Source organism: Streptomyces sp. XY431, assembly GCF_001279805.1.
In the GTDB taxonomy this organism is placed as follows: Bacteria; Actinomycetota; Actinomycetes; order Streptomycetales; family Streptomycetaceae; genus Kitasatospora; species Kitasatospora purpeofusca.
The window spans coordinates 1-51,556 of the sequence record NZ_LGDO01000413.1 but is presented as its reverse complement, the minus strand read 5'-3'; the positions used below and the strand labels follow the sequence as shown (position 1 = coordinate 51,556).

45 protein-coding genes are annotated in these 51,556 nt (G+C 74.9%); 21 read left to right on the top strand and 24 right to left on the bottom strand.

The genetic code is table 11. The features are described 5' to 3' along the window. The coding region (locus ADK60_RS27710; RefSeq protein ID WP_053649600.1) for a glycosyltransferase at positions 1 to 984 on the bottom strand (984 nt) is incomplete at its 3' end. 18 nt (positions 985 to 1,002) lie between these two features. On the opposite strand from ADK60_RS27710, the gene ADK60_RS27705 reads away from it, so the two are divergent. Beyond that, entirely contained in the window at positions 1,003 to 1,788 is a 786-nt protein-coding gene (locus tag ADK60_RS27705; RefSeq protein WP_053649585.1) for a glutamate racemase, read from the top strand. Positions 1,789 to 1,977: 189 nt separating this feature from the next. Here the strand turns inward: ADK60_RS27705 and ADK60_RS47845 are convergent, their stop codons facing one another. Continuing rightward, positions 1,978 to 3,276 (bottom strand): polysaccharide deacetylase family protein, encoded by a 1,299-nt coding sequence (locus ADK60_RS47845; protein ID WP_286185310.1) that lies wholly within the window; start codon positions 3,274 to 3,276, stop codon positions 1,978 to 1,980. 467 nt (positions 3,277 to 3,743) lie between these two features. Here ADK60_RS47845 and ADK60_RS27695 point away from each other — a divergent pair, with 467 nt between their 5' ends. The 6 genes from ADK60_RS27695 (at position 3,744) to ADK60_RS27670 (ending at position 8,411) form a co-directional block, all read left to right on the top strand. Beyond that, positions 3,744 to 4,016, top strand: coding sequence for a hypothetical protein (locus ADK60_RS27695; RefSeq protein WP_159394384.1), 273 nt, complete (start codon positions 3,744 to 3,746; stop codon positions 4,014 to 4,016). Between the two features lie 300 nt (positions 4,017 to 4,316). Continuing rightward, a complete protein-coding gene (locus tag ADK60_RS27690; protein ID WP_045942751.1) occupies positions 4,317 to 5,159 on the top strand; it encodes a polysaccharide deacetylase family protein in 843 nt (280 codons plus the stop codon). Then, a complete protein-coding gene (locus ADK60_RS27685; RefSeq protein WP_053649583.1) occupies positions 5,152 to 6,336 on the top strand; it encodes a glycosyltransferase in 1,185 nt (394 codons plus the stop codon). The genes ADK60_RS27690 and ADK60_RS27685 overlap by 8 nt, the downstream gene beginning before the upstream one ends. A 43-nt stretch (positions 6,337 to 6,379) precedes the next feature. Continuing rightward, on the top strand, positions 6,380 to 7,147 hold the full coding sequence (locus ADK60_RS27680; RefSeq protein WP_079008726.1) for a sugar transferase: 768 nt from the start codon (positions 6,380 to 6,382) through the stop codon (positions 7,145 to 7,147). Positions 7,148 to 7,173: 26 nt separating this feature from the next. After that, positions 7,174 to 7,800 (top strand): NeuD/PglB/VioB family sugar acetyltransferase, encoded by a 627-nt coding sequence (locus ADK60_RS27675; protein ID WP_107094734.1) that lies wholly within the window; start codon positions 7,174 to 7,176, stop codon positions 7,798 to 7,800. Positions 7,801 to 7,922: 122 nt separating this feature from the next. Next, positions 7,923 to 8,411: an NUDIX hydrolase gene (locus ADK60_RS27670; RefSeq protein WP_053649579.1), complete on the top strand. Its 489-nt coding sequence runs from the start codon at positions 7,923 to 7,925 to the stop codon at positions 8,409 to 8,411. A gap of 26 nt (positions 8,412 to 8,437) precedes the next feature. On the opposite strand, the gene ADK60_RS27665 is transcribed toward ADK60_RS27670, so the two are convergent. Together ADK60_RS27665 and ADK60_RS27660 are read right to left on the bottom strand one after the other, a co-directional pair. Then, positions 8,438 to 9,367, bottom strand: coding sequence for an NAD-dependent epimerase/dehydratase family protein (locus ADK60_RS27665; RefSeq protein ID WP_053649577.1), 930 nt, complete (start codon positions 9,365 to 9,367; stop codon positions 8,438 to 8,440). A 169-nt stretch (positions 9,368 to 9,536) separates the two neighbouring features. Next, positions 9,537 to 9,947, bottom strand: coding sequence for a PTS-dependent dihydroxyacetone kinase phosphotransferase subunit DhaM (locus ADK60_RS27660; protein ID WP_045942748.1), 411 nt, complete (start codon positions 9,945 to 9,947; stop codon positions 9,537 to 9,539). A gap of 387 nt (positions 9,948 to 10,334) precedes the next feature. Here ADK60_RS27660 and ADK60_RS27655 point away from each other — a divergent pair, with 387 nt between their 5' ends. The 3 genes from ADK60_RS27655 to ADK60_RS27640 all read left to right on the top strand — a co-directional run bounded on the left by ADK60_RS27655 (position 10,335) and on the right by ADK60_RS27640 (position 13,762). Beyond that, positions 10,335 to 10,571 carry a DUF397 domain-containing protein gene (locus ADK60_RS27655; protein WP_037781797.1) on the top strand — a complete coding sequence of 79 codons (237 nt, stop codon included), beginning with the start codon at positions 10,335 to 10,337 and terminating at the stop codon, positions 10,569 to 10,571. Positions 10,572 to 11,315: 744 nt separating this feature from the next. Next, the gene (locus tag ADK60_RS27650) at positions 11,316 to 11,810 is read left to right on the top strand and encodes a hypothetical protein (RefSeq protein ID WP_030396879.1); all 495 of its coding nucleotides are present in this window, start codon (positions 11,316 to 11,318) and stop codon (positions 11,808 to 11,810) included. A gap of 719 nt (positions 11,811 to 12,529) precedes the next feature. Beyond that, on the top strand, positions 12,530 to 13,762 hold the full coding sequence (locus ADK60_RS27640) for an acyl-CoA dehydrogenase family protein (RefSeq protein ID WP_053649572.1): 1,233 nt from the start codon (positions 12,530 to 12,532) through the stop codon (positions 13,760 to 13,762). Between the two features lie 72 nt (positions 13,763 to 13,834). Here ADK60_RS27640 and ADK60_RS27635 read toward each other — a convergent pair whose 3' ends face one another. Then, positions 13,835 to 15,055, bottom strand: coding sequence for an aminoglycoside phosphotransferase family protein (locus tag ADK60_RS27635; RefSeq protein WP_234326264.1), 1,221 nt, complete (start codon positions 15,053 to 15,055; stop codon positions 13,835 to 13,837). 479 nt (positions 15,056 to 15,534) lie between these two features. Here ADK60_RS27635 and ADK60_RS27630 point away from each other — a divergent pair, with 479 nt between their 5' ends. Next, positions 15,535 to 17,019, top strand: coding sequence for a DNA-binding protein NsdB (locus ADK60_RS27630; RefSeq protein WP_045942742.1), 1,485 nt, complete (start codon positions 15,535 to 15,537; stop codon positions 17,017 to 17,019). Between the two features lie 73 nt (positions 17,020 to 17,092). On the opposite strand, the gene ADK60_RS27625 is transcribed toward ADK60_RS27630, so the two are convergent. Beyond that, on the bottom strand, positions 17,093 to 17,452 hold the full coding sequence (locus ADK60_RS27625; protein ID WP_030396875.1) for a PAS domain-containing protein: 360 nt from the start codon (positions 17,450 to 17,452) through the stop codon (positions 17,093 to 17,095). Positions 17,453 to 17,820: 368 nt separating this feature from the next. On the opposite strand from ADK60_RS27625, the gene ADK60_RS27620 reads away from it, so the two are divergent. Continuing rightward, on the top strand, positions 17,821 to 19,329 hold the full coding sequence (locus tag ADK60_RS27620) for a hypothetical protein (protein WP_053649570.1): 1,509 nt from the start codon (positions 17,821 to 17,823) through the stop codon (positions 19,327 to 19,329). Between the two features lie 110 nt (positions 19,330 to 19,439). Here ADK60_RS27620 and ADK60_RS27615 read toward each other — a convergent pair whose 3' ends face one another. The 3 genes from ADK60_RS27615 to ADK60_RS45105 form a co-directional block, all read right to left on the bottom strand. Beyond that, positions 19,440 to 20,285, bottom strand: a complete 846-nt coding sequence (locus tag ADK60_RS27615) for an undecaprenyl-diphosphate phosphatase (protein ID WP_045942745.1) — start codon at positions 20,283 to 20,285, stop codon at positions 19,440 to 19,442. Between the two features lie 288 nt (positions 20,286 to 20,573). Then, positions 20,574 to 21,269, bottom strand: coding sequence for a class I SAM-dependent methyltransferase (locus ADK60_RS27610; RefSeq protein ID WP_053649568.1), 696 nt, complete (start codon positions 21,267 to 21,269; stop codon positions 20,574 to 20,576). A gap of 84 nt (positions 21,270 to 21,353) precedes the next feature. Then, a complete protein-coding gene (locus tag ADK60_RS45105; protein WP_159400611.1) occupies positions 21,354 to 21,554 on the bottom strand; it encodes a hypothetical protein in 201 nt (66 codons plus the stop codon). Here ADK60_RS45105 and ADK60_RS27605 point away from each other — a divergent pair. Continuing rightward, positions 21,534 to 22,037, top strand: a complete 504-nt coding sequence (locus ADK60_RS27605) for a DUF4396 domain-containing protein (RefSeq protein WP_053649598.1) — start codon at positions 21,534 to 21,536, stop codon at positions 22,035 to 22,037. The two genes, ADK60_RS45105 and ADK60_RS27605, sit on opposite strands and share 21 nt — an antisense overlap. A 114-nt stretch (positions 22,038 to 22,151) precedes the next feature. On the opposite strand, the gene ADK60_RS27600 is transcribed toward ADK60_RS27605, so the two are convergent. Next, positions 22,152 to 22,685 (bottom strand): PadR family transcriptional regulator, encoded by a 534-nt coding sequence (locus ADK60_RS27600; RefSeq protein WP_053649567.1) that lies wholly within the window; start codon positions 22,683 to 22,685, stop codon positions 22,152 to 22,154. 154 nt (positions 22,686 to 22,839) lie between these two features. Here ADK60_RS27600 and ADK60_RS27595 point away from each other — a divergent pair, with 154 nt between their 5' ends. Both ADK60_RS27595 and ADK60_RS27590 read left to right on the top strand, forming a co-directional pair. Then, the gene (locus ADK60_RS27595) at positions 22,840 to 23,601 is read left to right on the top strand and encodes an alpha/beta fold hydrolase (RefSeq protein ID WP_053649565.1); all 762 of its coding nucleotides are present in this window, start codon (positions 22,840 to 22,842) and stop codon (positions 23,599 to 23,601) included. A gap of 76 nt (positions 23,602 to 23,677) precedes the next feature. Next, on the top strand, positions 23,678 to 24,634 hold the full coding sequence (locus tag ADK60_RS27590) for an aminoglycoside phosphotransferase family protein (RefSeq protein ID WP_053649595.1): 957 nt from the start codon (positions 23,678 to 23,680) through the stop codon (positions 24,632 to 24,634). Here the strand turns inward: ADK60_RS27590 and ADK60_RS27585 are convergent. The 5 genes from ADK60_RS27585 to ADK60_RS47840 form a co-directional block, all read right to left on the bottom strand. Next, a complete protein-coding gene (locus ADK60_RS27585) occupies positions 24,615 to 25,496 on the bottom strand; it encodes a 5-oxoprolinase subunit C family protein (protein ID WP_234371283.1) in 882 nt (293 codons plus the stop codon). The genes ADK60_RS27590 and ADK60_RS27585 overlap by 20 nt on opposite strands. Continuing rightward, complete coding sequence (gene pxpB, locus ADK60_RS27580) at positions 25,493 to 26,188, bottom strand: 5-oxoprolinase subunit PxpB (protein WP_079008723.1); 696 nt, start codon at positions 26,186 to 26,188, stop codon at positions 25,493 to 25,495. Before pxpB ends, ADK60_RS27585 begins: the two co-directional genes overlap by 4 nt. Next, positions 26,185 to 26,961, bottom strand: coding sequence for a LamB/YcsF family protein (locus tag ADK60_RS27575; protein ID WP_053649563.1), 777 nt, complete (start codon positions 26,959 to 26,961; stop codon positions 26,185 to 26,187). The genes pxpB and ADK60_RS27575 overlap by 4 nt, the downstream gene beginning before the upstream one ends. A gap of 112 nt (positions 26,962 to 27,073) precedes the next feature. Continuing rightward, positions 27,074 to 27,676 carry a hypothetical protein gene (locus ADK60_RS27570; RefSeq protein ID WP_053649561.1) on the bottom strand — a complete coding sequence of 201 codons (603 nt, stop codon included), beginning with the start codon at positions 27,674 to 27,676 and terminating at the stop codon, positions 27,074 to 27,076. 186 nt (positions 27,677 to 27,862) lie between these two features. Continuing rightward, a complete protein-coding gene (locus ADK60_RS47840) occupies positions 27,863 to 28,636 on the bottom strand; it encodes an IPT/TIG domain-containing protein (protein ID WP_053649559.1) in 774 nt (257 codons plus the stop codon). A 160-nt stretch (positions 28,637 to 28,796) separates the two neighbouring features. Between ADK60_RS47840 and ADK60_RS27560 the strand changes: the two genes are divergently transcribed. The 4 genes from ADK60_RS27560 to ADK60_RS27545 all read left to right on the top strand — a co-directional run bounded on the left by ADK60_RS27560 (position 28,797) and on the right by ADK60_RS27545 (position 36,751). Continuing rightward, positions 28,797 to 30,332, top strand: a complete 1,536-nt coding sequence (locus ADK60_RS27560; RefSeq protein ID WP_053649589.1) for a hypothetical protein — start codon at positions 28,797 to 28,799, stop codon at positions 30,330 to 30,332. 101 nt (positions 30,333 to 30,433) lie between these two features. After that, complete coding sequence (locus tag ADK60_RS27555) at positions 30,434 to 31,309, top strand: hypothetical protein (RefSeq protein ID WP_030396861.1); 876 nt, start codon at positions 30,434 to 30,436, stop codon at positions 31,307 to 31,309. A 98-nt stretch (positions 31,310 to 31,407) separates the two neighbouring features. Continuing rightward, positions 31,408 to 35,967, top strand: coding sequence for a hypothetical protein (locus ADK60_RS27550; protein ID WP_053649558.1), 4,560 nt, complete (start codon positions 31,408 to 31,410; stop codon positions 35,965 to 35,967). 19 nt (positions 35,968 to 35,986) lie between these two features. Continuing rightward, the gene (locus tag ADK60_RS27545; RefSeq protein WP_053649587.1) at positions 35,987 to 36,751 is read left to right on the top strand and encodes a phosphodiesterase; all 765 of its coding nucleotides are present in this window, start codon (positions 35,987 to 35,989) and stop codon (positions 36,749 to 36,751) included. Here the strand turns inward: ADK60_RS27545 and ADK60_RS27540 are convergent. Further along, positions 36,727 to 37,203 (bottom strand): hypothetical protein, encoded by a 477-nt coding sequence (locus ADK60_RS27540; RefSeq protein WP_159400610.1) that lies wholly within the window; start codon positions 37,201 to 37,203, stop codon positions 36,727 to 36,729. The genes ADK60_RS27545 and ADK60_RS27540 overlap by 25 nt on opposite strands. 204 nt (positions 37,204 to 37,407) lie before the next feature. After that, complete coding sequence (locus ADK60_RS27535) at positions 37,408 to 38,103, bottom strand: FadR/GntR family transcriptional regulator (RefSeq protein ID WP_053649552.1); 696 nt, start codon at positions 38,101 to 38,103, stop codon at positions 37,408 to 37,410. A gap of 159 nt (positions 38,104 to 38,262) precedes the next feature. Between ADK60_RS27535 and ADK60_RS27530 the strand changes: the two genes are divergently transcribed. After that, positions 38,263 to 38,817 (top strand): gluconokinase, encoded by a 555-nt coding sequence (locus tag ADK60_RS27530; RefSeq protein WP_045941851.1) that lies wholly within the window; start codon positions 38,263 to 38,265, stop codon positions 38,815 to 38,817. Next, complete coding sequence (locus ADK60_RS27525; protein WP_045941850.1) at positions 38,814 to 40,208, top strand: GntP family permease; 1,395 nt, start codon at positions 38,814 to 38,816, stop codon at positions 40,206 to 40,208. Before ADK60_RS27530 ends, ADK60_RS27525 begins: the two co-directional genes overlap by 4 nt. 79 nt (positions 40,209 to 40,287) lie before the next feature. On the opposite strand, the gene ADK60_RS27520 is transcribed toward ADK60_RS27525, so the two are convergent. The 7 genes from ADK60_RS27520 to mmuM form a co-directional block, all read right to left on the bottom strand. Continuing rightward, positions 40,288 to 40,734 carry a hypothetical protein gene (locus ADK60_RS27520; RefSeq protein ID WP_159400609.1) on the bottom strand — a complete coding sequence of 149 codons (447 nt, stop codon included), beginning with the start codon at positions 40,732 to 40,734 and terminating at the stop codon, positions 40,288 to 40,290. A gap of 17 nt (positions 40,735 to 40,751) precedes the next feature. After that, positions 40,752 to 44,801 (bottom strand): DNRLRE domain-containing protein, encoded by a 4,050-nt coding sequence (locus ADK60_RS48205; protein WP_053649547.1) that lies wholly within the window; start codon positions 44,799 to 44,801, stop codon positions 40,752 to 40,754. Positions 44,802 to 45,116: 315 nt separating this feature from the next. Further along, entirely contained in the window at positions 45,117 to 46,712 is a 1,596-nt protein-coding gene (locus tag ADK60_RS27510; RefSeq protein ID WP_045941848.1) for a glycerol-3-phosphate dehydrogenase/oxidase, read from the bottom strand. Between the two features lie 151 nt (positions 46,713 to 46,863). Continuing rightward, positions 46,864 to 48,384 (bottom strand): glycerol kinase GlpK, encoded by a 1,521-nt coding sequence (gene glpK, locus ADK60_RS27505; protein WP_045941847.1) that lies wholly within the window; start codon positions 48,382 to 48,384, stop codon positions 46,864 to 46,866. 91 nt (positions 48,385 to 48,475) lie between these two features. Then, on the bottom strand, positions 48,476 to 49,213 hold the full coding sequence (locus ADK60_RS27500; RefSeq protein WP_043477260.1) for an MIP/aquaporin family protein: 738 nt from the start codon (positions 49,211 to 49,213) through the stop codon (positions 48,476 to 48,478). 349 nt (positions 49,214 to 49,562) lie between these two features. After that, on the bottom strand, positions 49,563 to 50,327 hold the full coding sequence (locus tag ADK60_RS27495) for an IclR family transcriptional regulator (RefSeq protein WP_053649546.1): 765 nt from the start codon (positions 50,325 to 50,327) through the stop codon (positions 49,563 to 49,565). 160 nt (positions 50,328 to 50,487) lie between these two features. Further along, on the bottom strand, positions 50,488 to 51,477 hold the full coding sequence (mmuM, locus tag ADK60_RS27490; protein WP_079008727.1) for a homocysteine S-methyltransferase: 990 nt from the start codon (positions 51,475 to 51,477) through the stop codon (positions 50,488 to 50,490). Positions 51,478 to 51,556: the final 79 nt, after the last annotated feature.

Here is a 51,556-nt window from a genome sequence, read left to right as displayed (position 1 = left end):
CGGCCAGGCACCCGCCGCCACCCCCGCCAGCACCGCCACCGGCGGCACCAGGTACACCAGTGTCAGCCCCAGCACCGTCCCCAGCAGCAGCACCGGAGAATGCCGCAGCTGGGCGTACGCGCTGCGCGACACCATCCGCCACAGCTGCGCCAGCCGCGGGTACGGGCGCACGCTGTCCACCTGCTCGGCCAGGCCCAGCCAGGTCCGGCCCCCGGTGGCCTTCACCGCCCGGGCGAGGGAGACGTCGTCGATGACCGCGCCCCGGATCGCCGCCACCCCGCCCGCCCGCTCCAGCGCCTCCCGCCGCACCAGCGAGCAGCCGCCGGCCGCCGCCGCCGTCCGGGAACCGGGCCGGTTGCTCCACCGGAACGGGTAGAGCTGGGCGAAGAAGTACACGAAGGCCGGCACGATCAGCCGCTCCCACCCCGTCTCCACCCGCAGCTGGGCCATCTGCGACACCAGGTCCAGCCGGTTCGCCTCCGCCGCCGCCACCAGCTCGGCCAGCGAGTCCGGCCCGTGCGCGATGTCCGCGTCCGTCAGCAGCAGGTACTCGGCGTCCGCCCCCGCCAGCTCCACCCCGTGCCGCACCGCCCACAGCTTGCCCGTCCAGCCCGGCGGCAGCGGGGGAGGGGAAGCCACCGTCAGCTCCAGGCCCCCCGGGGCGGCGAGCGAACGCGCCAGCGCACCGGTGCCGTCCGTGCTGTGGTCGTCCACCAGCACCACCCGCGCCCGCCCCGGGTACTTCTGCGCCAGCAGGCTCGGCAGGGACAGCGGCAGCACCTCGGCCTCGTCCCGGGCCGGCACCACCACCGCCACCTGCGGCCACCGCACGGGCGGACGGCGCGGCGGCAGACGGACATCGGTACGCCAGAACAACCCGTGGCAGCCCGCCAGCCAGAGCCAGACCAGCAGGGAGAGCACGGCGATCCACAGCAGGACGGTCACCCGGGCAGTCTGCCGCACCAAGGGCCCGCGGCGGGGCATCGACTAAAGTCTTGAAGCGTGAAGATCGCACTGATGGACTCGGGAATCGGCCTGCTGGCCGCCGCCGGCGTACTCCGGACCATGCGCCCGGACGTCGATCTGGTGCTCTCCTCCGACCCCGCCTCGATGCCCTGGGGCCCCCGCACGCCCGAGGAGATCACCGAACTCGCCCTCGGCTGTGCCCGCGCCGCCGCCGCGCACGAACCGGACGCGCTGATCATCGCCTGCAACACCGCCTCCGTGCACGCGCTCGCCGCCCTCCGCGCCGAGCTGGAGCCCGCGCTCCCGGTCATCGCCACCGTCCCGGCGATCAAGCCGGCCGCCGCGCTCGGCGGCCCGGTCGCCATCTGGGCCACCCCGGCCACCACCGGCAGCGCGTACCAGCGCGGACTGATCCGCGACTTCGCCGGAACCGCCGCCGTCACCGAGGTGGCCTGCCCCGGGCTCGCCGACGCCGTGGACCACGGCGACCAGGCGGCGATCGACGCGGCCGTCGCCGACGCCGCCGCCCGGACCCCGGCCGGAACGGCGGCCCTGGTTCTCGGCTGCACCCACTACGAACTGGTCGCCGAACGCATCCGCGCCTCCGTCGCACCGACCGCCCTGCCCTCGCTCACCCTGCACGGCTCCGCCGAACCGGTCGTCGCCCAGGCCCTCCGCCGCGTCGCCGACCCCACCCGCCGCGGTAACGGCACCCTCACCGTCCTGCACGCCGGCACCCCGACCACCCTCCCCGCCGTCGCCCTGGCCTACCCCGGCACCGCCCTCCTCGGAGCCCCCGCGATCCCGACCCCGGCCGCCTGAGCCCCGGCCGCCCGGGGCGTCGGGCGGCGTGGGGACACCCTCCGCGGCTGCTGCCCGGAGCGCCCGGGTGCAACCGGGCGCTCCGGGCAGCAGCCGTCGGCCGCTCCGACTTCCTACGCGTGCCCCCACCTGCGCCCGGCCCCGCTGGCGGGCGCAGGAAGTCGGGTCGGCCGACTCCCTGCGCGGGGGTCAGGCGGCCTGGCCGCGCCAGCGGCGGTAGGCGGGTTCGAGGCCGGAGAGGATGGTGTCGAAGCGGCGGGTGCTGGTGGTCGAGTCGACCTGGAGCCGGCTGATCTGGAGCGGGTGGGAGGGGAGCCGGGGGCCGAGGCGGTGGTCGGAGAGGAAGCCGAGCCGGTAGCCCAGCTCCTGGAGGACGCCCTCGGCCCGGACGTCGTGGCCGCCGTCCGGGTAGGCGAAGGCGATCGGCGGCTCGCCGAGCCAGCGGGTGAGGGCCTCGTGGGCGCCGGTGATCTCGGCCCGGACGGTGGCGTCGTCGCAGCGGCCGAGGCACGGGTGCCCCTGGGTGTGGTTGCCGATGGCGACGCCGCCCTCGCGGAGCGCCAGCAGGTCGGCGGGGGTGAGCTGCTCCTGGCCGGGCGGGCGCCGGTCCGCGCTGACCCGCAGCTCCTGGAGGCTGCGCCGACGGTCCGGGTCGGGCATCGCCTTGAGCCGGCGGAGCAGCTGCGAGGGGTGGCCGCAGTCCAGCGAACGGGCCCGCCCGCCGTGCCGGGCGAGGAAGTCGGCCTCGTGCCACCAGAACGGCCGCTCCGTCCCGATCAGCTCGGAGATGACGAAGGCCGCGGCCGGGATACCGCGTTCGATCAGTGCGGGAAGCGCGTGGGTCAGGACGCTGCGGTCGGCGTCGTCGAAGGTCACCAGCACACTGCGGGCGGGCAGCGGACGTCGTTCGGCGACGGCTTCCTGCACGGCGGCGAGCGAGACGGGTGTCGCGAGTCTTCGCAGCCGGTCGAGCTGCGCGCCGAACGATCGGGGGTCGGTGACCCCGTGGTAGGCGAGCACGGCGAGCCGCTGCGCCGCCCGGGCCCGGAACAGCGGCTGGACGGGTACGAACCGCAGCCACTCGCCCCGCGCGTCGGCCGGGCTGCCGGCCGGGCTGCCGACAGGAGCGCTGGCAGGAGCGCCGACGGGAGCGACGGCCGGGCCCTCGACGCGCTCGGGTGTCCGCCGTCCGGGCGTCGCCGCCGGCGCGGGCGCCAGGGCCCGGGCGGGCCGGGAGCAGGTACGGGTGGCCGCGGCGGACCGGGTGGTCGCGGGGGACCGCCGGTTCCGGCCGCCGGGCTGGGTGGCGACCGGCTGCCCGTCGGTCGGCACGGCACTCGCGGGGGACGCGGCCGCCGACCGCGCGGGGCCGGGCGCGGGCGGCGGGGCGGCGGTCGGTGGCGGCCGCAGGTCCGACAGGGCGGTCACCACGGCCCTGTTGAGTGCGGTGAGGCCGGAGGTCGACGTCGTGGAATGGGACTGCGGCACGGTTCCCCCTCGGTCGCCGATGCGGCGTGGCGGTACCGCCGGAGGACAGAGCCCGGCCTCCGACTCCAGGGCACGGCGGCTCCGCCCCCTGGGTATCTCCGGTCCACGGCGGGGACTCCCAACCCGCACCGCGGACGGCTCCTGGATCGCTCAATGTAATGGAGACAGCTACGCCCCGTTGATGGTTGTACCGGACCGGCAAGGTTTTTTCGCAGCGCGGGAACAATCCCGGGACGGAGCCGGAACGAACCCGGGACGACGACGGATCGGGCGCCGCAGTGGGCGCCGCAGTAGGTGTCGCAGCGGGCACCGCCGGGGTGCCGCGACGGACACCCCGGCGCGCGCCGGGGCGCACCGGCGGAGTGCCTGCGCACGCCCCGCCCGGCCGCACCGTCGGTGACCCGAGGTGGCCGAAAGGTCACGCTCCGCGGGCTGCTCCGGCGGCGGCCCCGAGGTACCTTGGGCTCATGGCAGATGCGGAACGTGATCACCAGCACCCGCACGGCGCGACCCGGATGCCGCGGTTCTGGCACGGTGGCGCCCTGGTCACCCACCAGGTGCCGCTGGCGCTGGTCGGTCTGGCCTGCCTCGCGCTGGGCATCGTGGTCGCGGTCGTGGTTCCGGACAGTGACGGACCGGCCTGGGCGATGGCGGTCGCCGGCTGCCTCGCCGCCGGTGTGCTGCTGCTCGGCCGGATCGGTGTCGCGGTGTTCCGCCGGCACCGCCGCGCGGCGGCCTGAGCCGACCGGGCGCGGACGCCCCGGTTCCCCGGGGCGGTTCCCTGGAGCGGTTCCCCGGCCTCCCGGCCCGGGGGTTTGTCGAATTCCGTCGGAACCGGTCGCGCACCGAACTCCCGAGCGGATCCGTCCGGTCGGATCGGCCGGTTTTCGGCCCAACTGCCAACTCCTTCTCGCTTCTTTCACAATTCCGGGGCACCAGCCCCACAGTTCCCCCTACTGTGATGTCGGTCCGGGGCGCCAACCGCGCCGGATGCGAGGCCACTTGCCGGCGCCGGGGAGGGTGCCGCAGAGGGGGGAGCGATGAGCGGCAGCGCCGTGCCCGGAACGGCCCCGGTCTCCGGGGGGATCCGGGCCCAGGTGAAGCGCCAGCTGGCGCGCCGGGTCGGGAGCAGTCCCGGCGAGGGCGCCACCGTGCTGATCTACCACCGGGTCGGCGGCGGGAGCCCGGACGAGCTGGACGTCGCCACCGCCGACTTCGCCGCCCAGGCCGACCTGCTCGCCGCCCTGCCGCCCGGCCGGGTGGTCTCCCTGGACGAGGCCACCGACCGGATCGAGTCGGGCCGCCGCACCCCGGGCGTCGTCCTCACCTTCGACGACGGCTTCGCGGACGTGTTCGAGAACGCCTGGCCGCTGCTGCGCGAGCGCCGGCTGCCGTTCACCGTCTACCTGGCCAGCGGCCACGTCGGCGGCGAGATGCGCTGGGAGGGATCGACCGCCAAGGCCGCCGGTGCCCCCGCGCTCAGCTGGGAGCAGCTGCGCGAGATGACCGCCTCCGGCCTGTGCACGGTCGCCAACCACACCCGCACCCACGCCCGCCCCGAGCTGCTCACCACCGCCGAGCTGGACGCCTGCAACGACGAGGTCGAGGAGCACCTGGGCGTCCGTCCCAGCCACTACGCCTACACCTGGGGCGTGCCGGTCCCGCACATGGAGCCCGCGCTGCGCGCCCGCTTCCGGACCGCCGCCACCGGCGAGGTCGGCCGCAACACCCCCGGGGTCGACCCGGTGCGGCTGCGCCGGGTGCCGGTCCGCCGCACCGACCCGATCGACTTCTTCCGCGCCAAGCTGCACGGCCGGCTGATCCCCGAGCGCGCCTACGCCAGGATCGTCGCCACCGCGAAGGCGGTGGGCGCCCGTGCCTGAGGACCGGATACCCCCGCGACTGCGCGGCCCCGGCGGCCGACCGCTGCGCGTCGCCCACCTCACCACCGTCGACATGAGCCTCCAGCTGCTCCTCGCCACCGAGCTCAAGGTCGACCTGGAGGCCGGCTTCGAGACGTACGGGATCAGCGCCCCGGGCCCGTACGTGCCTGACCTGGCGGCGATCGGGGTGCGGCACGAGCCGCTGCACGCGCTGACCCGGGCCTGGGAGCCGCGGGCCGACGCCGCCGCGGCCCGCGAACTCCTGGCCGTGCTCCGCCGGGTCCGCCCGGACGTGCTGCACACCCACAACCCGAAGACCGGTGTGCTCGGGCGGGTCCTCGGCCGACTGGCCCGCGTCCCGGTGGTGGTCAACACCTGCCACGGGCTGTGGGCGCAGGCGCACGACCCGTTCGCCAAGCGCGCCTTCGTGCTCGGCGCGGAGGCCTTCGCCGCCCGCTTCTCGCACGCCGAGCTGTACCAGAACGGCGAGGACCGGCGGACCCTGGCCCGCGCCGTCCCGGCCCGCCGCTCGCGGGTGGTCGGCAACGGCGTGGACCTCACCCGCTTCGCCACCGATCCCGGCGAACGCGCCCGAGCCCGGGCCCGACTGCGCGCCGAGCTTGGCCTCGGGCCGGACGAGCTGCTGGTCGGCGGGGTCGGCCGCCGGGTCGCCGAGAAGGGCATCGGGGAGTACGCCGAGGCCGCCCGCGCCCTGGCCGGCAAGGCCAGGTTCGTCTGGATCGGCCCCGACGACCCGGACAAGCCGGACGCCCACGGCGCCGAGTCCGGGGTCGCCTTCCTCGGTCCGCGCGCCGACATGCCCGCCGTCTACGCCGCGCTGGACGTCTTCGTCCTCCCCTCCTACCGGGAGGGGTTCTCCCGTTCCGCCATGGAGGCCGCCGCCGGCGGTCTGCCGATGGTGCTCAGCGACATCCGGGGCTGCCGCGAGGTCGGCACCCACGACGAGCACCTGCTCCTCGCCCCGCCCGGGGACGCCCGGGCCCTCACCAGTGCGCTGGACCGGCTCCTCACCGAGCCCGGCCTGCGCGAGCGCCTCGGCGCGGCGGCCCGCCGCCGTGCCGGGGCGGCGTTCGACCAACGGGCGGTCGCCGCCGTCTCGCTGGCCACCTACGCGGCCGTCGCCCGCGCGAAGGGGCTGCCCTGGACGGTCGGCTGAGCCCGCCCACGACCACACCACCGCATCAGGGGGAAGGACCGTCATGAAGCGAGGGGGGGACCTCGCGATCACCGTCCTGACCGGGATCGTCGCGATTCCGCTGGGTCTGGTGATCGCTCTGCTGATCCGCTGCACCATGGGCGGACCGGTGCTCTTCCGGCAGACCCGGACGGGGCTGCGGGGCAAGGAGTTCGAGATCCTCAAGTTCCGCACCATGCGGGACAAACGTTTCCCGGAGGAGCCGGACGCTCCCCGGATCACCCGGCTCGGGGACCTGCTCCGCCGGACCAGCCTGGACGAACTGCCGCAGCTGTGGAACGTGGCGCGCGGCGAGATGGGGGTGATCGGGCCCCGGCCCACGCTGCCCGAGCAGGTCGTCCACTACTCCCGCCGCCAGCGCGGCCGGCTCGACGTGCGGCCCGGGCTCACCGGCTGGGCCCAGGTCCAGGGCCGCAACTCCATCACCTGGCCGGAGCGGATCGAGCTCGACCTCTGGTACGTCCGGAACCGCTCGCTCGGCCTCGACCTGCGGATCCTCGTACTGACCGTCAAGGTGCTGCTGAACCCGGCCGGGATCACCGCCGCCGGCGGGGTCAACCCGGGCTTCCCGGCGCCGACCGAGCCCGTCGAGCCCGTCGAGACCGTCGAGACCGCCGGCGCCACCACGGGCGCCGGCACCGGTGGCGCCGAGCCGGCTCCCGCCGTGCTCGGCCTGCCCCGGCTGACCACCGGGCCGAGGCCGGTCCCACCGCTCCGCGCCCGGCCGGCCCGCCCGGCCCCGGTCGGCGCCGCCGTCGAGGAGGCGTCCTGACCGTCGGACCCGGCAGGATGGCCCCCATGCCCTCCGCAGCGGACCCGTCCGCACTCTGGATCGCCGGCGCCGGAGGCGTCGGCCGCGAGGCGCTGGACACCGCGCTCGCGGCCGGCGTCCCGGTCGCGGGGTTCCTCGACGACCGTCAGCACGGCGCCACCGTCCGCGGCCTGCCCGTCCGCAGGCCGGCGGATCTCGGACCCGGCGCCCGCTATCTGGTCGGCATCGCCGACCCGGCCGTCCGGCAGCGGCTGTCCGCCCTGCTGGACGGCCTGGGGGCGGAGCCGTTCACCCTGGTCCACCCCCGGGCACTGATCGCCCCGGACACCCTGCTCGGCCCGGGCTGCCTGGTGATGGGCGGCGCGTACGTGTCGAGCAGCGTGCGGCTCGGCGCGCACAGCCAGGTCCACTACAACGCGACGGTCGGCCACGACACGGTGTTCGGCGAGCGGGTGACGGTCTACCCGGGCGGCAACGTCTCCGGCGCGGTGCTGCTGGCCGACGGCGCGACCGTGGGCTCCAACGCCGTGGTGCTCCAGGGCCGCAAGGTCGGCGCCGGGGCCTTCGTCGGCGCGGCCGCGGTGGTGACCAGGGACGTGGCCCCGGGCGAGGTGGTGGTCGGCTCCCCGGCCCGCCCGCTCCGTCGGACCTGAGCGGCCGTCGGACCTGGACGCCCACCGGACCTGGACGCCCACCGGACCTGAACGCCCGCCCGGGCCCGCCCGCTCCGCAGACGCAGCCCGGGCGGGCGCGGCACCCCGATAGGCTTCGGGGCATGGCGATTCCGAAGTTCCTGGCCGATCTCCGCGCGGTGGTGGGCTCCCGCAAGCTCTGGCTCAGCGCCGCCGCCGCGGTCGTCCTGGACGAGGAGGGCCGGGTGCTGCTCGTCCAGCGCGCCGACGACCGCAGCTGGGCGCCCCCGGGCGGCATCCTCGACCCGGGCGAGCAGCCGGCCGACGGAGCGGTCCGGGAGTGCCTGGAGGAGACCGGGATCGCCACCGTGGCCGAACGGCTCGTCACGCTCACCGTCTCGCCGGACATCACCTACCCCAACGGCGATGTGACGCAGTACCTGGAGGTCGTCTTCCGCTGCCGCCCGGTGGGCGGGGAGATCCGGGCGGACGAGGACGAGACGCTCGCGGTCGGCTGGTACCCGCTGGACGCGCTGCCGCCGATGGGCGAGCGCGAACTCGGCTGGATCGACCGGGCGGTGTCCGGCCCGGCCGAGACGGCCTTCCAGTGGGACGGCGCGCAGCGCCCCTGAGCCCGTGTGTCCCTGCCCCCGACCCCCTAGAGGGTGCGGAACCAGGCCGCCGTCCGCTCCAGGCCCTCGCGCAGCGGGACCGGGCGGACGTCGGGGAACAGCTCGCGCAGCCGCGCGTTGTCGGCCTGCGAGTCCCGGACGTCGCCCGGCCGGGGCTCGGTGTGGGCGACTTCGACGTGGTGGCCGAGCACCGACTCCAGCTCGCCGACCAGTTCCAGCAGCGAGGTGCGGGTGCCGAAGGCGAGGTTCACCGGGTCCGCGCTCACGACCCGGCGCAGCACCGCGTCGGTGATCACCTGGGTGACGGTGCCGACGAAGGTGAAGTCCCGGCTCTGCCCGCCGTCCCCGTGCACGGTCAGCGGCCGCCCGGCGAGGGCGGCGTCCAGGAAGGCCGGGACGACCGCCGCGTAGGCGTGCCCGGCGGGCTGCAGCGGGCCGAACACGTTGAAGAACCGCAACGGCAGCACGCCCAGCCCGTAGCAGTGGTGGTAGGCCGCCAGATAGGCCTCGGTGGCGAGCTTGCTGACCGCGTACGGGCTCATCGGCGCGGTGCGCATGGTCTCCCGCTTGGGCAGCTCCCGGTTGGCGCCGTAGACCGAGGAGGAGGACGCGGCCGCCACGTAGAGGCCCCCGGCGCGGCGGGCGGCCTCCAGGACCTCCAGGGTGCCGGTGGCGTTGGCGTGGTGACTGGCCAGCGGATCGGCCACCGAGCGCGGCACGGAGGGCAGTGCGGCGAGGTGGACCACCGCGTCGGCACCGGCGAAGGCCTCGTCCAGCAGCGCCGGGTCGAGAACGGTGCCCTCGTGGAGCACCGCCCCGGTGCCGACCAGATTGGCCTTCTGCCCGGTGGAGAGATCGTCCACGACCCGGACCTGGTCCACCTCGGGCCGGGCCAGCAGGGCCCGGACCAGGTTGGCCCCGATGAATCCGGCTCCGCCGGTGACGACCACACGCATGGCTGAGGTTCCCCCCTCGCGACGGCCCGGCCCGCTCGGCCGGCCCCGCGCCGATGGTAGCCGCGCGGTCACCCGCCGTGTGCCGGAACGCCGAGAACGGCCGGAGGAGGCAGGAAGCGGCCACGGAAGGCCGTCGGTGGCCCCGCCCCCGTCGGCGCCCCGGTCCCGGTCAGCCCTTGGGCTGGCGGTACGCCTCCTCGGCGGCGTCCAGCACCGCCGCCAGGTCGCCGCCGGCCGTGGCGGTGGCCACCGCGGCCACCGCGCCCTCGACGAACGGGGCGTTGGCGAACCGCACCGGGAACGGCAGACCGTGCTCGTCGGCCTCGGCGAGCAGCGCCCGGACGGTGGTCACCGCGCCGCCGAGGTCGGCCAGGACGACCACGCCGTGCCCCTGGTCGACCCGGCGGGTGGCGGCGGCGACGAGCACCGCGCTGATGCCGGGTCCGGCGACGAGGTCCCCGCCGGTGCCGGCCACCGGGGCGGGTGCGGGGGCGGCGGTCAGCGAGAGCGCCAGGGCGCGGACGGCGTTGGCGAGTTCCTGGCTGTGCGAGACCAGGACGACCCCGACCCGGCCGTGCACGGGCGGACGGCCGGGGGTGGGCCGGGGCAGTGGGGTGGGTGCGGGCGGGGTGCGGGGCGCCGGCGGGTGCGCCGAGGCGGCCTCGGAGATGGGGATGACATCGGCGCGGGTGCCGTCCCGGCGGCTCATCGGTTGCTCCTCGGGGCGTTCGGTCGGGGGCTCCCCACACTCTGGCAGTTCGCCCGCCGCGCGCCCGCGCGGGACACGCGCCCCCGGGGGTGCGCCGGGGCGTGCGGATCGGGGCCCGCCCGCCGTCGACGGTCCGTACGCCTCCGGCCGGTGGAGACCTGGTGATCCCGCTGACCGGGGCCGTTGCGGTGACTAGGCTGGGCGCGTTCAGGCCGTCGGGAGGAGAGAGCAGCAGTGGCAGCCAACAGCGGGACCGGGGTGGAGGCGACCGAGGTGGTGGAGCTCGCCGCGAGCGGGAAGCCGAAGGTGGACTTCACCGGGGCGACCTGGCTCTTCAGCAGCCAGGGTGTCGGGGACGTCCAGATCGCCTTCGTGGACGGGTACATCGGCATGCGGGACGGTCGTCAGGAGGACGGCCCGATCCTGGTGTTCACGCCGGGGGAGTGGCGGGCCTTCGTGCTCGGCGCGCGGGACGGCGAGTTCGACCTCACCTGACCGGATCCGGGGGTCGCGGCCCTCGCCGGGTGCCGGTCCGGGCCGCCGGGTCGGCACCCGGATACCCCTCAGGGGTGTCCAGGGAACGGTCGTAGGCCCCGAAGGTCTCCGGCGGTCATCATTCCGATCACATTTGAACGTGCCCCGTCATAATTTCTGTTGACTGCTGGACAAACGCAGCTCAGAGTATGAGCACAGGCAGACGCCGTGCCCACCGCCCCCACGCGGCCAGACACGGCGCCTGCTGTGCGACCCGGCAGCGCTGCCGAGCCTCCTCCCAGTCATCCCTCTGCGCACCGGGGGTGCGTCGGCCGGTCCCGGCCCACAAGGGGCCGGCAGTCGCCGGGAGGATGGCGCCGTTCCCCGAGAGCGACTCAGGGGCGGCACCGTGCTCGGGACCCGCACGCCCCCACGCGGCGGCGTCCCGAGCAGGTCTGCGGGAGCGACGGGCCGGGGCCCCGCAGACCTTGCCTGTGAAACATGGAACTGTTGGCTTGTGTGCTGTGCGGCGCGACGGCGGAGCTGGGTGCTCGGCACGACGGTGTGCACAGTGAGGGAAACGCGTGTAGGGCCGCGTTGCGACAGGCCGTCCCCCCGGAGGGTGAAACCCAGAACGGCTGCCGTGCTGAACCGAACGTAGCCCGGACGGTTGCTCAGAGTCAACATTGGTCTCTGAGCGTGGATCTCCGTCCGGCGCCCCACCCACCCCGCGAGCGCGGTGTGGCGGGCACGTACGATGTTCCCATGTCTTTTCTCCGCCGTCGCTCCGGTCAGCCCACCGGCCCGGACTTCGACGTGCTCGCCATGGACCCGGGCGACTGGCCCGGCGACTTCGGTGCAGCCATGATGACCGGCCCGGACGGCGCCTGCCAGGGGATTTTCCTGCGCTACGACCTGTTCGGCGGCAGAGGCCCGGCGATGTTCATCGGCAACCTCCCCGAGGGCTCGCCGGCCCGCGAGACCGGCGACAGCGTGCCCTTCGAGGTGCGCCAGCTGCTCGCGGCCCTGGAGAACGAGGAACCGGTCGACTTCGTCTCGGCGGAGGACTTCCCCGTCATGCTCGGGGACGACCTGCTGATCGTGAAGAAGGTCAAGGTCAGCGAGGGCCGGGTCTTCTGTGCCCAGTTCGGCCGGAGTGACGGGGTGCAGGTCACCATCGCCTCCTGGGACCGGCCGATTTCGGACGATCTCTACCAGTTGCTCAAGCCGCTGCCCGCGGACATGTTCCAGCAGGGCTGAACAAGGCGGGCCGATGGCCCGGAGGGCGGCGTTCCGGTTCCCGTTCCGCCGCCCGCCGAAACTCCGCCGGGTCGTCCGTCGGGACATCCGCAGAGGCGCCCGCCGCGGGTACGGGCGTGCTGCGGACCCCGATGTTCACCCAGATGTTCACCGAGATGTTGATCGCGACGTCCGCGGCGTCGCCGGTCGAGGAGTCCGGTGAGGCGTCCGGCGAGGTCTCCGTCGCAATTTCCGCCCCGACCTGGGCCGCTTCACCCGCGTCCGTGCCTCGGGCGCTGCTTGACGGCTTCGATCACGGCTTCGTAAAGTCGCGAACATGCCGTGCCCTCTCCCGCTGCTGACCCGTCGCAGCTACCTCGACCTGCGGCGCACCGCCAGCGCGGCGTGTCCGGGTCACTGAGGGGGATTCGTCCCCGAGGCGGCGGGCGGCCGGCCGAGGGGCCGGCGCCGATCCGGGGGTGGCCCTTGTGCCGGACCCCGGGTCCCGGGGTGGGCATCGAGCCGGAGTCCCGGGCCGCCACCAGGTACCGCGCGCCCGTCCCGGCGTGCCGCCCGCCATTCCCCGCACCAGCCGAAGGGGGTGCCGGCGCCGACAGCGGAACGGCCGAGCCCCCGACGACAGCGGAGGCGTGGCCGTGCCGACCGTCGGCACCGGGCCCGAGCCCCGCCGGCGGGTGCGGACCCCGAGCCCACGCTGCCGCCCCGGAGGCCCCAGCCCCATGAGTACCGTCGCTGCCGACCAGTCACCCGCCGTCCCGTCCCCCGGCCCCGCGCTCTCCCCCGTCGAGGCCGCCCTCGCGGGGCTGCCCCGGGTCGTCGACCTGCTGGCCGCCCGGGCCGAGGAGCACGACCGCGACGCGACCTTCCCGTACCAGGGCATAGAGGCGGTGCACGAGGCCGGACTGCTGACCCTGACCGTCGGCGACCGCTACGGCGGTCCCGGCGGCACCCTCGCCGACACCGTTCAGGTCCTGGTCCAACTCGGGCGCGGGGACGCCTCGGTGGCCGTGGTCACCGCGTTCACCCTGCTCCAGCACGCCGAGCAGGCCCGGACGGCGGGCTGGCCGACGGCCGGTTACCGGCGGCTGCTCACCGAGTCCCGGCGCGGTCCGGCTCTGGTCAACACCCTGCGGGCGGAGCCCGGGAGCCGTGAGGGCGAGCCGCCGGCCACGGTGGCGCGATGGGACGGCGAGGCCTGGCTGCTGACGGGCCGCAAGACGTACTGCACCGGCGCCGAGGCGCTCGCCTGGATGGCGGTGACCGCCCGGACCGACGAACCGGTGCCCCGGACCGGCACCTTCCTGGTGCGCGGCGAGAGCGAGGGGCTGGAGGTCGATCCGACCTGGGACCAGCTCGGCCTGCGGGCCAGCGCCAGCCACGACGTGGTCCTCGACGAGGTACGGGTACCGGCCGAACTGGCCCTCGGCCTGAACCTGCCCGGAAGCGGTGCCGGAAAGGGAGCGGCCGCTTCCGCCGCTGCCGTCCCGGCGGCCGAACTGGCCCGGGCCTGGCACGATCTGGCGCTCTCGGCGGTGGCCGTCGGGGTGGCCCGCTCGGCCCAGGACTGGCTGGTGCGCTTCCTGCACCAGCGAACTCCGGCCAATCTGACCGAGCCGCTCGGCAGCCTGCCCCGCTACCGCAGCGCGCTGGGCGAGATCGAGGCCCAGCTGATCGGTGCCGAGGAACTCGTCCACGGTCTGGCCGCGCGGGTGGACCGGGCCGAGCCGGAAGCGGTGGCCCGGACGGGGCCGGCGCACCTGCTGGCCACCCGGGCGGCGACGGCCGCCGTCCAGCAGGCCGTCTCGCTCACCGGGAACCCGGGGCTGAGCCGGCGTCACCCGCTGGAGCGGTACCTGCGGGACGTGCTCAGCAGCCGGGTCCATCTGGCCCCGGACGAGGCCGTCCTGGAGGCCGCCGGTCGGGCCGCCCTGGAGCGCGGCGTGCGGCACTGACCGGCGGTCCTGCCGGGTCTCCGGGACGGCCCCGTCCGGAGGGGCGCCGCCCGGTGCCGGGCCGGACGGGCCTCACCTGGTCCCGACGGCGGCCCGGACGGCCCGGCGGGCCAGCGCGGCGTCGTCGTAGAGCCGGCGGATCATGATCCGCTGCTCCTCGCCGGCGCCCGGCACGTCGTACAGGCGGATCTCCCGCATCAGCACCAGCACCAGGTTCACCAGGAACGCGTCCCGGGCCATCGTGCCGCCGCTCTGGGCGAGTTGGCTGATCTGCCGACGGGCCGCGGTGTCGCCGGAGAGGACGCTCCAGAGCACCGCGAGGTCGTAGCCGGGCAGGTACCAGCCGGCCTGCTCCCAGTCGACCAGCACCGGCCCGGACGGCGCCAGCAGCATGTTGCTGAGCAGCGCGTCGCCGTGGCAGAGCTGGAGCGGACCGTGGCCGAGCCCGTGCAGCAGACCGCGCAGGTCGCCGGCGTCCCGGTCGGTGAGCTGGCCCACCGAGTGGTAGCGGGCGATCTCCAACTGGTAGTCCAGCCGGGGCTGGAAGACGTCGGTCGGCGGGCGCCACAGGTTGAGCGTCCGGACGGCGGTGAGCAGCGCGCGCACCTCGCCGGGCGTCGGGGCGTTGACCGGGTGGCGCTCCCGGGCGGCCGGCCGCCCGGGGACGCGCTCCATGACCAGCACGCAGCGGTCGTGGTCGGCCGCCACCAGCCGGGGCAGCCGTACCGGCGGACGGTGCCGCACGAAGGCCCGGTAGACCGCGACCTCGTGGTGGAAGTCGGCGACCAGCTGTTCGAAGTACTCGCTCCGCACGGCCTGCGGGGCGAGGCACTTGGCCACCACCGGCGCCCGGCCGATGGTGCCCGCCACCAGGATGTGGCGGCTCCCCTCGCGCAGCACCTGGCGGGGGGTGAAAGCGGGGCATATCCGCGCGACCCCGGCGAGGGCGGCCCGGACGGCCGGGGTCTGGAGCGCGGAGGGGTCGATCCGCTCCTGCGTCATGGGCTGGCCCGGCCGGGTCGGCGGGCGCAGCAGCCGGCCGTCGCCGGGGCGGACGGCGGGGATCCGGGCGCCGGGCACACGGGGACCGGCGGTCTCGGCCGGGCGGAGTCCCAGCGCGGTCCGGGCGGCCTGGCCCCGCGTGTCCCCGGACCGGCCGTCGGCGGCGCGCGGGGCGGCGGGCCGGGACGGCGGCGGGACCTGCTTCGGGCCGGGACGGCCGACGGCTGCGGTGGGGGGGCGCAGCGCGGTGCGGGTCGTGGTCGGCGTCGGGGAGGTCGCTGAGGAGTACATGGGGTGAGGGTGGTCCCTTCCTGTCCGTCTGCGGGTGCGGCCCCGCAGGGGGTTGCGGGGAGGGCCGGTGCCGCGTGCTTCCTGGCGTGACGGCGGCCCTGGTCGGTCGGTCGGGTGGTGCGCGGGCGCCGGGCACGGACGCCGGGGCCGGAGCCCCGTGCTGCGGCGGTGGACCGGCCGTCCGCACCCTGGGGAATGCGGTCGGCCGGTACTGCCGTGGCCGTGCCCGGCGCTCCCGCGCCACCCGGCCGCGCCACCCCCTCGGGTGAGGACCGGGAGTGCCCCGCGACCCGTGCGGGGGAACCCCGTACCGGCCTGGGACACCGCCCGACCCGGGGGTCGAGGTGGCGCACCTCTACATCACACCCGGATGCCGGTGGTTGGTAATGTGGCGGACCCTGGCGAAGCCTGGCGAATGCTCGCCCGGCACATGACGGAGCCTCTAGCCTCGAACCAGCCGAGGAACCTGGGGGCTTCACGTGAGCAGGGGACCCAACACCCGACTCGCCGATCTGTTCGTCCTGACCGGATGGTCGAAGGGCGAGCTCGCACGGCTGGTCAACAGGCGCGGTGCCGCGATGGGACAGCAGCAGCTGTCCACCGACACCTCGCGGGTGCGGCGGTGGATCGAGCAGGGGGAGATCCCGCGCGATCCGGTGCCGAGGGTACTGGCAGCCGTGTTCACGGAGCGGCTCGGCCGTGTCGTCACCACTGAGGACCTCGGTCTGGAACGACACCGGCCCACCAGGACCGGAGCGGCGCAGTCCGCCACCTCGTCACCATGGGAGCCGGATCGAACGGCCGCGGTCCTCACCGAGTTCACGGGAATGGACCTCATGCTGAACCGACGTGGATTGGTGGGCGCGGGTGCCGCGCTCACGGCGGGGGCGGTCGTCGCCGACTCGCTGAAGGGCTGGCTGGGAGGGGCCGAGGTCGCGTACGCGGCGTCGGCGCCCGGACCGCGCCCGGTGCTCACCCAGGGCGGCGCCCGACCGGTGGTGGACCTGTACGACCCGGGCCCGGTCGGGCTCGACGAGGTGGAGGCGCTGGAGCGCTCGGTGCACGTGTTCCGGGCCTGGGACGCGGCCCGCGGCGGCGGCCTGCAGCGCAAGGCGGTGGTGGGCCAGCTCAACGAGGTGGGCGGCCTGCTGACGCACCGGCACAGTCCGGCCGTGACCCAGCGGTTGTGGCTGGTCGCGGCCAACCTGGCGGTGCTGGCGGGCTGGATGTCGCACGACGTGGGCCTGGAGCCGACCGCGCAGAAGTACTTCATGCTGGCGGCGGACTCGGCCCGGGAGGCCGGCGACCGGCCCCGGGCCGGGGAGGCGATCTCCCGGGCGGCGCGTCAGATGGTGCACCTCGGGCGGGCGGACGAGGCGATCGGCCTGATGGCGGCGGCCAAGGCGAGCGGCGGCCGGATGCTGCCGAGAACGCGCGCCATGCTGAACACCGTCGAGGCCTGGGCGCACGCCTCGATCGGGCAGTCGCAGGCGACCTGGCGGCTGCTGGGCGAGGCGGAGGAGCTCTTCGCCGAGGACCCGGACGGTCCGCCGCCGTCCTGGATGCAGGTCTTCGACGAGGCGGAGCTGCGCGGGATGCAGGCGCTGGTGCTGCGCACGCTCGCCGAGCACGACCGGGCGGCCGCCGAACAGGCCCGCCGGCACGCCGAGCGGGTGATCCGGCTGCGGGAGGGGACGGGGCAGCTGCGGTCGGCGCTGTTCGACCGGATCACGCTGGCCTCGGTGCACTGGCTCACCGGGGAGCCCGACGCGGCGGACACCCAGTGCAAGCTGGTGCTGAACCTGATCGGCCAGAACTCCTCGCACCGCACCTGGGACCGGCTGCGGGAGATGTACCGGCTGACCGCGCGCTACCGGGGGGTGCCGGTGGTGGACGAGCTGCGGGAGCAGCTGGGGCGGGAGCTGCGGGCGGCGGACGCGAAGAAGCGGCCCGCGCGCGCCTGACCCGGGCCCGGAACGGGCGGACCGGATCGGGCGGACCGGATCGGGCTCGGCCGGGGCCGTGCGGGCCGGTGGGTCAGGAGGGGTTCGCGGGGCGCAGCAGCATGCGCAGTGCGGTGACGGTGCCGTCGGTGCCCAGCACGGGCTCGCCGGTGCACTCGATCATGCCGTGCCCGCCGTCGGGCCGCCGGACCTGGAGGGTGCCGAAGGCGTACCGGCCGTGCACCAGCGCGTCGGTCATCATCCGGCGCAGCTGCGGCCGGTCCGCCTCGCTCAGGCGGTCGGGCAGCCGGTCCAGGCTGAGCGGTCCGTGTCCGGGGTCGCAGCCGAGCAGCCGGTAGGCCTCGGCGGACCAGCGGACGTCGTCGGTGAGGAGGTCCCACTCGGCGGAGCCGATCACGGCCGCGCCGGTCGAGGTACGGATGGCGCTGTCCACTCTTTCGCCCACCGGCCCCTCGCCGTCCGTCGCGCCCTCGTTCGGGGGCGCGACGGGTGGTGGGCCGGACGTGGGCGACTTTTGCATGGTGAGTCCAGTGGTCCGTTCGTGGAGAGCGGCCGGTGCGTGGTGGCATCGACTGTCGCACAGCGGTCTCACCCTTGTGGGCGATTTGGACAGATCGCCGTCAAAGTTCCCCCGGCATATGCCAGTGCGCACAAAGGGCCGGTCGCCCTGTGTGCGACGGGCTGCCCGAGGCGGTAACCTTCGGTGATTCCGGCGCCCGGGCGCCCACCGCAGTACCCACCAGAGACCCCGGCGACGGAAATCCCGTTGCCACTACGACCGCCGCAACGGATGCTGACCTCATGTTCGAGCCAGTGATAGCACCCAGTGCCAGCCTCCTCGGCCTCCTGCAGCGAGGTCGCGGTGACGGGCAGCTCCATGCGCTGGCCGCCGACCGCACCGAGGCCATTGCCGCACTGGAGGAGTGCGTCACCAGGGACCCGCGAGCCGACTGGCAGGTCGAGAACCGTTCCCTCTACTACGCGCGCCTCTACATGGAACTGGAGGCGCCGCTCGACGGGATCGAGGACCACCTCCACTCCCCGGAGGACCTCCTCGACGAGGACGAGGCCCGCACCGGCCTCGCGCTCTCCGTCCTGGGCCACCTCGCCGCGTACGGCCGGCGGGACGCGCTGCTCATGCTCCGCGAGTACGCCGCCACCGGCACCAACTGGGCCTGGGCGCTGGACGAGCTCGCGCTGCGCGACGACGACCGCGGCCTGCTGCTGCTCGGGACGGCCGTACTGGACCGCTTCGCCCCGGGCCCCGAGGGCGACGCCGAGCTGCGCGAGACCGTACGGAGCGCGTACGAGCCCAGGCCCTGGCGGCTCTGGGCCGCCTACCACCCGAGGGTCGCGGCCGCCAGCGAGCAGGCCCCCTTCGACGTGTGGCAGCGCCAGCTGAACCGCAGTGGCGTGACCCCGGGCTGGTCCACCGCCGATGTGCTGGCCTGGGCCGACCAGGGCGAGCTCGGCGGCCTCGGTGCCGCGGCCTTCGCCGGCGGCCCGGTCCGTCCCGGGGCCTCGCACGACGGCGAGCCCGGTCCGGACGCGGTGGACCGCCGCGCCGCCGCCGCCGCCCGCTGCCTGGCCGCCGTGGTCCGGCCGGAGGACCGGCCCGCCGTCCTGGAGGCGGCCCGCACCGGTCTGCCCGGTGCCCGCCGGGCGGCCCTGCGCCACCTCGTCGACCGGCAGGACCCGGCCGCGGCCGGGCTGATCGAGGCCGCCGCGGCGGAGGTCGACGACCGGCTGGTCCGGTTCGCCCTGGAGCTGCTCGGGCGAATGCGCGGCCCGGAGGCGCTGGCCCACGCCCGCCGCTGGGCCGATCCGGCCACCGGGGGCGCCGACAGCGCCCTCGGCGAGGCCGCCGTCCGGCTGCTGGCCGACGCCGGCGAGCCCACCGACGCCCCGCTGGTGGTGGGCGGGCTGCGCCGCTGGGTCCTGCTGCACGGGGTGTCCGGCGCCGACGCCGGGCTCGGGACGCTGGTCGACGGCGCGGGGCGGCTGACCGCCACCGAGGCCGTCCCGGTCCTGCGCCACATCTACGGCGAGGCCGTCTCCTCGGAGCTGCGCGGCCGCGCGGCCCGGGCGCTCGCCGCGACCGACGTGCACTTCCCGGAGGGGCCGGCCGTCGAGTGCCTCTGGGACTGCGAGGAGTCCACCCGGGAGCTCGCCGCGAGGCATGTCGCCACCACCGGCGACGCCCGCGTGCTGGAGCGCCTGCGCCGCCTCGCCGCCGACCCGGCCGAGGAGGCCGAGGTCCACGCCGCCGTGCGCGGCCGGCTCACCTCCGCCCGCGAGCGAAGCCGCTAGCCGTCGCTGGGGCGCTGCAGCGGAACGACCGAGCGGGCCGGTCCACCACGAGGGTGGACCGGCCCGCTCAGTCGTTCCCGGGGACCGGGGGAGTGGAATGGAACGCGGTTCTACTTCGCGACCACGCCGGCGTCCGGCGCCAGGGTGCCCACGGACACCAGGACGATGATCAGGATGCCGAGCGCGATCCGGTAGACCACGAACGGCATGAAGCTGTTGTTCGAGATGTACTTCAGGAACCAGGCGATCGCCGCGTATCCGACCACGAAGGCGATCCCGGTGGCCAGGATGGTCGGCCCCCAGGCCGGTGCCGGGCCCTCGCCGATCTTGAACAGTTCCAGCAGGCCGGAGGCCAGCACGGCCGGGATCGCCAGCAGGAACGAGTACCGGGCCGCCGCCTCGCGGCTGTAGCCGAGCAGCAGGCCGGCGCTGATCGTGCCGCCGGAGCGGGAGACGCCCGGGATCAGGGCGAGTGCCTGGGCCATGCCGTACGTCGCCGCGTGCGGCAGGGTCAGCTCGGAGATCGGCTTGGCGTGCCGGACCGCCCGGGTGCGGTCGGCGATCGCGAGCACCACGCCGAACAGGATCAGCGTGCTGCCGATGATCCGCAGATCGCGCAGGTCCTGCTCGATGGTGTCCTGGAACAGCTTGCCCAGGATGCCGATCGGCAGCGTGCCCATGATCACGAACCAGCCCATCCGCGCGTCCTGGTGCGAGCGCAGCGCGGGCCGGAAGAGCGAGAGCGTCCAGGTCTTGATGATCGCGGCGATGTCGCGGCGGAAGTAGATCAGCACGGCGGTCTCGGTGCCGAGCTGCGTCACCGCGGTGAACGCCGCTCCCGGGTCCTGCCAGCCGAACAGAGCGGGGAAGACCCGGAGGTGGGCGCTGGAGGAGATCGGGAGGAACTCGGTGAGCCCCTGGATCAGGCCGAGGACGGCCCCGTGGAACCAGTCGATCACCGGACACCCGCCCGGGGTATCCGTCGGTCGATGCGCATGAAGCGTTCCTTGTTGGTCGGTGCGGGAACGGCCCTGCGAACCGGTCGGCGCGGTCCAGTGGCGCGGTCCGATGGCAGGCGAACGACCGGTCCCGCCCGGCGCTCGGGCCGCGCGCGGGCCCGGCGTCCGCCTGATGCTACGCCGTTCGGGTGACAGCTTTTCGCCCGCCCCACCCCCGGGGCGCCGTCCGTCGCCCCGTTCCTCCCTGCTTCCTCCCCTTTCGCCCGGGTGCCGCCCTGGTGCTGCTCAGGCGGCCGTCGGCCGGGCCCGCACCCAGGTCCCGTCCTCGGTCAGATAGGTGTCGACCGTCAGCCCGGCCTCGGCGAGCGCCCGTTCGAACTCGGGCCGGTCCATCGGGCGGGACGGGAAGGTCTGGGTCCACCGGGCGTCCGGGAACTCGTACACGACGTGGACCTGGTTCACCCCGTCGCCGAGGGGTGTGGCCGATTCCACCCTGACCAGGCCGTTCTCCCCGAGCGCCCGCTCGCGCGGGATGTTCGTCTGCCAGTCCTCGCCCTCGCGCTGGACGAGCACGCAGCCGTCCGGGGCGACGTGCCGGCGGCAGGTCTCCAGCAGGCCCCGGCGGACGGCGAGGCTGCCGGCGTGCACCAGGAAGGAGGCGAGCAGGACGACGTCGAAGCGTTCGCCGAGGTCCAGCCGTTCGATCGGGGAGAGCGCCGTGCGGGCCCCGCGGATCCGCTCCAGCATCCGCGCCGACTCGTCCACGGCCGTCACCCGGAAGCCCTGTTCCACCAGCGGGTGGGTCATCCGGCCGACGCCGCAGCCGAGTTCCAGCAGGCTCGCGCCGGGCGGTACGGCGCCGGCGATCACCTCGACCTCGTCGCGGATCGGCAGCCGTTCGTAAAGCTCGACCGCGCATCCGTCCGGGGTGATCGCCCCGGGGCCGGTGCCGTCGTATCCCTCGCGTCGTTCGTCGGTCATGCGAACCATCGGAGCACGGCCGGTGCGCGGGGGGAAGAGTGCGGGGCGAACGATGCTTGGCAGATACCCCCAGGGGGTATACAGTCATCGACGAGCCGGGCAGCACGGCGAAGGATCGAGTACCTGGAGGACGACATGGCGCACCCCGCCCAGCACGAGCGGCAGCACAGCGGTCACGACAACCACGGCCAGCATGGGAACCACGGCGACGGGAACCACGGGCACGATGCGGGCCACGGGCAGCACGAGCAGCATGGGCAGCACATGAACCATGAACAGCACCATGCAGGGCATGCGCACCACGCACAGCACGGGACCGGCGGCGGGGGCGTGACCTGGGCGGCCGCCGCGCAGGCGACGCTGCACTGCCTCACCGGCTGTGCCATCGGCGAGATCCTCGGCATGGTGCTGGGCACCGCCTTCGGCCTGCACAACGGCGGCACCGTGGTGCTCTCGGTCCTGCTGGCCTTCGTCTTCGGCTACGCGCTGACCATGCGCGGCGTGCTCAAGGCGGGTCTGGACGTCCGGACCGCCGTGAAGGTCGCGCTGGCCGCCGACACCGTCTCGATCATCGTCATGGAGATCATCGACAACAGCGTGATGGTGACCGTGCCCGGTGCCATGGACGCGGGTCTCGGCGACATCCTGTTCTGGCTCGCGCTGGCCGGTTCGCTGGTCCTGGCCTTCCTCCTGACCGTCCCGGTCAACAAGTGGATGATCGGCAAGGGGCGCGGCCACGCCGTGGTCCACGCCTACCACCAGCACTGACCGGTCCACCGGCGCTGCCCGCCGCACCGGACGCCGCGGCCCGCGCCGACCCCTCCGCAGGGGTCGGCGCGGGCCGCGGCGTTTCGTGCACCCGGGCCGGTGCCCGGCTCCCGCTCAGGCCGAGCGGTCGAGCTCTTCGAGGGTCGTGCGCAGCCAGTCCCGCTCGGCGGCGGTGGTCGCGCGGGCGATCAGCAGCATCCCCCGGCGGAACGGGTCGGTGGCCTCCTCGGCGCCGACCGGCCGGTCCCCGTCGTAGAAGAAGCTGGCCGGTTCGTCGAGGAACGCGAGGCGGCGCCGGAGCACGGCGGCCTGTGCGGCCGGCTCGCCGTCGAGGTGGCGGAGGAAGGCGAGCACGGTGAACCAGCGGTTCTCGTCGCTGACGTCCAGGTCGTCCGGGGTGCGCAGCCGGTCCAGCAGGGTGGCCCGGCCGGCGTCGGTGAGCCGCAGGGTGTGCCGGGGGGCGGCCGCCGCGCCGGGTTCGGTCGAGCGGACGAGGAGCCCGTCGGTCTCCAGGCGCTTGATCGCCGGGTAGAGCGTGCCGTCGCTGATCGGCCGCACGTGGCCGGTGAGCGCGGCGAGGTGGCGGCGCAGTTCGTAGCCGTGCAGGGGCCGGTCGTGGAGGAACCCGAGGATCGCGAGCTTCAGCATGGGCCCACTCTGCCAGATCGGGCGAGATATATCGGTGTTGCTGTACCTCGGCTTCGAGGTATGGTCGCTTCGCCGCCCCGGAAGGAGTCGGGAGGCGGCGGTCCCCGGGAGTGCCTGCCCGGGTCCCCTTGTCGACAGCAGAAGGAGCACGACCGTGCGCGATGCCACCGTCACCCCGAACGGCGACCGGATCCGCTGGGTGGAGATCCCCGGCAAGGAGCCCGTCCGCCTCTATCTGCACGGCCTCGGCTCCAGCTCGCCCGTCTACTACGCCGCGGCCGCCGCGCACCCGCTGCTCACCGGCCACCGCGCGCTGCTGCTCGACCTGCTCGGCTTCGGCATCAGCGACCGCCCCACCGACTTCTCCTACACCCTGGAGGCGCACGCCGACGCCGTCGCGGCGGCCGTCCGGGCGGCGGGGGTGGAGCGGGTCGAGGTGATCGGCCACAGCCTGGGCGGCGCGGTCGCCATCCTGCTCGCCCACCGGCACCCCGGGCTGGTCGACCGGCTGGTCCTGGTCGACTCCGTCCTCGACCCGGCCGCCCCGGTCCGGACCCCGGGCAGCAGTGGGCTCGCGACCTTCACCGAGGAGGAGTACCTGGCCGGCGGGTGGGAGCAGGTGGAGCGGTGGGCCGGCCCGTTCTGGTGGGCCACCATGCGGCTCGCCGGGCCCGAGGCGCTGCACCGCACCGCCGTCCACCGCTGCCGGGGGACCGTCCCGACCCTGCGCGAGCAGCTGCACGGCCTGGACGTGCCGCGCACCTTCCTCTACCCCGAGGCCGACGGCGAGCCGGCCGGTGCGGAGCTGCTCCGCGAGTCGGGGGTGGCGCTGGTGGCGGTGCCGGACTGCGGGCACAACATCATGATCGACAACCCGGACGGCTTCGCCGGGGTCACCGCCGCCGCGCTGGCGTAGGGTCGTCCCGCCTGTCCGCCTGTTGGCCAGTCAGGCCGTCGCCCGATACCCGATTCCCGCGAGGAGCGTGTCCGTCGTGCCGATCCAGGTCCCCGAGGCGCTGGTCGCCTCCCTCGTCGAGTGCCACGGCGCGGACGGCCGCGTCTGGGCCGACGGGCTGCCCGCGCTCGCGGCGGCCTCGGCGGACCGCTGGGGGCTGCGCCTCGACGGCCCGCCCGCGCACGGTGTGGTGGGCCTGGTCCTGCCCGTCCGGCGGGCCGACGGCTCCCGCGCCGTGCTCAAGCTCCAGCGGGTGGACGAGGAGACGGCGGGCGAGCCGCTCGCCCTGCGGGCCTGGAACGGCCGGGGCGCCGTCCGGCTGCTCGACCACGACCCGGCCACCGGCTCGATGCTGCTGGAGCGCCTCGACCCGGCCCGCTCCCTGCTCGCCCTCCCCGACGACCGGGCCGCCACCAGCGCCCTCGCCGACCTGCTGGCAGAACTGACGGTGCATCAGGCGCCGTCCGGCCTGCGGACCTTGGCCGAGGTCGCGGACGGCATGCTGGCGGAGGTCCCGGCCGCGCGCGAGCGGCTGGCGGGGGAGGCCGACCGCCGACTGCTGGCGGATCTGGCGGCCGCCCTCGGCGAGGTACGGCCCGAGCCGGGCGACCGCCTGCTCCACTGGGACCTGCACTACGCCAATGTGCTCGCCCCGACGGCCCCCGACCCCCGGGCGCCCTGGCTCGCCATCGACCCCAAGCCCCTGGCGGGCGACCCGGGTTTCGAGCTCCTGCCGGCCCTGAGCAACCGCTGGTCCGACCTCACCGCCACCGGCGACCTCCCGCGCGCCCTGCGGCTGCGCTTCGACCTGCTGACCGACCGCCTCGCCCTGGACCGCCCCCGCGCCACCCGCTGGACCCTCGCCCGCGTCCTGCAGAACGTCCTCTGGGACATCGCGGACGGCGAGTCGGTGATCGACGGGACGCACCGGACGATCGCGGAGGCACTGTCGGCGAGCCGGGGCGGTCCGGGGCTCACCCGGGCAGGACGGTGAAGCGCAGCGGGGTGCCCGGGCGGGTCTGGGCGGCGGCCGCGAGGTCGGCGGGGGGCACCACGCCGACGACGGGGTAGCCGCCGGTTGTCGGATGGTCGGCCAGGAAGACCACCGGGAGCCCGTCCGGCGGGACCTGCACTGCGCCCAGCACCATGCCCTCGCTGGGGAGTTCGCCGTCCCGGGCGCGGACCAGCGGCGGGCCCTCGGTGCGCAGCGCGATCCGGTTGCCGGCCGGGGAGACCCGGTAGGTGTCGCGGGCGAGCCGCGCCAGGGCGTCCGGGGTGAACCAGTCCGCCCGGGGGCCGAGCCGCAGCCGCAGCACCAGTTCCCGCGGGGGAGCGGGCAGCGGGACCAGCTCCGGCGTCGCCCGGCGGGGCGGCCGGGGGCCGACCGGCAGTCGGTCGCCGGCGGACAGCGGGGCCGGGCCGAGTCCGGAGAGCAGGTCGGCCGAGCGGCTGCCGAGTACCGGCGGGGCGGCGATCCCGCCGGCGACGGCCAGGTAGGCGCGCACCCCGGCGGTTGCGGCGCCGACGTCGAGCACCGCCCCGGCGGGTACCGGGACCGGCGCGCCCCAGGCGGCGGGCCGGCCGTCCACCCGGACCGGGCAGGGGGCCCCGGTCACCGCGACCAGCAGCGGCCGCAGGGCCCGCACCGCGACGCCGCCCAGGGTGGTCTCCAGGGCGGCGGCCCCGGGGTCGTTCCCGAGCAGGCGGTTGGCGGCCCGCAGCGCCGGCTCGTCCACCGCCCCGGCCCTCGGCACCCCGAGGTGGGCGACGCCGCGCCGTCCCAGGTCCTGCACCGTGGTCAGCGGCCCCGGCCGCACCACCACCAGGCCGTCCGTCCCGTCCGTCCCGTCCGTCACTCGGTGCCTCCCCGGACCGGGGTGAAGCGCACCCGGGTGCCCGGGGCGAGGAGAGCGGCCGGGGTGCGGGCGGTGTCCCAGAGGGGGAGGGCGGTGCGGCCCAGCAGTTGCCAGCCGCCGGGGGAGGAGCGCGGGTAGACACCGGTGTAGGGCCCGGCCAGGGCGACCGAGCCGGCCGGGACGGCGCTGCGCGGGGTCGCCCGGCGCGGCACCTCGTACCGGGCCGGCAGACCGGTGAGGTAGCCGAAGCCGGGGGCGAAGCCGCAGAACGCCACCACGTACTCGGGCGCGGTGTGGATCCGGACGGCCTCCTGGGGCGGCACGCCCCAGAGCGCGGCCACCTCGGCGAGGTCGGCGCCGTCGTAGACGGTGGGCACCTCGATCAGCAGGCCGGCGGCGGTGGCCGCCCGGTCCGGACGGGCGGTGCGCAGCAGCCGGGCGAGCCCGGGGACGTCGGCCACGCCGTCCAGCAGGACGGTGTGCGCGGCGGGCACGATCTCCTCGACCGGCGGCAGCTCGCCGACCGACTGCCGTTCGCGCAGCCAGCCGTACAGGGCGGTGACCCCGGCGGCGTCGGGCAGCTCGACCAGCAGCGCGCGCTCGCCGACGGGGCGCAGCACCGGACCGGGGCCGTCGGCCTGTCCCTCCGGTGCGTCGCGCACCCGGTCGCCGGCCGCGCCGCCCGCCGTCATGCGAAGGCCTCCACCCGGACCCCCGCCGAGGCCAGCGCGCCCCGGATCCGCCAGGCGAGCTGGGCCGCGCCGGGCGTGTCGCCGTGGACGCAGAGCGAGCGCGCCTCGACGGCGATCCGCTCGCCGCCGATCGCGTCCACGGCGCCGTCGCGGGCGATGCCGACCGCGCGGGTGATGACGGTCCCGGGGTCGTGCACCACGGCGTCCGGTTCGCGGCGCGGTACGAGGGTGCCGGCCCAGGTGTAGGCGCGGTCGGCGAACGCCTCGGTGACCACCGGCAGCCCGACGTCCTCGGCGACCGCCAGCAGCCGGGAGCCGGGCAGGCCCAGCACCGGCAGCGGTCCGTCGCAGACCGCCCCGGCCCGCAGGATCCCGGCGACGACGGCCTCGGCCTGCTCGGAGTCGGCGACCACCCGGTTGTAGAGGGCGCCGTGCGGCTTGACGTAGGAGACCCGGGAGCCGGCGGCGCGGGCGAAGACCTGGAGGGCGCCGATCTGGTAGGCGATCTCGTCGGCCAGTTCGTCCGGTGGCACGTCCATGGCCCGGCGGCCGAAGCCCGCGAGGTCCCGGTAGGAGACCTGGGCGCCGATCCTGACCCCGCGTTCGGCGGCCAGTGAGCAGACCCGGCGCATGGTGGACGGGTCTCCGGCGTGGAAGCCGCAGGCGACGTTGGCGCTGGTGACGACGGAGAGCAGGGCCTCGTCGTCGGTCAGCGTCCAGCGTCCGAACCCCTCACCGAGGTCCGCATTGAGATCGATCACCGCATCGGTCACGCCCGTCCGCCTCCCAGCAGCTGTTGAGGCAGATGGTAGGGCCTGCGCCCGATCGGCCCGCCCCGGCGACGGTCGGCCCGCCCCGGCGACGGTCGGCCCGCCCCGGCGACGGTCAGCCCGCCGCCGGGGCCGTCCCCTGCCGGGGCCCGGCAGGGTCGGCCGGCTGCGGCCCTTCGGGGAGCCGGGCCGCCCGCGCGGCCGACTCGGCCCGTTCGACCAGCGGCCGCAGTGCCCGCAGCACCATCAGCAGCGGTACGACGCCCACCACTCCGAACGACATGTCGATGAAGCGCCAGTACAGCGGGATGCCCCGGAGCGGCCCGCAGATCAGTGCGAGCGGGATGATCCCGGCACAGGCCAGCACCGCCCAGCGGATCACCCAGACATTGCGCACCGGGTCCTTGAGCGGCCCCACGAACGCCGCCGCGATCACCAGGTGGGCGAAGGCGAGCCAGTCGGTGCCGTAGGCGAGGAAGGGGTAGCGGTCGTTGGTCTCGGCGATGCCGTCCCGGACCCGGCGGATCCACTCCAGCAGGGCGGGGAAGTGATCGGTCACCGGGGCGCCGGGGCCGGCGGCCAGGTCGGCGAGCCAGCGGGTCTCGCTCTCCAGGGGGAAGGCCGTCAGCCCGCTCAGGACCAGGCAGACCACGAAGATCCGGAGCAGGCGCCGCACTCGTCGCAGGGTCGTCCGGTCGTTGCCGGTCGCGTCGTTCATCTGCGTCCACCCCATGCCGAGGAGGCAGGTCGGGCTGCTCCCGCCTGCACGGGAGTGACTCTAGACCTGGCAATTGAACGTGTTCAACTCGACCCGGTGGGGGTGCCCCGGAGGTGGCCGGACGCACTCGGGCCCGGTACCCGGGGCGGGTACCGGGCCCGAGTGGACGCTCGGACGGGGCCGGGATCAGGGCGTGTAGCTGAAGGCCGTCGGCGTCGCGGCGGAGCCGCCCGGGGTGACCAGGGTGACCGGGACGGTGCCCGAGCCGGCCGGGGCGGTGACCACGCACGCGGTGTCGGTGCAGCTGCCGGTCGCCGGGGTGCTCCCGAACAGGGCGAAGCCGTTGGTCAGACCGGTGCCGGTGATCGTCACGGCGGTGCCGCCGGCGGCCGGGCCGGTGCTCGGCGCGAGCGCGGTGACGGCGGGCGCGGCCGGGGTCACCGGCGCCTGGAGCCCGCTGCCCAGCAGGTAGCGGGAGACGTTGTCGGACGGGTCGGCGTCGTCCTTGTTGGCCGCCGTGACGGTGATCACCCCGGACGGCCTGGTGCCGTGCGAGCTGACCTGGACCTTCATGAAGTCGCTGCGCCCGGGCGCCCGGGTGCCGGTGAACACGGCCTCCAGCCGGCGGCCGTCGGGGGAGACGGTCTGGGTGAAGGTGTAGTCGTAAGGGGTGGAGTACATCAGTGCGCCGGTGGTGGTGAGGCCGGGCGGCAGGTCGACGGTCAGCCGGGTCACCCCGGTGACGTCGGCGGTGCCGGTGGACTTCCAGGTCACGCTGAAGCTGGTGTTGTCGACCGGGAAGATCGGGTAGTTGCCGGCCTGCGTCACGGTGACGTTCGGGCCGCTCGCGGCGGTGGCGACGGCGGTGGGCGCGGCGGTGGCGACGGCGGCGGTGGCGACGGTGAGCGTGGTCACGGCCAGTGCGGCGGCGAGGCCGCCTCGAACCAGTCTGGTGATCATACGAAGCATCATGGCCGAGCCCGGGGATCATCGGGAGGCTTTTCTCGAAAGCGAGTTCTAATCGGGGACGGCCCGGAGGGGCCCCGTCCGCGGGCCTGTCCGGAAGGTCCGTTTCGGTCGATGTCGGGGCCTGCCTCTACTCTTGTCCACCGTGACCGTCATCGCCGACCAGCCCACCGAGCACGGCCCCCGGCCGCCCGCCGGGCCCGCCGTCGCCGCCGCGCGGCCTGCGCCCGGCCCCGCCGCCGACGAGGGCCTGGCGCGCCGGCTCAAGGCGCTGGCCTGCACCGCGCCCCTGCACGACCTGGACAGCCGCAAGGTGATGCTGGCCGGCGAGTACGGCGGCTACGCGATGGCCGAGGTCGGGCTCGCCGCGATCGACCTCGTCACCCTCAACATGGACTTCGACACCGGCGCCGACCGGGAGATAGTGCTGGCCCGGATGCTGCCCCGGGTCGCCGCCCAGGCGCCCGGCCGCCCCGTCGCCGAGCACCAGCGGGTCGGCCGCTGGGTGCTGGAGTCCCTGATCAACGTCGGCAGTGTCGACCGGGGCTTCCGCGCCGTCTACGGCACCTTCGGCGCCGACGGCGAGTACGTCCGCCGCGACTACGACTTCAAGCTGATCGAGGAGGTCCCGGGCCCCGACGGCGGCGTCTACCTGCGCACCACCGACGAGGCGGTCAACGTCCTGGTCGGCGCGCTGGACACCGACGTCACCTCCGCCCAGATCGCCGCCGAGGTCAAGCTGGAGGTGCTGATCCGGCGCGGCCGCCTGGCCGACGCCCAGCTCGCCGCCGAGCAGGCCCGCTACCGCACCGTCCAGTACGCCGAGACGCTGCGCCGCGCCCTGGAGGCCACCCGCCGCAACGTCCGCGCCGTCGACTGGATGCAGGCGATCCCGGACCTCATCGACGAGGCGCTCGACCACATCGCCGACCGCTACCGGCACGAGAACGCGATTCTCACCAACATCCGCAAGGCCCGCGACGAGGCCGAGGACCCGGAGCACAAGCGCCGCGCCGCCGAGCTGGTCGACATCGTCAAGGACTGCATCCGCCGCCACACCCAGCTGCAGACCAGGCTGCTGGAGGCGGGCCCGCTGTTCCGCGCCGAGCAGGACCGGCAGGCCTTCGCCACCCCCGGCGCCCGCAGCGGCATCGACCTCTACGGCCAGCTGCTCGCCCCGGTGCTCCGGCTGCCGATAACGCAGGCCGTCCGGCCCACCGGCGCGTTCTTCGCCCGCGGCACCGGCCTGCGCACCCCCGCCTCGGTGCGCGTCGCGGACCTGGTCGACCTGCTGCTCACCCCGCCCGTCGAGCGCGAGCACCTCGGCGCCGAGCTGCCCGACCCGGACCTGGTCGCCACCCCGGACGACAGTCGGTTCTCCGAGGCCCAGCTGGAGGCGGCGCTCGTCCTGCTCGACCTGCCCGCCGACGCGCCCCGCCGGCTCTCCGGACTGCTCGCCGAGGCCCGCGGACAGGACCCGGAGCTCCCGTACCTGGTCGCCCTGCTGGCCGTGCACGCGGCCAGCCCGCCGGTCGGCACCGCCTACCGGCAGGGCGAGGAGCGGCTGCTCTTCGCGGTCGACGACGGGACCCCGCTGCACGACCCGGAGTTCGGCGGCGCCGACCTCGTCGTCGGCAGCGCCCTGCTCGACGCGGCCGGGATGGCCGCCGACCGCAAGGACGCCGGCTGACCGCCGGCCACCCCCACATCCCGCCGTGAAGCACCTCCGAACGACCCGCTCGTGAACCACCCGCCCGTGAACCACCGCAACGCCCCCGAGGAGCACCGCCCGTGACGACCCACCACGACACGTCCTGGGCGCCCGAGACCGAACCGGCCGCCCCCGCGCCGATCACCCCGGCCGACGTCGCGGACGCCGCCCGCCTGGTCTCCTTCGGCCTCCAGGCCAAGCTGCTCCCCGCCCGCGACACCGAGTACGCCGAACTCGTCCGCCGCCACCGCGAGGACCCGCCGTTCGCCCGCCTCGCCGACGCCGTCGCCACCGGCATGGGCCTGGTCGTCCTGGAGGTCTCCCCGCGCGCCGGCATGGCCGTCGCCGCCGCCGAGGACTCCGTCTTCGCCGTCCGGATGGGCGACTACTCGCGCCGCGCCGCCTCCGAGTCCACCGACCGCTTCCTCCACGGCCTGGCCCACCTGGCCGTCGCCGCGATGGCCTTCCCCCGCCCCGAGGACCTCTCCGACGACGGCTACCTCGGCCGGATCACCGTCAACGGCGTCGACGCCTTCGTCCGCCAGGCCTGCCGCCGCCTGGAGGAGCAGGCCGCCGCCGACGGCGACAACACCGACCCGCAGAGCGACGCCCCCGGCCTGGAGGCCGCCTGGCGGGTCTGGGCCCGGCGCACCGCCACCGGCGCCACCAAGGACGCCCGCCGGCTCTCCGGCTCGACCATCGGCATCGTCGCCAAGGCCGTGCTGTTCCTGGTCGACTCGGGCTTCCTGCAGAAGGTCTCCGACGACGCCGGCGGCACCTACCGCACCACCGCCCGCTACCAGCTCCAGGTCCGCGACCTGGCCGGCGGCGCCGCCATGGCCGAACTGCTGGACCTCGGCATCGTGCCGGTGTCCGACGGCAGCGCCTCCCTGCTGCCCCCGGACACCGGGGACGACCTGGTCGCCGACGCCGGACTGCCGTTCCACTCGCTCTAGCCCCCACGCCCCAGCCCCCGTCCTCCACGCCCCCGTCCCGGCCCCCACCGGACCGCCCCAGCCGACCCATCCACCCGCCTCCTGGAGAACCGCCGCACATGTACGAGCTCAACCGGGTCCGCCTCTACTCGATCGGACCGGCCGGCGCCCGCTACGCCGACACGGTGCTCGACCTGCGCGGCGTCGGCGAGCCCGTCGCCGACCCGGCGCCCCAGCAGATCGGCCTGTTCGGCGAGGAGGCCGACGGCCCGGTCCGCCGCCCCGCCCCGGCCGGCGTGCTCTTCCTGGAGAACGGCGGCGGCAAGTCCGTCCTGCTCAAGCTGATCTTCTCGGTCATGCTCCCCGGGCACCGCAACACCCTCGGCGGCGCCAGCTCCGGCGTGCTCCGCAAGTTCCTGCTCGCCGACGACTGCGGCCACGTCGCCCTGGAGTGGCAGCACACCGTCACCGGCGAGCCGATCGTGGTCGGCAAGGTCAGCGAGTGGCGCGGCCGCCAGGTCTCCTCCGACCCGCGGAAGTTCGCCGAGACCTGGTACTCCTTCCGCCCCGGCCCCGGCCTCACCCTCGACTCCCTCCCGGTCGCCGAGCGGATCAGCCTGGCCGGCGACCAGAAGGCCCGCGGCCGCCGCCGCACCATGAAGGGCTTCCGCGACGCCCTCACCGAGGCCGGCAAGGCCCACCCGCACCTCGACCTGGTCTTCGAGGACGGCCACGACCGCTGGACCGAGCACCTCGGCGAACTCGGCCTCGACCCCGAACTCTTCCGCTACCAGCGCGAGATGAACGCCGACGAGGGCGAGGCGGCCGGCCTGTTCGCGGTCAAGCAGGACAAGGACTTCACCGACCTGCTGCTGCGCGCCGTCACCGACACCCGGGACACCGACGGCCTCGCCGACCTCGTCCACGGCTTCGCCGCCAAGCTCGGCCTGCGCTCCGAGCTCACCGCCGAACGCGACTTCACCGCCGGCTCGCTGGACCTCCTGGAGCGCATCACCGAGGCCACCGCCGCCCGCGAGAGCGTCCGCGAGTCCCACCGCACCGCCGAACGCCGCACCCGCCGGCTCGCCCACGCCCTCGCCTCGCGCGCCGCCGCCGAACGCGACCGGGCCGAGGACCTCGCGATCGAGGTCGCCGCCGCCGCGGGCGCCGTCACCGCCGCCGAGACCGACCGCACCCGGCACACCCTGATCGCCGCCGAACTCACCCACCGGCACGCCACCCTGGCCCTCGCCGCCGCCACCGCGGAGGCCGCCGGGCTGCGCCGCGAACTCACCGAGGCCCGCACCCTGCACTCCGCCTGGCAGGCCGCCGAGGCCGTGCTGCGGCACCGCGCCGCCGCCGACCGGGTGACCAGGGTCGCCGCCGCGATCCGCGAGGCCGAGCTGGACGCCGCTCCCGCGCTCGCCGCCCGCGCCCGCGCCGCCACCGCACTGGCCCGCGCCCTGGAAGCCGCCGCCGGGGCCGCCGAGGACCGCGCCGACACCGAGGAGCAGCGCGCCGCCGAACTCCAGGCCGACGGCAGCCGGGCCCAGACCGACGCCACCGAGGCCGCCACCGCCGCCCAGAAGGCCCGCAGCGAGGCCGAGCACCTGCGCCAGCGCCTCGCCGAGGTCGAGCAGGAGACCGCCGCCGCCGTCGAGGCCGGGTTCATCGACTCCGACGGCGACGTCGACCCGGCCCGGGCCGCCCTGCACGCCGCCGACGTGGAGCAGGCCGCCGGCGCCGCCCTCGCCCAGGCCCGCACCGCCGCCGAGGCGGCCGCCGCCCGGCTGCGCGAGGCCGCCGCCGCGACCGGCCGCGCCGAACTCGCCGCCGCCCGCGCCACCGACGCCCGCAAGGCCGCCGGCCAGGCCCTCGCCACCGAGCAGCGCACCGCCGCCCTGCTCGCCACCGAGCCCCGGCTCGCCGACCTGCTCTCCCTGACGCCCTACCAAGAGGGTGCCGAGGAGGACGCCGGCTTCCTCACCCCCGCCGTCCTCGACCGCAACGCCGAGTACCTGCGCGAACTCCTCGACGAGTCCATCGCGACCGCCGAACGCACCCTGTTCGACCTGCGCACCGCCGCCGCCGACGACTCCCGGATCCTCGCCGCGCTCGGCGACGGCGGCCTGCTGCCGCCCGGACCTGACGTGCTCGCCACCGTCGAGTACCTCGCCGAGCACGGCATCCCCGCCCTGCCCGGCTGGCGCTACCTGGCCCAGTCCGTCGACCCGGCCGACCACGAGGCGATCCTCGCCGCCCGCCCCGAACTCGTCGACGGCGTGGTCGTCACCGACCCGAGCTCGTTGGAGCGGGCCCGCGAGGCGCTGGGCTCCGCCGCCCTGCTGCCCCGCTCCACCGTCGCCGTCGGCGCCGCCGCCTCGCTGATCGCCCCGATCACCGACGAGCCGGCGTTCTTCCTCGTGCCGCCGAACCCGGCCATGCACGACGAGTCCGCCGCCGACGACGAGCGCCGCGAACTGCGCGCCCGCGCCACCGCCCGCGAGGAGCACATCCGCGAGCTCGCCGCCCGCCTCGGCGGCGACCGCGCGCTCGCGGCCCGGCTCGCCTCCTGGCACGCCAGCTGCCCGCCCGGCACCCTCGCCGAACGCGCCGCCGCCGCCGAGGCCGCCCGCGAGCACGCCGAGCAGGCCGCCGCCGCCCTCGCCACCCTGCGCGCCGACCACGACGAGGCCGAGGCCGACCACGCCACCGCGGCCGCCGCCCACGAGGAGCACCGGGAGGGCGCCCAGCGCGCCCGCCGCCGCGCCGACGCCCTCTCCGGCCTCGCCTTCCGGCTGCGCGAGCGCGCCAACTGGAGCCGCCGCCGGCGCGAACTCGCCGAGGACGCCGCCGAGTGCGACCGCCGCCGGACGCTGTGCGCCGAACGCGCCCGCACCTGCGACGAGGACCGCCGGGCCGCCCAGCGCGCCGCCGACGACGCCCGCCGCACCGCCCGCACCCTGCGCGCCGAGCGGGCCGAGATCGCCGCCGCCGAGCAGTCCGAGGAGCCCGCCGACACCGCCCCCGCCGCGCTGCCCGCGCTGCGCGAGGCCTACCGCTCCGCCTCCCAGCTCTACGAGAAGGTCGGCGTCGGCGCCGACCTGCGCGCCGAGCAGGCCCGCGCCGAGGGCGACGAGGCCGCCGCCGCGACCGAACTCGACCGCCTCACCAACAAGGTCCGCACCCGCGCCGAGGAGCTGCTCGGCAGTCCCGACGGCGCCGACGGTCCGGCCCGCCAGGCCGCCGCCGCCCGCGCCGAGGAACTCGTCGCCACCATCGAGGCCCGGGCCGCCTCGGCCAGCGAGCAGCTCGGCCGGCTCCGCGGCGAGGCCGAGCGCTCCGCCCCCGCCGACGGCGAGGCGCACACCGAGCTGCCCGAGGAGCTCGTCCCCACCGACCCCGAGCACGCCCAGACCCTGCTGCGCACCGCCACCGGCCGGCTCGCCGAGCGCCGCGAGGCCGTCGACACCGCCCGCACCGCGGCCGCCGACCTCCAGCGCACCTTCGACGCCGCCCAGTCCGCCGCCGCCGACTTCGACGAGCACGCCGGGCAGCTCCGGGACGGCCTGCGCGAGCAGGAGGAGGACGGCCCGGCCGTCGAGCCGTACCTCGGTCCGCTCGCCGACGCCCGCACCGCCGCCGCCGAGGCCCGCCGCGCCCTGCGCACCGCCGCCGGCGAGCTGTCCGCCGCCGAACTCGCCGTCCGGGACGCCTCGGACGCGCTGGTCCGGCACGCCAACGCGGCCCGCTACGAGGCCGTCCGCACCCCGGCCCGGCAGCAGATCCGCGAACTGCCCGCCTCCGCGCTGCCCGACCACGCCGCCAACTGGGCGGTCGCCTTCGCCCCCCGGCTGCGGGTGCTGACCGACGAACTCGCCCAGCTGGAGCGCAACCGGGGCTCGATCGTGGACCGGCTGCGCGGACTGGTGGAGTCCTCGCTGACCACCCTGCGCGCCGCCCAGCGGCTCTCCCGCCTCCCCGAGGGGCTGGGGGAGTGGTCCGGCCAGGAGTTCCTCCGGATCCGCTTCGAGGACCCGGACCACGCGACCCTGGTCGAGCGCCTCGGCGAGGTCATCGACGAGGCCACCCGCGCCGCCGTGCGCAAGAACAGCGACCTGCGCCGGGACGGCATGTCGCTGCTGCTGCGCGGGGTGGCCGCCGCGATCGGCCCCAAGGGCGTCTCGGTGGAGATCCTCAAGCCGGACGCGGTGCTGCGCGCCGAGCGGGTCGGCGTCGGCCAGATGTCCGACGTGTTCTCCGGCGGGCAGCTGCTCACCGCCGCCATCGCGCTCTACTGCACGATGGCCGCGCTGCGCGCCAACGACCGGGGCCAGTCGCAGCTGCGGCACGCGGGCACCCTGTTCCTGGACAACCCGATCGGCCGGGCCAACGCCACCTACCTGCTGGAGCTCCAGCGCGCGGTGGCCGACGCCCTCGGCGTCCAGCTGATCTACACCACCGGCCTGTTCGACACCACGGCGCTGGCCGAGTTCCCGCTGGTGATCCGGCTGCGCAACGACGCCGACCTGCGGGCCGGCCTCAAGTACATCTCGGTGGAGGAGCACCTGCGGCCGGGGCTCCCGGCCCCGCAGGACCCGGACGGCCCGGCCGTCCACGGCGAGATCACCGCCACCCGGATGTTCAAGCGTCCGGCGGAGGTTCCCGCCACGTCCTGATCGGCCTACGGTGGACCGCATGCTGACGATCGTTCACTTCAGTGACATCCATCTGGGCCAGGACCACCACGGCGACGCGGGGGAGCGGGCCCGGCGGCGGGCCGAGCAGGTGATGGCGCACGTGGACGCCCTGCCCGGCCCGGTGGACGCCGTGCTGGTCACCGGCGACCTCGCCGACAACGGACTGCCGGCCGAGTACCGGGAGGTCGCCAAGGTGCTGACCTCCCGGTACCCGGTGCTGCTCTGCCCGGGCAACCACGACATCCGCGAGCCCTACCGCGAGGTGCTGCTCAACGAGGAGCCGTCCGGCGGCCCGGTGAACCGGCTGCACGCGCTGCCCGGCGCCGACGTGCTGATGCTCGATTCCTCGATCCCCGGCCGGCACGACGGCCTGCTCGACGAGGAGACCCTCGGCTGGCTGGACCGCACGCTGGCCGAGGGCCCGGCGGACCGCCCGGCGCTGGTCGCCTTCCACCACCCGCCGGTCACCCTGCACCTGCCGTACGTGGACCCGATCCGGCAGTTCGGCGAGGAGCGGCTGGCCGAGGTGCTGGGCCGTCACCCCCGGGTGCGGGCGCTGTTCTGCGGCCACGCGCACACCGCGGCGGCCACCGTGTTCGCCGGGCTCCCGCTGCTGGTCGCGCCGGGCGTGGTCTCCACCGTTCCGCTGCCCTGCGAGGGCAGGGCGGAGATCATCTTCGACCAGCCGCCGGTGATCGCCTTCCACCTGCTGGACGAGGACGGGCGGCTGACCACGCACTACCGGGTGGTCGCTCCCGCCTGACGCGGTCCGGGGCCGCCGCCCGGGTGGGGCGGCGGTGTCCCGGGGCGCTGCGGCGGCTGCCCGTACGGAGGTTGCGGCTGCGGCGCCCGGGGGCGCGGCTGGGACGGCGTCGGGGAACGGGGCTGGGACTGGGACTGGGCCTGCGGCGGCTGCCGGTACTGCGACGGGCCGGCCGGAGTGCGGCTGCCGCCCATCGGCGAGGCGGAGTTCGGCGCGCGCACCCGCTGCGCGGCGACCTGGCGGGAGATCAGGATCTCCAGCAGGCACCACATCGTGCCGAACACCCCGAGCCCCATCGCCATCAGCGCCGGAGTCATCAGCCAGCTGTCGGCGTACGAGGACAGCGCCGCCACCACGATGCCCACCAGCGTGAACGCCAGGCAGAGCACCGCGCGGACGACGGCGGTCCGCACCTCGTCGGGAAGTCGGCGGCGACGGCGGGCGGTTGGCATCGGGCGACCCCCAGGCACGGAGCGGCGGCGGACGAGCGGCGGACGGTACGGCGGACCAACGGCGGGGCGGGCGCCGCGAACGCGCCCCCGCGCTCCACTCTGCCCAGTCGTACCCGGACTATGCGCACGAATCCCCCGAACTGATGCCAAATCGTGTGATCCGGCTCGGACCGTACCGAACGGCCCGCCGAGTCCCCGGCGCGCTCAGCCGAGTTGGTGGTTCAGCTCGGTCAGCGCGCCCTCGACGATGGTCCGCATCGCCTGCTCGGCCCGCTCGGAGTCCCCCGCGCAGACCGCCTCGGCGACCTCGCGGTGCAGCCGGATCGCGTACGGCTCCGGCTGATGGGGCATCAGATGGTACTCGGTCCGGCCGGTCAGCACCGCGCCGACGGTGTCCCCGAGATGCGCGAACATCTCGTTGCGCGAGGCCTGCAGCACGGTGGAGTGGAACTCGATGTCGTGCCGGAGGAAGGTGGCGAGGTCGGCGGCGCGCGCCGTCATGGTCAACTCCACCGCCAGCGCGCTGAGTCGGCGCCGCTCGTCGTCGGTGGCGTGCCGTGCGGCGAGCGCCGCCGCGGCCGGCTCCACGGCCAGCCGCAGCGAGCCGAGCGAACGCAGCTGAGCGGAGCGGTCGGCGCCGGCCAGCCGCCAGCGGATCACCAGCGGATCGAAGACGTCCCAGTCCGACCGGGGCTGCACGGTGATGCCGACCCGGCGGCGGGAGGCCACCAGCCGCATCCCCTCCAGGATCCGGACCGCCTCGCGGACCACCGTCCGGGAGACGCCGAAGCGCTCCTCCAGCTCCTCGGCGCGCAGCACGGTGCCCTCGGGGAGCTCCCCGGACGCGATGGCCGGCCCCAGTTCCGCGAGCAGTCGGCCGGGCAGCCCCTGGATCTCCATCCGGCCAGCCTAGTCCTCCGGAGGTGCCCCCACCTCCGTGCCCCCGGTCCCGCCACCTCCACCCGCCCGGCAAAAGTATGACGATTTGGTTTCCGGCACTTGAATACGTCATACCTTTGAGGCGATAGTGGCGGCCAGGCAACGAAGGAGCACCACCTCATGGCTCTCAGCGTCGAGAACCAGGACACCCCCCGCGCGCCCCTCACCGTCGTGGTGATGGGCGTCTCCGGTGTCGGCAAGACCACCCTGGCCCGCCTGCTGGCCGAACGCCTCGGCCTCCCCTTCGCCGAGGCGGACGACTTCCACCCGCCCGCCAACATCGCCAAGATGTCGGCCGGCATCCCGCTGGACGACGAGGACCGCGCGCCCTGGCTGCGCGCCGTCGGCGCCTGGCTCGGGGAGCGCGCCGAGGCCGGCACCGGTGGCGTCGTCACCTGCTCGGCGCTGAAGCACGGCTACCGCGACATCCTGCGCGCGGCCTGCCCGGACGCCTGGTTCCTGCACCTCAGCGGCCGGACCGGACTGGTCGAGGACCGGCTCGCCCGGCGCACCGACCACTTCATGCCGCCGTCCCTGCTCGGCTCGCAGTACGCCGCCCTGGAACCCCTCGGCCCGGACGAGCGCGGCGCCGTCCTGGACATCGGGCCGAGCCCCGAAGAACTCGTCGAGAAGGCCGCCGCCCTGCTGCGGCCCGTCAATGGAGACCTCGCGTGACCCCCACCCTCACCGTGCTCGCGGCCGCCCCACCGGTCCTCCCGCACACCGACAGCGACGGCCGGCTGCTGGTCGCCGTGCTGCTCGCCATCGGCGCCATCGTGCTGCTGATCACCAAGCTCAAGCTGCACCCCTTCCTCGCCCTGACGCTCGGCTCCGGGCTGCTGGCCGCCGTCGCGGGCGCGCCGTTCGACAAGCTGCTCAGCAGCTTCTCCACCGGTTTCGGCGCCACCGTGGCGGGCGTCGGTCTGCTGATCGGCCTGGGCGCGATGCTGGGCAAGCTGCTCGCCGACTCGGGCGGGGCGAACATCATCGCGGACACCGTGCTGTCCCGGTCCCGGACCAAGGCGCTGCCCTGGGCGATGGCGCTGATCGCGGCCGTGCTCGGCCTGCCGCTGTTCTTCGAGGTCGGCGTGGTGCTGCTGGTCCCGATCGTGCTGCTGGTGGCCCGGCGCGGCAACGTCCCGCTGATGCGGATCGGCATCCCGGCGCTGGCCGGCCTGTCCGTGCTGCACGGCCTGGTGCCCCCGCACCCCGGCCCGCTGGTCGCGGTCGACGCGCTCAAGGCCGACCTCGGCGTCACCCTGGCGCTCGGCCTGCTGATCGCCGTCCCGACGCTGATCGTCGCCGGTCCGCTGTTCGCCCGGGTGGCCGAGCGCTGGGTCGGCCCGCTGGAGATACCGGAGACCGACACCCCGGTGGAGCCGGCGAAGCGCGAGCACACCCCCTCCTTCGGCGCCGTGCTGGCGACCATCCTGCTGCCGGTGGTGCTGATGCTCGGCAAGGCGCTGGCGGACGTCGTGATCGACGACCCGAAGGCGCTGCCGCAGCGGGTGCTCGACTTCGTCGGCTCCCCGCTGATCGCGCTGCTCGCCGCGACCCTGCTCGGCATGCTGACCCTGGGCCGGGCGGCCGGCTTCGACAAGGCCCGGATCTCGGAGACCGTCGGCTCCTCGCTCGGCCCGATCGCCGGCATCGTCTTCATCGTCGGCGCGGGCGGCGGCTTCAAGCAGACCCTGATCGACGTGGGCGTGGGCACCGCGGTCAGCGACTGGTCGTCGAAGTGGCACATCCCGGCGCTGCTGCTGGGCTGGCTGATCGCGGTGCTGATCCGGCTCGCCACCGGTTCGGCGACGGTCGCCACCATCACCGCGGCCGGTATCGTCGCGCCGCTGGCGGCGGACATGTCGTCCACCCACGCGGCCCTGCTGGTGCTCGCCATCGGCGCCGGCTCGCTGTTCCTGTCGCACGTCAACGACGCCGGCTTCTGGCTGGTGAAGGAGTACTTCGGGATGAGCGTCGGCCAGACCCTGAAGTCCTGGTCGGTGATGGAGACGGTGATCTCGGTGGTCGCGATCGCCCTGATCATGCCGCTCAGCCTGATCGTCTAGCCGGGCCGTCGGCGCGAGGACGCGGAAAGGGCGGGTGCTCCCGAGGGAGCACCCGCCCTTTCCGCCGTTCACGGCCGCGTCAGCGCAGCAGGACCCGCCAGGCCCCGCCGTCGGAGCCGGAGCCGTCGGAGTCGTCGGGGCGGAGCGTCAGCTCCTTCACCCGGCCGCTCCCGTGGAAGGTCAGCCGTACGGTCTGCCGGTTCACCGGGTCGTCGCCGAAGTCGGCGCTGACCTCCCCGGCGGCGTCGGCCCCGTACGTCCGGATCCACTCCTCGGCCGCCGCCCGGCGCGCGTCGGCCGGGCCCTCGGCGGCGGCCAGCTTCACCAGCCGGTCCGCCGAGCCGTCGGCCAGCCGCCACACCACCTGCTGGACCAGGCCCAGCGTCTCCGGTACCGGGTAGCCGGTGACCCGGAGGTGCGGATGGGCGGCGTAGTCGGCCGCGTGCTCCAGCCGGGCGTTCCCGGCGCCGCTCGAACAACCGGCCAGCAGGGCGGCCGAGAGCACGGCCGCCAGTGCGGCCGTCACCGGCCGCCCCGCCGCCATCAGTTGGTCCCGAGCGGGCGGACGACGACGAACCACTCGATCGGGTCGTTCTTCTGCCGGTACCACGCCAGCACGTCGTTCAGGGTGGTGACACCCTGCCGGCCGTGCTGGCGCAGCTCCATCCGGGCACCCCAGCTGACCACCACGGCGGCGTGGTTGATCCGGCTCTCGTTCTTCCACTTGAAGAAGACGATGTCACCGGGCCGGGCGTCGGAGGTCCAGCGGAGCCAGGTCGAGTACCGGTTGTACATCAGGTGCCGGTGCAGGTTGGCCGCGCCGGCCCAGGTGTAGCTGCGGTTGATCCGCCAGCCGAACATCCAGTAGTCGTTCGTCCACCAGGCGCTGTCCCAGCTCTTGTAGCCGTAGCGGAAGCGCATGCCGCCGCCGTAGTACAGCGCCTTGGAGACGAAGTTGGTGCAGTCCTGCCCGTAGTCCCACTTGATCCCGACGTTGCGGCGGGCCCAGTCGGCGGTGCCGTTGTAGTTGTAACCGGCCTGGACGGCACCGGAGGCGGGCTGCGCGGGCTGGACCGGGAAGCCGTTGGCGTCCAGCGGGACGGCCTTCTGCGCCTCCGCCGGGTCGGTCGGCGTCGCGTCCGCGACCTCGACCTGCGCCTGCGCGGCGGCGGTGGAGGACAGCTTCTGCTGGGCCGCGAGGTCGTCGGCCTCGGAGACCAGCACGGCGGCGGTGCCGACGGTGAACTCGAACCGCTTCGGGCCCGCGCTCTCGCTGGGCGAGTCCACGCCGTCGGCCCGGATCATCACCGTGTCCTTGACGGTGGCCCGCACCACGACCTTGCCGGCCGTCTGCTGGTCGACCACGACGTCGGTCAGGGTGACCGCCGCGGCCGCGTACTGCTGGCCCTGGGTGGCCAGCGCCTCGCGGTTGGCGACCAGCGAGGCGTCCTGGGTGGCCAGCAGGTCGACGAAGACGCTGCCGTGCGCGGCCTCGGCGGCCGCCTCCGGCACGGTGAAGCCCGCCCGCATCTTGACCTTGTTGCGGGCGTCCAGGTACTCCTGCACGTAGCCGCGGTACTGGTCCGGGCCGCCGGCGGTCGGCGTGCCCTGCACCACGGCCGAGGCGACCGGAGCCGCGGCGCCGAAGCTGTTCCGGGCGGTCACCACCGCACGGTACGACTTGGTGTTGTCCAGGCCGGTGAACGCGGCCCGGATGTCGGCGGTGGCGATCTCCTGGACGAGCACGCCGGCCGAGGTCTCGACCCGGACGGTGTAGCCGACGTCGCCGACCGAGCCACGGTCGGTCGGGGCGTTCCAGGCGACCACGAGACCGGTGTCCCCGCCGGTGGCGGTGACCAGCTCGGCGGCGCCCGGCGCGGTCGGCGCCAGGTAGTCCAGCGTCAGCTTCGGGCGCTGCGCCGGGTCGGCGGCGGTGGCGGAGAAGTACCGGGCGACACCGGTCGAGCCGGTGGCCGGGCGCAGGGCCAGTCCGTAGGCCTCGCCCTTCTCGATCCAGGAGCCGGCCAGTGCGGCCAGGTCGGTCTCGGACAGCTTCGCGGCGGAGGCGTAGCTGTCGACGCCCGCGGCGGCGACCAGCGCGGCGCCGCCCTGGGCGGGGGCCCAGGCCGATCCGAGCTGGAACACGTCGACCGAGGTCTCCTCGCAGCCGGGCGTGCCGGCGGCGCAGTCCGAGCGGGTCAGCGCCAGCTTGCCGCCGACCACCCGGGAGCCGGCCGGGACGGCCGACAGGTCGGGCTTGAGCCAGCCGGTCCAGCTGCTGCCGTCCGGGGTGGTGCCGATCCGCAGCTCGGCGGGGTCGGCCGCCGGGCAGGCGCCGGTGTCGCAGCCGCTGCCGGCGGTGGCCGCCGAGGCGTCGGTGAGGGTGGCGCCGGTGAACGAGACCGAGGTCGCGGCCGGCGGGACCGGCGGGGCCTGGACCCGGACGGCCAGCGGCTGGTCGGCGCTCCAGGCGGAGCAGCCGACGGCGGTGCAGGCCCGGGCGGCCCAGGTGTAGTCGGCGCCGTCCGTCAGGGCGCCGGTCGGCACCTGGACGGTGGCCCGGCTGCCGCTCTCGGTCCACGCGGGGGCGAGCGCGGTGGGCAGCGGCTGTCCGTTCGAGCCCTTGAGTACGAACTCGGTGCGGACCCGGCCCTGGTTGGGGTTGGTCGCCAGGGCGGAGAGCACCGGCGTCAGGGTCTTGTCGGCGCCGGTCTGGAGCGCGGTGGGCACGTCCGGAAGCGGGCTGACGGTGAAGGTCACCCAGGGGGACCAGGTCAGGTTGTAGTGCAGTCCGTCGTACGGCGAGCTGCGGAAGCGGTAGGTGTGCCCGTACTCCAGCAGCCCGGCCGGGACGGTGACCTCGGAGGGGGTGCCGCTGGGCACGTAGCCGGAGACGTTGACGGCGCCGACCTGGGCCCCGGAGATGGCGTCGACCAGCTGGAAGGTGCCGGTGACCTTGTCGCCGTCGGGGTCGACGAAGGTGTCCCGGAGCACCGGGGTGGTGGTCTCGACCCGCCAGGTGCCGGTGCCGTCCTGGAGGAACGGCGGGCCGGCCTGCTGCTTGGTGCCGGTGCGCGGGCGGTAGTTGTAGTTCACCGTCAGCTTGGGCACGTTGCTGGAGGCGTTGGCGGAGTTCACCTCCTTCCAGTACTTCGTCGACACCTCGTCGGGTGCGCGCAGGCCCATGCCGGAGGTGCTGTTCTTGGCCGAGGCCCAGGTCTGCACGAGGTCGGTGACGTTGGCGTTGATCCAGCCGTCACCGCCGCAGGCGTCGCGGCCCTTGGTCTCGGTGGAGCTGCCCTTCTTGGCCTTCCAGGCCGGCTGGGCGGTCCAGCGGGAGGCGGTGGACGCCAGTCCGGTGTCCCAGACCTCCCAGGTGTAGGGCTGGCAGTCGCTGTTGCCGGAGTGGAAGTTGTACAGCGACAGCGTCGCGCTGGAGACCAGCGCGTCGGCGATTCCGGCGGTGTTCCAGTTGATGAACGCCCGGGCCTCGCGGGAGCTGCCGTCGGCGTTCTTGGTGCCGGAGTTGCCCCAGTAGATCTCGGTGTCGGCCGACCAGTCGACCGTCTCGCCCTTCTGGACCCGGGTGTCGAAGGCGTTGCCGAGACCGGCGGTCGCCGGGTCGACGGTCACCGGGTAGACGGTGGCCGGGTCGGAGAGGAAGGCCGCGTCCGGAGTGAAGACCAGGTCGACGGTGTCGCCGTGCTGGACGACCTCCAGGCCGACCCGGGCCTGCCGGGGGTGCTCGCTCGATCCGGGCGTGGTGGTGGCGTCCCACATCACCGGCGCGGGCAGCACGGCGCGCTTCTGGCCGTTCTTCCGGTCGGTGAACAGCACGCTGCCGTCCGGCTGCGCCTCGGCCTTGGTGCCCTTGGCGCGCAGCGGCATGGTGTAGGTGTAGCCGCCGGTGGCCGGGCGCTGCTTGAGCAGCACGAACTGCTCGAAGCCGGTGCGGGTGGCCTCGACGACGAGGTCGCCGGCGCCGTCGCCGATGGCGTCCCGGTAGGTGGCCCGGGTGCCGTTCAGCTCGGGCTTGGGCAGGCCGCCGCGCCACTCCAGGGCGAGCTGGTCGTCGCCGGAGCCGAGCGAGACGAGGGTGCGGGCCGCCTCCGCGCCGGCCGCCTCCGTGCCGGCCGGCGCCGCCTGGAGGGCCTTGGACTCGGCGAGCGAGCGGGGGCGCTTGCCGCCCGCGCCGGCCAGCTTGAGGCCGTTGGGGTGGGCGGCGGGCGCCACCGAGCCGTCGGCGGCCGTCTTCAGGGTGAGATCGACGTCGGCCCACTTGCCGTCGCGCAGGAAGCGCACCGGGCCGGCCGACAGTTCGGTGGTGAGGGTGCCGTCCGGGTTGGCCCAGGTGGTGGAGGTCTCGTCGCGCTCGGAGACGGCCTCGATCCGCTTGCCGGTCTTCTGCGCGGCGGCCCGGGCGGTGCCGATGCTCAGCCCGGGGTCGAGCGGGGCAGCCGTGGGGGGCTTGCCGGGGGTGGGCTTGGCCTGTGGCTTGGCCGCGAACGCGACCGGTGCCCCGGCGCCGAGCACCAGGGCCAGGGCCAGCGCGGCGGCCGGTGGACCGCTCAGGGTCCTTCTTGAGACATGCATGGGGGCTCCTTGACTCGCTCTTGAACGGGAGCGATGCGCGGAGCATAGGAAAGATCAAATGGCAAGCTGATCATGACAAATGGTGCAAAGTGGCCCATTGTCTGAACATTTCCCGGGAATGGTGATCCGATCGAGACGCACCGTACGCGAACGGCCACGCTTCGACGTTCCCGCAGGTCAGGGGGGCGGCGGGGACGCCGGTGGCGGGTGGTGGCGGGCGGGCACGCCGCAGGGCGGGCACCCCCGCTCCGGGGTGCCCGCCCTGCGAATCGGGTGACCGTGCCGGTCACCCGCTCCGTCCTACTTGGTCCCGTCCTACTTGGTCCCGTGCTTCGCCAGGAAGGTCTCGACCTCGGCCCGGATCTCCGGGGTGTCCAGACCGCGGACGGTCATCGTGGTGCGGCGGCGCAGCACGTCGTCGGCGGTGTACGCCCACTCGTTGGCGGCCGCGTAGGCGACCTGCGCCCAGACGTCCGGGCCGTCCTCGTGGATCGGCCGGCCCAGCTCCGGGTTCTCGTCGATCATCCGGGCGATGTCGAAGGACAGCGTGCCGTAGTGGCTGGCCAGGTGCTTGGCGACCAGCGGCTCCATCCGCGAGCCCGGGTCCCGGTCGATCAGCAGGCGGTGCGCGACGGCGTTCGGCGCGCCGACGCCCGGCAGCGGGACGGTCGGGGCGATCGGGGACATGTCCTCGCCGAGGGAGGTGCCGGGCACGTGGGCCAGCTTCTCCAGCACGGTGCGGCCGATGTGGCGGTAGGTGGTCCACTTGCCGCCGGCGACCGACAGCATGCCGCCCTTGCCCTCGGTGACGACCGTCTCGCGCTTGGCGGCGGCGGTGTCGCCCGGGCCGCCGGGCAGCACCCGCAGCCCGGCGAAGCTGTAGGTGATCAGGTCGCGGTCGATGTGCTCGTCACGGATCGCGTGCGCGGCCTCGCCCAGGATCTGGTCGACGTCCGCCTCGGTGGCCCGGACGTCCTTCGGGTCGCCGGTGAACTCCTCGTCGGTGGTGCCGAGCAGGACGTGGTCCTCCCACGGGATGGCGAAGGAGACGCGGTACTTGTCGATCGGGATGGTCAGCGCGGCGCGCCACGGCGAGCGGCGCTTGACCACCACGTGGGCGCCCTTGGACAGCCGGATTGACGGCGCGGCGCCGGTGTCCTCCATCCGGCGCAGGTGGTCCACCCAGGGGCCGGTGGCGTTCAGCACCAGGCGGGCGTCGACGCCGAACTCGGTGCCGTCCAGGCGGTCCTTGAGCTCGGCACCGGTGACCCGGCCGCCGGTGAAGCGCAGGCCGGTGACCTCGGCGTGGTTCAGCACGACGGCGCCGGCCTCGACCGCGGCGCGCACGGTCATCACGGCGACCCGCGAGTCGTTCATCTGGTGGTCGCCGTAGACGGCCACCGAGCGCAGGCCCTCGGTGCGCAGCGCGGGCACCTGCTGGGCGGCGTGCGCGGCGGTGGAGACCCGGCCCATGCCGTCACGGAAGGCGGAGAGCGCCGAGTAGAGGAAGACGCCGGCGCCGAGCTTGGGCGCGCTGTGCGGGCCGCCCTTGTAGACCGGGACGAAGAAGGTCAGCGGGTTGACCAGGTGCGGGGCGACGTCGGTGGAGAGCACCCGGCGCTCCTTGTGGTTCTCCGCGACCAGCTTGACCGCGCCGGTCTGCAGGTAGCGCAGACCGCCGTGGACGAGCTTGGAGGAGGCACTGGAGGTGGCACCGGCGAAGTCGCCGGCGTCGACCATGGCGACCTTCAGGCCGGCCTGGGACGCGGTCCAGGCGACGGCGGTGCCGAGGATGCCGCCCCCGATCACCAGCAGGTCGTAGGTGGCCTTGCCGAGCAGCTCGCGGGTCTCGGCGCGGGAGGCGGTGCGGCCGGCGGTGCGCTCGGCGCCCAGGGTCGGGATGGTTGCCATGGTGTGTGTACGGCGCGCGGGTCGGGCGGCGCCGTTACTCCTCTCGGTGTGCGTACGGCCTCTGTGCGGAGAGACCGGGTCGGCCCGGTGCGGCGGGCCGGTGAAACGGGAGCGGGCCGGCCGGGGCACGGGGCCCCGACCGGCTTCGCGATCAGTTGTTCTCTTCCTCCTCCACCCAGCCCATGGTGCGCTCGACGGCCTTGAGCCACTTCTTGTACTCGCGGTCCCGGGTGGCCTCGTCCATGCGGGGCGTCCACTCGGCGGCGCGGTGCCAGTTGGCCCGCAGGGTGTCGAGGTCGTTCCAGAAGCCGACCGCCAGGCCCGCCGCGTAGGCGGCGCCGAGGGCGGTGGTCTCGGCCACGTACGGGCGCTCGACCGGGGCGTCCAGGACGTCGGCGATGTTCTGCATGAGCAGGTTGTTGCTGGTCATGCCGCCGTCGACCTTGAGGGCGGTGAGCTCGACCCCGGAGTCCTTCTGCATGGCGTCGACGACCTCGCGGGTCTGCCAGGCGGTGGCCTCCAGGACGGCCCGGGCCAGGTGGCCCTTGGTGACGTACCGGGTGAGTCCGGCGATCACACCGCGGGCGTCGGAGCGCCAGTACGGGGCGAACAGGCCGGAGAAGGCCGGGACGAAGTAGGCGCCGCCGTTGTCCTCGACCGTGTTGGCGAGGGTCTCGATCTCGGCGGCGGTGGAGATGATGCCGAGCTGGTCGCGCAGCCACTGGACCAGCGAGCCGGTGACGGCGATCGAGCCTTCCAGGGCGTACACCGGGGCCTGGTCGCCGATCCGGTAGCCGACCGTGGTCAGCAGGCCGTGGTACGAGTTGACGATCTTCTCGCCGGTGTTGAGCAGCAGGAAGGTGCCGGTGCCGTAGGTGGACTTGGCCTCGCCCTCGTTGAAGCAGGTCTGGCCGAACAGCGCGGCCTGCTGGTCGCCGAGCGCGGCGGCGACCGGGACGCCCGCCAGGTCGCCGACGGCCTCGCCGTAGATCTCGGCGGAGGAGCGGATCTCCGGGAGGACGGCCATCGGCACGCCCATCGACTCGGCGATCTCCTCGTCCCAGGCCAGGCTCTTGAGGTTCATCAGCATGGTGCGGCTGGCGTTGGTCACGTCGGTCACGTGCTTGCCGCCGTCGACACCACCGGTGAGGTTCCAGATGACCCAGGTGTCCATGGTGCCGAAGAGGATGTCGCCGGCCTCGGCGCGCTCGCGCAGGCCCTCGACGTTGTCCAGCAGCCAGCGGATCTTCGGGCCGGCGAAGTAGCTGGCCAGCGGGAGGCCGGTCTCGCGGCGGAAGCGGTCCTGGCCGACGTTGCGGCCCAGCTCGCGGCAGAGCGCCTCGGTGCGGGTGTCCTGCCACACCAGCGCGTTGTGCACCGGCTCGCCGGTGTTCCTGTCCCACAGGACGGTGGTCTCGCGCTGGTTGGTGATACCGATCGCGCGGATGTCGTCCTTGGTCAGGCCGGCCTTCTCCAGCGCGCCGCGGACGACCGACTGCACCCGGGTCCAGATCTCGGCGGCGTCGTGCTCGACGTAGCCGGGCTGGGGGAAGATCTGCCGGTGCTCCTGCTGGTCGACGGAGACGATCCGGCCGTCGGCGCCGAAGATGATGCAGCGGCTGGAGGTGGTGCCCTGGTCGATCGCGGCGATGTAGTTGCCAGTGGAGGTCATGAGGGTCCTCGGCTCAAGAGGTTGGCGGGGGGCGGTGGGCCTGACTCTCAGGTCAGTCCCCGTGCTCGGGTGGGGCGGAAACCCGGGGGGATCAGAACGCGGCGTGGTACAGGCCGCCGGCCAGCAGACCGCCGATGATCGGACCGGCCACCGGGATCCAGGCGTAGGACCAGTCGGAGCCGCCCTTGTTGGGGATCGGGAGCAGCGAGTGGACGATGCGCGGACCCAGGTCGCGGACCGGGTTGATGGCGTAGCCGGTCGGGCCGCCGAGCGAGAGGCCGATGCCGACCACGGTGAAGGCGACGATCAGGATGCCGGTGCCGGAGAGGCCGAGGCCCTTGGTCAGGCCCTGGGTGAGGATGGCCAGGCAGAGCACGAAGGTGCCGATGATCTCGGTGAGCAGGTTCTGGACCGGGTTCCGGATCTCGGGGCCGGTCGAGAAGATGCCGAGGGTGGGCTCCTGGTTGGCCTGGAACTGGCCGAGGTAGGTGAGCCACACGAAGACGGCGCCGATCATCGCGCCGAGCAGCTGGGAGCCGAGGTAGATCGGCACCTTGCTCCAGTCGCCGCTGTCGACGGCGAGGGCCAGGGTGACGGCCGGGTTCAGGTGGGCGCCGGACTTCGGAGCCGACATGTAGGCGGCGATCATCACCGCGAAGCCCCAGCCGAAGGTGATCGCCAGCCAGCCGGCGTTCAGGGCCTTCGACTTCTTGAGCGTCACGGCGGCACAGACGCCACCGCCGAGAAGTATCAGGGCGGCGGTGCCGAGGGTTTCGCCGACGAAGATGTCGCCGTTGGAGAACGCGGACACAAAGACTCCCTTGTCCATATGGCCCGGAGGTGCGGGTGGGGGCAGGGGCCGGGCGGATCGCTGGGCGGGTGAGCGCTCTGTGGGATGGATTCGCACGGCCATCGTTCGACAATGTCGACCGTCATGCGGAAGCTTCCTCCCCGGGTCGCCCTCTCGTCAAGGCCGGGTTACGCAGCTGTGACCCTTGGCTCGCCGCGCTACCCGTAGTCACTGAAGGGATCATCGCAATTTTGGACAAAACGGTAAGGCGCGGACGGGCATTTCGCCCGTCCGCGCCTCAGCGTGAACGTTTTCCTGTGGTACTGCGGGCCTGCGGCCGGGCGGCCGGGAACGGTCCGAACCGGGCGGAACCGGGCCCTCGGCGCGGTCAGAACCGCCCGGCGCCCAGATCCCGGGAGATCGCCCTGGCCGCGCTGCGCACCGAGGCGACCAGCGAGGGCTTCACGAAGCCGTCCTCGCAGACCCGCTCGACCGCGCCGCTGATGCAGACCGCGCCCACCGGATTGCGGCGCCGGTCCTGGATCAGCGCGCCGATCGAGGCCACGCCCTCCCAGGTCTCCTCCACCGAGTCGGTCCAGCCGCGCTCACGGGTCAGCGCCGCCTCGGCGTCCACGTCCGCGGCCTCGGTCAGCGTCCGCGCGGTGTACGACTCGAACGGGCCCTCGCCCAGCTCGCCGCGCGCCACCGGGTCGTAGGCCAGCAGCACCTTGCCCAGCGCGGTCGAGTGCAGCGGCTGCATCGAGCCGACCTCCAGCACCTGGCGGGTGTCGTCCGGCCGGAAGACGTGGTGCACGATCAGCACCCCGCGCTGGTGCAGCACGCCCAGGTAGACGGTCTCCCCGGACGCCCTCGCCAGGTCGTCCGCCCAGACCAGGGCCCGGGCGCGCAGCTCGTGCACGTCCAGGTAGCTCTGGCCCAGCCGCAGCAGCTCGGCGCCCAGCTGGTACTTGCCGCTCTCCGGGTCCTGCTCGACGAAACCCTCCTGCTGGAGGGTGCGCAGGATCCCGTGGGCGGTGCCCTTCGCCAGGCCCAGCGCCGTCGCGACCTCCGACAGGCCCAGGCGGCGCTCGCCGCCGGCCAGCAGACGCATGATCGCGGCGGCCCGGGAGAGCGACTGGATCGGGCCGGGCATTGGTACCTCCGCGCGGACAGGCGGTCGACATTGTCGACCGCAGTGGTAACGGCACGAGTCTGCCAGGCCGTCGCCGTTCCGTGCACCTTCCCCCTCGGTAACCTGCGTCGGCCGACCCGGTCGTGCGCCGGCGCACCGCCGCCCGTCAGGTCCCGGCGTCCTACCGGCCGGTGCCGTTCCGGCCCGCGTTCTGCTCCCCGACGCCCTGCTCCCCGACGTCCTGCTCGCCGGTGTCCCGCTCCCCGGTCGCGGCGGCCACCCCGGCGGCCACCGCCCGGATCCCGGCCGGACCGACCCGGCAGCAGCCGCCCACCAGCCGCGCCCCGTCCGCCAGCCAGCCCGCCACCCTGGCCCGGCCGTCGGCCCGCGGAGCCCCGGCCGCCCCGAAGGTCGGCTCCCCGCACCACGCCCCGGCCGCCGCGTCCCAGCCCTCGCCGCTGTTCGGATACACCACCACCGGCTTCCCCGACACCCGCGCCGCGAGCGCCACCGCCCGGTCCGCCTCCTCCGGCGCGCAGCAGTTCACCCCGACCGCCACCACCTCCTCCACCCCGGCGGCCAGCGCGAAGGCCTCCGCCAGCGGCTGCCCGGCCCGGGTCCGCCCGTCCGCCGCGGCGAACGACAGCCAGACCGGCACCCCCAGCCCGCGCACCGCCCGCAGCAGCACCCGCGCCTCGTCGACGTCCGGCACCGTCTCCAGCGCCAGCACGTCGGGATCGGCCGCCGCCAGCACCTCCAGCCGGGGCCGGTGGAACGCCTCCAGCTCGGCCGGCGTCAGCCCGTACCGGCCCCGGTACTCCGAGCCGTCCGCCAGCACCGCCCCGTACGGGCCCACCGAGGCCGCCACCCACCGGCGCGGCCCGGGCAGTCCGCGGGCCGCCTCCCGGGCCAGCTCCACGCTGCCGGCCATCAGCCGGGCGGCCGCCGCCCGGCCCACCCCGCGCCGGGCGAAGCCGGCGAAGCTCGCCTGGTAGCTCGCGGTGATCGCCCCCCGCGCGCCCGCCTCGAAGTACGCCCGGTGCGCCGCCACGACCGCCTCCGGCGCGTCCGCCAGCAGCCGGGCCGACCACAGCGCGTCCGTCAGGTCGAACCCGGCCGAGGCCAGCCGTTCGGACAGCCCGCCGTCCAGTACCAGCGGCCCGGCCGCCAGCGCGGCCGCGAAGTCCGGCGGGGCTGCCGTGTCCGGCGGGGGAGGGGCGGCGGGAGCGGCGGGCCGGTCGGCCCCGGCC

Coding starts and splice junctions, on each gene's coding strand:
- ADK60_RS27695 (WP_159394384.1), top strand. CDS start 3,744: ATGGCAGATGCGGAACGTGATCACCAGCACCCGCACGGCGCGACCCGG.
- ADK60_RS27690 (WP_045942751.1), top strand. CDS start 4,317: ATGAGCGGCAGCGCCGTGCCCGGAACGGCCCCGGTCTCCGGGGGGATC.
- ADK60_RS27680 (WP_079008726.1), top strand. CDS start 6,380: ATGAAGCGAGGGGGGGACCTCGCGATCACCGTCCTGACCGGGATCGTC.
- ADK60_RS27675 (WP_107094734.1), top strand. CDS start 7,174: ATGCCCTCCGCAGCGGACCCGTCCGCACTCTGGATCGCCGGCGCCGGA.
- ADK60_RS27670 (WP_053649579.1), top strand. CDS start 7,923: ATGGCGATTCCGAAGTTCCTGGCCGATCTCCGCGCGGTGGTGGGCTCC.
- ADK60_RS27665 (WP_053649577.1), bottom strand. CDS start 9,367: ATGCGTGTGGTCGTCACCGGCGGAGCCGGATTCATCGGGGCCAACCTG.
- ADK60_RS27650 (WP_030396879.1), top strand. CDS start 11,316: ATGTCTTTTCTCCGCCGTCGCTCCGGTCAGCCCACCGGCCCGGACTTC.
- ADK60_RS27640 (WP_053649572.1), top strand. CDS start 12,530: ATGAGTACCGTCGCTGCCGACCAGTCACCCGCCGTCCCGTCCCCCGGC.
- ADK60_RS27635 (WP_234326264.1), bottom strand. CDS start 15,055: ATGTACTCCTCAGCGACCTCCCCGACGCCGACCACGACCCGCACCGCG.
- ADK60_RS27620 (WP_053649570.1), top strand. CDS start 17,821: ATGTTCGAGCCAGTGATAGCACCCAGTGCCAGCCTCCTCGGCCTCCTG.
- ADK60_RS27610 (WP_053649568.1), bottom strand. CDS start 21,269: ATGACCGACGAACGACGCGAGGGATACGACGGCACCGGCCCCGGGGCG.
- ADK60_RS27605 (WP_053649598.1), top strand. CDS start 21,534: ATGAACCATGAACAGCACCATGCAGGGCATGCGCACCACGCACAGCAC.
- ADK60_RS45105 (WP_159400611.1), bottom strand. CDS start 21,554: ATGGTGCTGTTCATGGTTCATGTGCTGCCCATGCTGCTCGTGCTGCCC.
- ADK60_RS27600 (WP_053649567.1), bottom strand. CDS start 22,685: ATGCTGAAGCTCGCGATCCTCGGGTTCCTCCACGACCGGCCCCTGCAC.
- pxpB (WP_079008723.1), bottom strand. CDS start 26,188: ATGACGGCGGGCGGCGCGGCCGGCGACCGGGTGCGCGACGCACCGGAG.
- ADK60_RS27570 (WP_053649561.1), bottom strand. CDS start 27,676: ATGAACGACGCGACCGGCAACGACCGGACGACCCTGCGACGAGTGCGG.
- ADK60_RS47840 (WP_053649559.1), bottom strand. CDS start 28,636: ATGATCACCAGACTGGTTCGAGGCGGCCTCGCCGCCGCACTGGCCGTG.
- ADK60_RS27550 (WP_053649558.1), top strand. CDS start 31,408: ATGTACGAGCTCAACCGGGTCCGCCTCTACTCGATCGGACCGGCCGGC.
- ADK60_RS27545 (WP_053649587.1), top strand. CDS start 35,987: ATGCTGACGATCGTTCACTTCAGTGACATCCATCTGGGCCAGGACCAC.
- ADK60_RS27540 (WP_159400610.1), bottom strand. CDS start 37,203: ATGCCAACCGCCCGCCGTCGCCGCCGACTTCCCGACGAGGTGCGGACC.
- ADK60_RS27535 (WP_053649552.1), bottom strand. CDS start 38,103: ATGGAGATCCAGGGGCTGCCCGGCCGACTGCTCGCGGAACTGGGGCCG.
- ADK60_RS27530 (WP_045941851.1), top strand. CDS start 38,263: ATGGCTCTCAGCGTCGAGAACCAGGACACCCCCCGCGCGCCCCTCACC.
- ADK60_RS48205 (WP_053649547.1), bottom strand. CDS start 44,801: ATGCATGTCTCAAGAAGGACCCTGAGCGGTCCACCGGCCGCCGCGCTG.
- ADK60_RS27510 (WP_045941848.1), bottom strand. CDS start 46,712: ATGGCAACCATCCCGACCCTGGGCGCCGAGCGCACCGCCGGCCGCACC.
- glpK (WP_045941847.1), bottom strand. CDS start 48,384: ATGACCTCCACTGGCAACTACATCGCCGCGATCGACCAGGGCACCACC.
- ADK60_RS27500 (WP_043477260.1), bottom strand. CDS start 49,213: ATGGACAAGGGAGTCTTTGTGTCCGCGTTCTCCAACGGCGACATCTTC.
- ADK60_RS27495 (WP_053649546.1), bottom strand. CDS start 50,327: ATGCCCGGCCCGATCCAGTCGCTCTCCCGGGCCGCCGCGATCATGCGT.